This window comes from Shimazuella sp. NTD248 (assembly GCF_059510395.1).
Map to the genome: position 1 here is coordinate 57,672 of NZ_JCAJZT010000002.1, position 57,671 is coordinate 115,342.

62 protein-coding genes, 1 tRNA gene, 1 pseudogene and 1 other annotated feature (1 of these 65 only partly in view) are annotated in these 57,671 nt (G+C 37.2%); of the genes and pseudogenes, 15 read left to right on the forward strand and 49 right to left on the reverse strand.

Annotated elements, in window-relative coordinates; all coding sequences use genetic code 11:
- From AC5WOE_RS04820 to AC5WOE_RS04880, 13 genes are all read right to left on the reverse strand, one after another.
- Positions 1 to 112: the 5' end (the start) of a heptaprenyl diphosphate synthase component 1 gene (locus AC5WOE_RS04820; protein ID WP_496049827.1), read on the reverse strand. The gene continues 545 nt to the left of window position 1, outside the view; only the first 112 of its 657 coding nucleotides appear in the window; the start codon lies at positions 110 to 112; the stop codon falls past the left edge of the window.
- A 141-nt stretch (positions 113 to 253) separates the two neighbouring features.
- Positions 254 to 472, reverse strand: a complete 219-nt coding sequence (gene mtrB / locus AC5WOE_RS04825; RefSeq protein ID WP_496049826.1) for a trp RNA-binding attenuation protein MtrB — start codon at positions 470 to 472, stop codon at positions 254 to 256.
- A 60-nt stretch (positions 473 to 532) separates the two neighbouring features.
- A tRNA-Pro gene (locus AC5WOE_RS04830) sits at positions 533 to 609 on the reverse strand.
- A gap of 131 nt (positions 610 to 740) precedes the next feature.
- A complete protein-coding gene (gene folE, locus AC5WOE_RS04835) occupies positions 741 to 1,295 on the reverse strand; it encodes a GTP cyclohydrolase I FolE (protein WP_496049825.1) in 555 nt (184 codons plus the stop codon).
- A gap of 98 nt (positions 1,296 to 1,393) precedes the next feature.
- Entirely contained in the window at positions 1,394 to 1,669 is a 276-nt protein-coding gene (locus tag AC5WOE_RS04840) for an HU family DNA-binding protein (RefSeq protein ID WP_240876962.1), read from the reverse strand.
- A gap of 154 nt (positions 1,670 to 1,823) precedes the next feature.
- Positions 1,824 to 3,302 (reverse strand): stage IV sporulation protein A, encoded by a 1,479-nt coding sequence (gene spoIVA / locus AC5WOE_RS04845; RefSeq protein WP_496049824.1) that lies wholly within the window; start codon positions 3,300 to 3,302, stop codon positions 1,824 to 1,826.
- Between the two features lie 1,004 nt (positions 3,303 to 4,306).
- The gene (locus AC5WOE_RS04850) at positions 4,307 to 5,512 is read right to left on the reverse strand and encodes a hypothetical protein (RefSeq protein ID WP_496049823.1); all 1,206 of its coding nucleotides are present in this window, start codon (positions 5,510 to 5,512) and stop codon (positions 4,307 to 4,309) included.
- Complete coding sequence (locus AC5WOE_RS04855) at positions 5,457 to 5,753, reverse strand: hypothetical protein (protein ID WP_496049822.1); 297 nt, start codon at positions 5,751 to 5,753, stop codon at positions 5,457 to 5,459. Before AC5WOE_RS04855 ends, AC5WOE_RS04850 begins: the two co-directional genes overlap by 56 nt.
- A 233-nt stretch (positions 5,754 to 5,986) precedes the next feature.
- On the reverse strand, positions 5,987 to 6,301 hold the full coding sequence (locus AC5WOE_RS04860; protein WP_496049821.1) for a recombinase family protein: 315 nt from the start codon (positions 6,299 to 6,301) through the stop codon (positions 5,987 to 5,989).
- Between the two features lie 260 nt (positions 6,302 to 6,561).
- Positions 6,562 to 6,879 carry a hypothetical protein gene (locus AC5WOE_RS04865; RefSeq protein ID WP_496049820.1) on the reverse strand — a complete coding sequence of 106 codons (318 nt, stop codon included), beginning with the start codon at positions 6,877 to 6,879 and terminating at the stop codon, positions 6,562 to 6,564.
- 53 nt (positions 6,880 to 6,932) lie between these two features.
- The gene (locus AC5WOE_RS04870; protein ID WP_496049819.1) at positions 6,933 to 7,061 is read right to left on the reverse strand and encodes a hypothetical protein; all 129 of its coding nucleotides are present in this window, start codon (positions 7,059 to 7,061) and stop codon (positions 6,933 to 6,935) included.
- 53 nt (positions 7,062 to 7,114) lie between these two features.
- Positions 7,115 to 7,813 (reverse strand): YphF family lipoprotein, encoded by a 699-nt coding sequence (locus AC5WOE_RS04875; RefSeq protein WP_496049818.1) that lies wholly within the window; start codon positions 7,811 to 7,813, stop codon positions 7,115 to 7,117.
- A 14-nt stretch (positions 7,814 to 7,827) separates the two neighbouring features.
- A complete protein-coding gene (locus AC5WOE_RS04880; RefSeq protein ID WP_496049817.1) occupies positions 7,828 to 7,989 on the reverse strand; it encodes a hypothetical protein in 162 nt (53 codons plus the stop codon).
- Positions 7,990 to 8,118: 129 nt separating this feature from the next.
- On the opposite strand from AC5WOE_RS04880, the gene AC5WOE_RS04885 reads away from it, so the two are divergent.
- On the forward strand, positions 8,119 to 8,691 hold the full coding sequence (locus AC5WOE_RS04885; RefSeq protein ID WP_496049816.1) for a hypothetical protein: 573 nt from the start codon (positions 8,119 to 8,121) through the stop codon (positions 8,689 to 8,691).
- A 167-nt stretch (positions 8,692 to 8,858) separates the two neighbouring features.
- Here AC5WOE_RS04885 and AC5WOE_RS04890 read toward each other — a convergent pair whose 3' ends face one another.
- The 6 genes from AC5WOE_RS04890 to AC5WOE_RS04915 form a co-directional block, all read right to left on the reverse strand.
- Positions 8,859 to 9,878 carry an NAD(P)H-dependent glycerol-3-phosphate dehydrogenase gene (locus AC5WOE_RS04890; protein WP_496049815.1) on the reverse strand — a complete coding sequence of 340 codons (1,020 nt, stop codon included), beginning with the start codon at positions 9,876 to 9,878 and terminating at the stop codon, positions 8,859 to 8,861.
- Complete coding sequence (gene plsY, locus AC5WOE_RS04895; RefSeq protein WP_496049814.1) at positions 9,878 to 10,492, reverse strand: glycerol-3-phosphate 1-O-acyltransferase PlsY; 615 nt, start codon at positions 10,490 to 10,492, stop codon at positions 9,878 to 9,880. The genes AC5WOE_RS04890 and plsY overlap by 1 nt, the downstream gene beginning before the upstream one ends.
- 12 nt (positions 10,493 to 10,504) lie before the next feature.
- A complete protein-coding gene (gene der / locus AC5WOE_RS04900; protein ID WP_496049813.1) occupies positions 10,505 to 11,821 on the reverse strand; it encodes a ribosome biogenesis GTPase Der in 1,317 nt (438 codons plus the stop codon).
- 84 nt (positions 11,822 to 11,905) lie between these two features.
- Positions 11,906 to 12,085, reverse strand: a complete 180-nt coding sequence (locus tag AC5WOE_RS04905; RefSeq protein WP_496049812.1) for a capping complex subunit for YIEGIA — start codon at positions 12,083 to 12,085, stop codon at positions 11,906 to 11,908.
- A gap of 1 nt (position 12,086) precedes the next feature.
- A complete protein-coding gene (locus AC5WOE_RS04910) occupies positions 12,087 to 12,977 on the reverse strand; it encodes a YIEGIA family protein (protein ID WP_496049811.1) in 891 nt (296 codons plus the stop codon).
- Positions 12,959 to 13,570: a hypothetical protein gene (locus AC5WOE_RS04915; RefSeq protein WP_496049810.1), complete on the reverse strand. Its 612-nt coding sequence runs from the start codon at positions 13,568 to 13,570 to the stop codon at positions 12,959 to 12,961. Before AC5WOE_RS04915 ends, AC5WOE_RS04910 begins: the two co-directional genes overlap by 19 nt.
- Positions 13,571 to 13,727: 157 nt before the next feature.
- Here AC5WOE_RS04915 and AC5WOE_RS04920 point away from each other — a divergent pair, with 157 nt between their 5' ends.
- From AC5WOE_RS04920 to AC5WOE_RS04930, 3 genes are all read left to right on the forward strand, one after another.
- A complete protein-coding gene (locus AC5WOE_RS04920) occupies positions 13,728 to 14,084 on the forward strand; it encodes a GerAB/ArcD/ProY family transporter (protein ID WP_496052233.1) in 357 nt (118 codons plus the stop codon).
- A 383-nt stretch (positions 14,085 to 14,467) separates the two neighbouring features.
- Positions 14,468 to 14,752 carry a hypothetical protein gene (locus tag AC5WOE_RS04925; RefSeq protein ID WP_496052061.1) on the forward strand — a complete coding sequence of 95 codons (285 nt, stop codon included), beginning with the start codon at positions 14,468 to 14,470 and terminating at the stop codon, positions 14,750 to 14,752.
- A 116-nt stretch (positions 14,753 to 14,868) separates the two neighbouring features.
- On the forward strand, positions 14,869 to 15,261 hold the full coding sequence (locus AC5WOE_RS04930; RefSeq protein WP_496052234.1) for a cytochrome P450: 393 nt from the start codon (positions 14,869 to 14,871) through the stop codon (positions 15,259 to 15,261).
- Between the two features lie 84 nt (positions 15,262 to 15,345).
- Here the strand turns inward: AC5WOE_RS04930 and rpsA are convergent, their stop codons facing one another.
- The 6 genes and pseudogenes from rpsA to AC5WOE_RS04960 form a co-directional block, all read right to left on the reverse strand.
- A complete protein-coding gene (gene rpsA / locus AC5WOE_RS04935) occupies positions 15,346 to 16,482 on the reverse strand; it encodes a 30S ribosomal protein S1 (protein ID WP_496049807.1) in 1,137 nt (378 codons plus the stop codon).
- 91 nt (positions 16,483 to 16,573) lie between these two features.
- On the reverse strand, positions 16,574 to 17,179 hold the full coding sequence (locus AC5WOE_RS04940) for a lysophospholipid acyltransferase family protein (RefSeq protein ID WP_496049806.1): 606 nt from the start codon (positions 17,177 to 17,179) through the stop codon (positions 16,574 to 16,576).
- 1 nt (position 17,180) lies between these two features.
- Positions 17,181 to 17,849 (reverse strand): (d)CMP kinase, encoded by a 669-nt coding sequence (gene cmk, locus AC5WOE_RS04945; RefSeq protein WP_496049805.1) that lies wholly within the window; start codon positions 17,847 to 17,849, stop codon positions 17,181 to 17,183.
- Positions 17,850 to 18,085: 236 nt separating this feature from the next.
- Complete coding sequence (gene ypeB / locus AC5WOE_RS04950; protein WP_496049804.1) at positions 18,086 to 19,429, reverse strand: germination protein YpeB; 1,344 nt, start codon at positions 19,427 to 19,429, stop codon at positions 18,086 to 18,088.
- 12 nt (positions 19,430 to 19,441) lie between these two features.
- Positions 19,442 to 19,804 (reverse strand): annotated as a pseudogene (locus tag AC5WOE_RS04955) (cell wall hydrolase); the annotation flags it as partial.
- 194 nt (positions 19,805 to 19,998) lie between these two features.
- Positions 19,999 to 20,163: a hypothetical protein gene (locus AC5WOE_RS04960; RefSeq protein WP_496049803.1), complete on the reverse strand. Its 165-nt coding sequence runs from the start codon at positions 20,161 to 20,163 to the stop codon at positions 19,999 to 20,001.
- Positions 20,164 to 20,306: 143 nt separating this feature from the next.
- Between AC5WOE_RS04960 and AC5WOE_RS04965 the strand changes: the two genes are divergently transcribed.
- Together AC5WOE_RS04965 and AC5WOE_RS04970 are read left to right on the forward strand one after the other, a co-directional pair.
- On the forward strand, positions 20,307 to 20,486 hold the full coding sequence (locus AC5WOE_RS04965) for a hypothetical protein (protein WP_496049802.1): 180 nt from the start codon (positions 20,307 to 20,309) through the stop codon (positions 20,484 to 20,486).
- Positions 20,487 to 20,594: 108 nt separating this feature from the next.
- Positions 20,595 to 21,182, forward strand: coding sequence for a hypothetical protein (locus AC5WOE_RS04970; protein ID WP_496049801.1), 588 nt, complete (start codon positions 20,595 to 20,597; stop codon positions 21,180 to 21,182).
- A 58-nt stretch (positions 21,183 to 21,240) separates the two neighbouring features.
- Here AC5WOE_RS04970 and AC5WOE_RS04975 read toward each other — a convergent pair whose 3' ends face one another.
- From AC5WOE_RS04975 to AC5WOE_RS04985, 3 genes are all read right to left on the reverse strand, one after another.
- Positions 21,241 to 22,215 (reverse strand): YpdA family putative bacillithiol disulfide reductase, encoded by a 975-nt coding sequence (locus tag AC5WOE_RS04975; protein WP_496049800.1) that lies wholly within the window; start codon positions 22,213 to 22,215, stop codon positions 21,241 to 21,243.
- Between the two features lie 64 nt (positions 22,216 to 22,279).
- Positions 22,280 to 23,548 carry a Glu/Leu/Phe/Val family dehydrogenase gene (locus AC5WOE_RS04980; protein WP_496049799.1) on the reverse strand — a complete coding sequence of 423 codons (1,269 nt, stop codon included), beginning with the start codon at positions 23,546 to 23,548 and terminating at the stop codon, positions 22,280 to 22,282.
- A gap of 211 nt (positions 23,549 to 23,759) precedes the next feature.
- Positions 23,760 to 24,350, reverse strand: a complete 591-nt coding sequence (locus AC5WOE_RS04985) for a genetic competence negative regulator (protein ID WP_496049798.1) — start codon at positions 24,348 to 24,350, stop codon at positions 23,760 to 23,762.
- 701 nt (positions 24,351 to 25,051) lie between these two features.
- Here AC5WOE_RS04985 and AC5WOE_RS04990 point away from each other — a divergent pair.
- A complete protein-coding gene (locus AC5WOE_RS04990; protein ID WP_240874188.1) occupies positions 25,052 to 25,261 on the forward strand; it encodes a ferredoxin in 210 nt (69 codons plus the stop codon).
- Between the two features lie 88 nt (positions 25,262 to 25,349).
- Entirely contained in the window at positions 25,350 to 25,847 is a 498-nt protein-coding gene (locus AC5WOE_RS04995; protein ID WP_496049967.1) for an inorganic diphosphatase, read from the forward strand.
- Between the two features lie 110 nt (positions 25,848 to 25,957).
- On the opposite strand, the gene AC5WOE_RS05000 is transcribed toward AC5WOE_RS04995, so the two are convergent.
- Entirely contained in the window at positions 25,958 to 26,926 is a 969-nt protein-coding gene (locus tag AC5WOE_RS05000) for a DNA polymerase III delta subunit-related protein (RefSeq protein WP_496049966.1), read from the reverse strand.
- A 256-nt stretch (positions 26,927 to 27,182) separates the two neighbouring features.
- Here AC5WOE_RS05000 and AC5WOE_RS05005 point away from each other — a divergent pair, with 256 nt between their 5' ends.
- Positions 27,183 to 27,521, forward strand: coding sequence for a VOC family protein (locus AC5WOE_RS05005; protein WP_496049797.1), 339 nt, complete (start codon positions 27,183 to 27,185; stop codon positions 27,519 to 27,521).
- A gap of 103 nt (positions 27,522 to 27,624) precedes the next feature.
- Here AC5WOE_RS05005 and rbsB read toward each other — a convergent pair whose 3' ends face one another.
- From rbsB to AC5WOE_RS05035, 6 genes are read right to left on the reverse strand one after another with little or no spacing between them, the layout of a single operon-like run.
- Positions 27,625 to 28,536, reverse strand: a complete 912-nt coding sequence (rbsB, locus tag AC5WOE_RS05010; protein ID WP_496052062.1) for a ribose ABC transporter substrate-binding protein RbsB — start codon at positions 28,534 to 28,536, stop codon at positions 27,625 to 27,627.
- A 17-nt stretch (positions 28,537 to 28,553) separates the two neighbouring features.
- Positions 28,554 to 29,447: an ABC transporter permease subunit gene (locus AC5WOE_RS05015; protein WP_496052235.1), complete on the reverse strand. Its 894-nt coding sequence runs from the start codon at positions 29,445 to 29,447 to the stop codon at positions 28,554 to 28,556.
- Between the two features lie 54 nt (positions 29,448 to 29,501).
- Positions 29,502 to 30,989, reverse strand: coding sequence for a sugar ABC transporter ATP-binding protein (locus tag AC5WOE_RS05020; RefSeq protein WP_496052063.1), 1,488 nt, complete (start codon positions 30,987 to 30,989; stop codon positions 29,502 to 29,504).
- 16 nt (positions 30,990 to 31,005) lie between these two features.
- Positions 31,006 to 31,401, reverse strand: a complete 396-nt coding sequence (gene rbsD, locus AC5WOE_RS05025) for a D-ribose pyranase (RefSeq protein ID WP_496049794.1) — start codon at positions 31,399 to 31,401, stop codon at positions 31,006 to 31,008.
- On the reverse strand, positions 31,376 to 32,287 hold the full coding sequence (gene rbsK, locus AC5WOE_RS05030) for a ribokinase (protein ID WP_496052064.1): 912 nt from the start codon (positions 32,285 to 32,287) through the stop codon (positions 31,376 to 31,378). Before rbsK ends, rbsD begins: the two co-directional genes overlap by 26 nt.
- Positions 32,284 to 33,270: a LacI family DNA-binding transcriptional regulator gene (locus AC5WOE_RS05035; RefSeq protein ID WP_496049792.1), complete on the reverse strand. Its 987-nt coding sequence runs from the start codon at positions 33,268 to 33,270 to the stop codon at positions 32,284 to 32,286. Before AC5WOE_RS05035 ends, rbsK begins: the two co-directional genes overlap by 4 nt.
- 768 nt (positions 33,271 to 34,038) lie before the next feature.
- Positions 34,039 to 34,264, forward strand: a binding site (T-box leader).
- A gap of 57 nt (positions 34,265 to 34,321) precedes the next feature.
- Here AC5WOE_RS05035 and AC5WOE_RS05040 point away from each other — a divergent pair.
- Genes AC5WOE_RS05040 through AC5WOE_RS05050 form a run of 3 tightly spaced genes read left to right on the forward strand, consistent with a single transcriptional unit; the run spans position 34,322 to position 37,772 of the window.
- Positions 34,322 to 35,476: a pyridoxal-phosphate-dependent aminotransferase family protein gene (locus tag AC5WOE_RS05040; protein WP_496049791.1), complete on the forward strand. Its 1,155-nt coding sequence runs from the start codon at positions 34,322 to 34,324 to the stop codon at positions 35,474 to 35,476.
- Entirely contained in the window at positions 35,469 to 37,052 is a 1,584-nt protein-coding gene (gene serA, locus AC5WOE_RS05045; RefSeq protein WP_496049790.1) for a phosphoglycerate dehydrogenase, read from the forward strand. The genes AC5WOE_RS05040 and serA overlap by 8 nt, the downstream gene beginning before the upstream one ends.
- 48 nt (positions 37,053 to 37,100) lie before the next feature.
- Positions 37,101 to 37,772: an SDR family oxidoreductase gene (locus AC5WOE_RS05050; protein ID WP_496049789.1), complete on the forward strand. Its 672-nt coding sequence runs from the start codon at positions 37,101 to 37,103 to the stop codon at positions 37,770 to 37,772.
- A 415-nt stretch (positions 37,773 to 38,187) separates the two neighbouring features.
- On the opposite strand, the gene AC5WOE_RS05055 is transcribed toward AC5WOE_RS05050, so the two are convergent.
- The 8 genes from AC5WOE_RS05055 to AC5WOE_RS05090 all read right to left on the reverse strand — a co-directional run bounded on the left by AC5WOE_RS05055 (position 38,188) and on the right by AC5WOE_RS05090 (position 46,762).
- Positions 38,188 to 39,987, reverse strand: coding sequence for a sensor histidine kinase (locus AC5WOE_RS05055; protein WP_496049788.1), 1,800 nt, complete (start codon positions 39,985 to 39,987; stop codon positions 38,188 to 38,190).
- A complete protein-coding gene (locus AC5WOE_RS05060) occupies positions 39,984 to 40,712 on the reverse strand; it encodes a response regulator transcription factor (RefSeq protein WP_496049787.1) in 729 nt (242 codons plus the stop codon). The genes AC5WOE_RS05055 and AC5WOE_RS05060 overlap by 4 nt, the downstream gene beginning before the upstream one ends.
- Positions 40,713 to 40,748: 36 nt before the next feature.
- A complete protein-coding gene (gene ccsB, locus AC5WOE_RS05065; RefSeq protein WP_496052065.1) occupies positions 40,749 to 41,936 on the reverse strand; it encodes a c-type cytochrome biogenesis protein CcsB in 1,188 nt (395 codons plus the stop codon).
- The gene (gene resB / locus AC5WOE_RS05070) at positions 41,933 to 43,498 is read right to left on the reverse strand and encodes a cytochrome c biogenesis protein ResB (RefSeq protein WP_496049964.1); all 1,566 of its coding nucleotides are present in this window, start codon (positions 43,496 to 43,498) and stop codon (positions 41,933 to 41,935) included. The genes ccsB and resB overlap by 4 nt, the downstream gene beginning before the upstream one ends.
- Positions 43,499 to 43,685: 187 nt before the next feature.
- Entirely contained in the window at positions 43,686 to 44,417 is a 732-nt protein-coding gene (locus tag AC5WOE_RS05075; RefSeq protein ID WP_496049785.1) for a pseudouridine synthase, read from the reverse strand.
- Positions 44,418 to 44,509: 92 nt separating this feature from the next.
- The gene (locus AC5WOE_RS05080; RefSeq protein ID WP_496049784.1) at positions 44,510 to 45,043 is read right to left on the reverse strand and encodes a spore maturation protein; all 534 of its coding nucleotides are present in this window, start codon (positions 45,041 to 45,043) and stop codon (positions 44,510 to 44,512) included.
- Between the two features lie 4 nt (positions 45,044 to 45,047).
- Positions 45,048 to 45,635, reverse strand: coding sequence for a nucleoside recognition domain-containing protein (locus AC5WOE_RS05085; RefSeq protein WP_496049783.1), 588 nt, complete (start codon positions 45,633 to 45,635; stop codon positions 45,048 to 45,050).
- Positions 45,632 to 46,762 carry a D-alanyl-D-alanine carboxypeptidase family protein gene (locus tag AC5WOE_RS05090; protein ID WP_496052066.1) on the reverse strand — a complete coding sequence of 377 codons (1,131 nt, stop codon included), beginning with the start codon at positions 46,760 to 46,762 and terminating at the stop codon, positions 45,632 to 45,634. Before AC5WOE_RS05090 ends, AC5WOE_RS05085 begins: the two co-directional genes overlap by 4 nt.
- 222 nt (positions 46,763 to 46,984) lie before the next feature.
- Here AC5WOE_RS05090 and AC5WOE_RS05095 point away from each other — a divergent pair, with 222 nt between their 5' ends.
- Positions 46,985 to 47,869, forward strand: a complete 885-nt coding sequence (locus AC5WOE_RS05095; protein ID WP_496052067.1) for a glycoside hydrolase family 16 protein — start codon at positions 46,985 to 46,987, stop codon at positions 47,867 to 47,869.
- A 67-nt stretch (positions 47,870 to 47,936) separates the two neighbouring features.
- On the opposite strand, the gene AC5WOE_RS05100 is transcribed toward AC5WOE_RS05095, so the two are convergent.
- From AC5WOE_RS05100 to AC5WOE_RS05125, 6 genes are all read right to left on the reverse strand, one after another.
- On the reverse strand, positions 47,937 to 48,986 hold the full coding sequence (locus AC5WOE_RS05100) for a lactonase family protein (RefSeq protein ID WP_496052068.1): 1,050 nt from the start codon (positions 48,984 to 48,986) through the stop codon (positions 47,937 to 47,939).
- 269 nt (positions 48,987 to 49,255) lie between these two features.
- Positions 49,256 to 49,642, reverse strand: a complete 387-nt coding sequence (locus tag AC5WOE_RS05105) for a spore germination protein GerW family protein (RefSeq protein WP_496049779.1) — start codon at positions 49,640 to 49,642, stop codon at positions 49,256 to 49,258.
- 40 nt (positions 49,643 to 49,682) lie between these two features.
- Positions 49,683 to 51,167, reverse strand: coding sequence for a recombinase family protein (locus tag AC5WOE_RS05110; RefSeq protein ID WP_496052069.1), 1,485 nt, complete (start codon positions 51,165 to 51,167; stop codon positions 49,683 to 49,685).
- A 90-nt stretch (positions 51,168 to 51,257) separates the two neighbouring features.
- A complete protein-coding gene (locus tag AC5WOE_RS05115; RefSeq protein ID WP_496049777.1) occupies positions 51,258 to 51,419 on the reverse strand; it encodes a hypothetical protein in 162 nt (53 codons plus the stop codon).
- Between the two features lie 643 nt (positions 51,420 to 52,062).
- On the reverse strand, positions 52,063 to 53,058 hold the full coding sequence (locus AC5WOE_RS05120) for a phage lytic cycle repressor MrpR family protein (RefSeq protein ID WP_496052070.1): 996 nt from the start codon (positions 53,056 to 53,058) through the stop codon (positions 52,063 to 52,065).
- A 105-nt stretch (positions 53,059 to 53,163) separates the two neighbouring features.
- A complete protein-coding gene (locus AC5WOE_RS05125; RefSeq protein WP_496049963.1) occupies positions 53,164 to 53,640 on the reverse strand; it encodes a SprT-like domain-containing protein in 477 nt (158 codons plus the stop codon).
- A gap of 405 nt (positions 53,641 to 54,045) precedes the next feature.
- Between AC5WOE_RS05125 and AC5WOE_RS05130 the strand changes: the two genes are divergently transcribed.
- Together AC5WOE_RS05130 and AC5WOE_RS05135 are read left to right on the forward strand one after the other, a co-directional pair.
- A complete protein-coding gene (locus AC5WOE_RS05130; protein ID WP_496052071.1) occupies positions 54,046 to 54,792 on the forward strand; it encodes a DUF975 family protein in 747 nt (248 codons plus the stop codon).
- Positions 54,793 to 56,828: 2,036 nt separating this feature from the next.
- Complete coding sequence (locus AC5WOE_RS05135) at positions 56,829 to 57,365, forward strand: DUF4352 domain-containing protein (RefSeq protein ID WP_496052072.1); 537 nt, start codon at positions 56,829 to 56,831, stop codon at positions 57,363 to 57,365.
- The last annotated feature ends 306 nt before the right edge of the window (positions 57,366 to 57,671 follow it).

Below are 57,671 nucleotides of genomic sequence, written 5' to 3' on the forward strand. Positions count from 1 at the left end.
TAAATAATTCCGGTATTTTAGGCTTTCCACATTTCTCCAATAAATAAGAGTGGCCTGTTAGTTGATTCAGACGAAGAATAATCTCCTCTTGCGTTTTATGTATGGACGTCATTAAAGCGTCCTCCTATATTTGCTATATCCACGATAGTATACCATAATTCATTACCAAAAAGCATTTGTCACAAATTTGTAAATCCATCAAGTTGATTACATAAAAATAGCCAGAGTATATTACCCCGGCCATAAAACCTTCTTATTCATTTGTATCTACAACTCCAAATGAGGTGATAATCTCAGCTTTTCCACGAATTTTCACAGCAGATGTATGTTCTGTAAATTGCGCAATCATCACTTCACCTTTGTCCAACTTTTCTGAGTGATGAAAACGGGTGTCCTTTCCTCGTGTAAGACCAATGACGTTCACACCATTTTCTTTCGCTTTTATAACAAAATAGTCTACTTGATTTCCCATTTTTCAAACCCTCCCAACGCTGGGTAAAAAAAACCCTCCCGATAAGGGAAGGGATTTTTTTGGTCGGGCTAGCCAGATTCGAACTGACGACCTCTTGCGCCCCATGCAAGCGCGCTACCAAGCTGCGCCATAGCCCGTTATACATGATTTCTTAATTCTAAGAGAACAGATATCATTTTATAACGAGCATATCCTTGTGTCAAGAGAGAAAAGAAAACCTGTTTGAAAATTAAAATTGTTATAAAACTGTGGTCTTCATTAATAAAAGCTAGCGAATCATCGCTAATACTTCTGCGCGCTTTTCAGCAGACTCTGCAAATACGCCTCTAACAGCTGTTGTAATTGTTTTTGTACCTGGTTTTTTTACACCCCTCATCGTCATACACATATGTTCTGCTTCAATCATAATCATCACACCATGTGGTTCTAATTTAGACATGATTGCATCAGCAACAGTCGCTGTAATCCGTTCTTGCAACTGGGGTCGTTTGGATAAAATCTCTACTGCCCGAGCTAATTTACTCAACCCAGTCACGCGGCCACTTTTTGGAATATAAGCAACATGAGCATGTCCAAAAAAAGGAATCAAATGATGTTCGCATATAGAATAAAAAGGTATATCTTTTACTAAAACTAACTCTTCATGTTCTTCACTAAAAACAACAGAAAAAAGTTCTTCTGGATTTTCCGTAAGGCCTGCAAACACTTCTTCATACATACTTGCAACACGACTAGGTGTTTCTAGCAAACCTTCTCTATTTGGGTCTTCGCCTATTGCTTCTAGTATTAGTTTGATCGCTTGTTCTAATTTCGGTTTATCCATCTATAAAATCCCTTCTTAATATACACAAAAAGACCCAAGAAAAGGGTCCCCTTGTGTTTATATGTAGTCCCATCCGATGGATAGAAAAAAGAAGTATATTATTTGTTTACTTCTTCTTTCAATTGTTTACCTGGTTTGAAAGCAGGAACTTTCATTGCAGGGATATCAATTTCTTCACCGGTTTGCGGATTACGTCCTTTACGTGCAGCACGCTCACGGACTTCAAAATTTCCAAACCCGATCAGTTGAACTTTTTCTCCAGCACCTAGTGCCTCAGAGATTACAGATAATACTGCTTCTACTGATTGTGTAGCTTCTTTTTTAGTTGTTTCTGTAGCTTCTGCTACTTTGTTGATTAGATCGGTTTTGTTCATAACCGCACCTCCTGTACAAATCACCTATTGTCACAGTAAAGGGACAATACGTGGGACACATCTATACTAATACAAGCAATGACCGTAGTTCAAGTACTATAAATGATTTTTCCTAAAAAATAAGGTCGATAGTTTCAAACTATCGACCTTTTTCTTATAATATGATGGCAATCAGTCCGCCTGACCCTTCATTTATAATCCTCTCAAGTGTCTCTTGTAGCTTAAATCTGGCATTTTCCGGCATCATAGATAATTTCGCTTGAATCCCTTCTCTCACAATGGAGTTAAGAGAACGTCCAAAAATATCAGATTCCCAAATACGAAGCGGATCTTGCTCAAAATCTCTCATCAAATAGTTTACTAACTCTTCTGATTGTCGTTCAGTTCCTATAATTGGAGCAAACTCCGAATTTACATTTACTCGAATCATATGAATCGAAGGTGCTGTTGCTTTTAAACGGACCCCAAAGCGAGATCCTTGTTTGATCAACTCCGGCTCATCTAAACTCATCTCTTCCAAAGTAGGTGCTGCTACACCATAACCTGTTGTTTTGACCATCTGTAAAGCTTCAGAAATTTTATCATACTCACGCTTAGCAATAGAAAAATCTTGCATCAATTGTAGCAGGTGGTCACGTCCTCTTATCTCTTCGCCTACTACTTCTGTCAATACACGATCATACAATTCATCTGGTGCATACAAATCAATTTCCGCTACTCCCTGACCCATGTGCATGCCAGAAAGTGCTGCCTTATCAATAAACTCATATTCATAAAATTTACCAACTACCCGATCTACATCACGGAGTCTTCGTATATCTTTAACTGTCTCTCGGACAGAAACCTCAAACTCTTGTCGTAACCAATGTTTATCTTCCAACACCATTACCCAACTAGGGAGATTCACATTGACTTCATGTACAGGGAACTCAAATAATACTTCACGAAGAACACCTAAGATTTCTTCCTCACTCATCGTAGCAACACTTGCGGCTACTACTGGGATATCATACTTTTCCACAAGAGATAGACGCAGTTGCTCCGTCTCTTCACTCTGAGGGTGGGCAGAATTTAGGATCATGATAAAAGGTTTTCCAACTTCTTTCAATTCTTCTACCACACGTTCTTCCATTTCTTCATAAGAACTTCTTGGTATATCCGTAATACTACCATCTGTTGTAACCACAATACCAAGTGTAGAATGTTCTTGGATAACTTTCCTGGTTCCTACTTCAGCAGCTTCTTGAAACGCAATAGGTTCTTCAAACCATGGAGTATTAATCATTCTTGGTCCATTTTCATCTTCATAACCTTTTGCGCCTTCGATTGCATATCCAACACAGTCAACTAAACGAACATTGACATCTAATCCTTCATCCACCAATACGTTTATTGCTTGATTTGGTACAAATTTTGGTTCGATGGTGGTAATTGTTTTCCCTGCCCCACTGTGTGGCAGCTCATCAATTGCTCTTGTTCTCTCAGAGGAATCTGCGATATTAGGAATAACAACTTGCTCCATAAAACGTTTTATAAAAGTTGACTTCCCAGTTCTAACTGCACCTACTACCCCCAAGTAGATGTCTCCACCTGTGCGTTCTGCAATATCTTTTAAGATATCTACTTTTTCCATCCATTACCCTCCTCAAAGGTTCATGCTTTGCTGGGTTTATTGCCGGTTTGAAGGCTATCCCTCCCCTCCGGTTTACACTATACGCTACTAATATATGAGCTCATTCTCTTAATATGACAATGCACTTTTTCTTTAATTTACCTGAGGTCATTTAAGTGCATTCTATGCGGAGGGTTGGAGGATTACGTCTACTTATGTGCATTAAATTTTATTTAGTGTTGGGTAGTGTGTGGTCAAAGTGTGGTCACCTTTGAATACATGTTTCTTCTATATAAACATTCTCTAATTCCATCTCTCAGTATGTAATCAAAACTATATTCATTCCTCGTAAAAATATCCGTAATTAGGAAATAGCAAATCATTTTGAATATATCTTCTATATAATGATAAACCAAATTTTGTATTTCATTCCGTCACAAACCCGTCATTTCTCTTCAGTTGTGATGGCATTTTAATGTTTTTGTACATGAAAAGGTCGCCAGATTCTTAAAAATTGAGGTAATACCAGCGAAGCTACCTAAAATTTACGTTCCATCCGAATTTCTAACCCGTGTCCAAGTAATAGCTGTGCGTGTTTTTGATGTATGATAAAAAGCCAGAAAATTAAAGATTTAATGAAAGAGATCAGCAATTCCATGGGGTTAATCATATCCGAATCTAAGCCTTTGCATTCTCGCGAAGGCTATTCCTATAAACTGGACACACAAAAAAGGAATTTCATGCTCAAATGTGCGAACAAGCACTTTGATCGGGGAAAAAGATTACAAAGAGAGGCGAAGTCACCTATGAAGGGGAGACGAAAGAATATAAATGGTTTATTCGTGAATAGAAAGCCATGATTGTTATCAAAACTTCTTAAAACTAAAAGATGATATAGAAGTATAGTAAAAAGGCCTCTGTGATTTTTGATTCAGAGGCTTATTGGATAAATTAAGATTTATTGTTCGATTGCTGGTTCTGAGCCTTTTACCGGTTTAACTAGGGCTTAACTCGAATGGAGTGAATTACAATCCAGACTTCAGCCGTTTCATCATCTCGGGGATTATAAGCTTTAACTTCTGGAGCATCTCGTTTATTTCCATGTTCTTCTTGTTATCATCCACGTACTCAATATCGATATTCACCCTTCCTTTACGAAAGTGCAACAACTTCTGGTCAGAGTTATCTTTATTCAAATAGGCCTCATCACTAATTCCTTTTTGTTGGATATATTGCTTCTTACTCTGATAATAGTTCCTGTGTTCAGCAAAATCTTCTTTGGCAGCCTGCTCATTTTCGAATGTTTTGGCCTCAATATGAACATATTGCTTACCCACAAACCTCCAACATGCATGGGACACATAGTTATATAAGTTTGGATACAACATCTCTATTCCGACAGCCGTTCCAAAATCCTCTATTACTAAAGCCACTCCATCATTTCCAGAAATCTTCTTTAGATCCTGTGTTGTAACGATCTCACATGTATTCACAAAACTTTTGGTGAATGTTGGACTCTTGAACCCGATTTTCGAAAGTCCATTGGGATGAACAACTTGCTTTGTCAGGTTGTTAGCCGATTTTTTTAAGAGATTTTGGATCATTGACGTCTTCCCTTTTAATTCAAATTTTACTTTGGCGAACACGTCACCTTTTTGTAATACATACACCTCATTATCAAAGGTTGAATCTTTTTTCCGAAACACCTTCACATCCCCAAAACTCGTTTCGGATTCATAATCCTGTTTGATTTGCCTTTTGATAATAGCAAGATCTGAGTATCTCTTTTGATAAACATCTAAATATACAAAATCATTATAGTCGGTTCCATCAATACTCGTTTGATTCACTAATAGATAACGGCATTGATTAAAGGAACCTTCCTCCAAATCAGCGGTTAACTCTTCGTCATTTCCTTCTCCATCCATGTAGTGCCGAATAATTCCACCACCGTCCAAGGAAGGTTGAAGCAGTGCCTTTGTATCACGTAAATCCTTGATGGTGATCAGGTTACAGGAATAGATCATCTTCTCATCGCGAAAAATAAATGCTTGTGGATTTGCTTTCTCAATCATCGGTGCAGGATCACCCATTGATTTTTCTTTCTCGTAACCAGGGCGATAGACTCTGGTTCTAGAATCGACCTTATCGAGTGGATCTGCCATCGGATTGATCTCAGAACATCCAGACAACAAGATAAACAGACATAAGGTTGTGATGAATTTTCTCATATAAATCTCCTCCATCATTAACAATGGTGCGTTCTTTGCTTTCTAAATAATCGTAATTTATATATGAACGTAATAAATAGAATGCCAGTGTGTCATGAAGGTCATTTGTTTCTCGCTTCAATACTAACTCATCTTTAAGACTACTGTTCTCGCTCACTTGATCTGTTGTATCTAGATAAATGTAAGGAAGCCCATCGTAAAACAAACGAAATGTAATTTTTTTGCGAATCCTGGAGTTCATGCCTGTCCGTTCTTTCTTATGGATAAAAAGTGTCTACATAATATGGGTGTTTTTGCTCACGCCCTGAAAAAGGCCAATGACAGAGTTCTTGCTTCGTCGTCGTCAGATAGATTCCATTATATGGTTCCATGCCCCTCAGTCGCTGGATGCTGGTTCACTTTCTTTGTTTTGTCTTGATATTCAATTTTCTGATAAGGTCTATATCCTCGACGTACTTGTTTAATTATTTCTTTCTAATGAACTGTTTCACTATCATCCAATAGAATAACTGGATTTTGGCTCATTATCGTTGCTATCTCATATACATTGGATAATTCCAAAAAATCATCAATAGTAAAATTGCGGTCAATCGATTTTATATAAAATAAATCACCTTTACGCAAGTATTGTTTTAATGTTTGATATTGAGGTTGATCAAAATCTTTTCCACTTTGTTTATCGATAAATACGTCACATACTTCAATACCTAGTTCTTGCAATTCTACTAACTGGCGATCTATATTTTGGTCCTTCGAACTCACTCGAATATATCCAAATACTTTTTGCATCATTTCATCTTTCGTGAATATTCAGACTATTACAATTATACCATATTTCGTTTGTAATGGTCAGATGAAATTTATAAACGTTTAAAATATATTATAACCATCTTTATGGACACAAAAAGCACCCAATTTTGGATAGGTGAATGATGTGTTTCTAATCCTTGTACCATTTTAAACGCGCATACACAACAAAACCACCCTATCAGGTGGCTATTTTTCAAATGCGGGGTCGAGACAACTGGTTGCTGCCTCGACCTGTCGACTCAGTCTTTCTGGAGAATCATCTCCTTAGCCTTCTCAAAGGCATTCATTGCATCAGGGAGGTGGATGCTATAAGGAAACCCGAGTTCTTCTCCCTTTGCAACCATCGCTGGGCCGATCTTGGGAAAACCAGCAGAGCTAAAGTAGAACTCATCGATTGCTTCGAGAGTATCTCTCCCCTCTGCTAGGATTATTTCCATTCCAACCGTGAGCATCTGCTCCGCCACAGCCTTCTTTGACAGTTCCGAACCATCTGATTCTCCATCCATCAGAATCAACTGTAATTTTAAAATATCATATTTCGCGATATGAGCTTTCACTTATACCACTATCCCCAAAAATTTCGAATTTAAGCAAAAAAGAGAGCTACATATCATTGCTGTAGCTCTTTATCTTTTTCTTTTTTTGCAGTATGAAATGCGACAACTTTTATGCTTGCAAATAGATAACCTAGCATAAATACACCTGGAATAAGGATGAGGTGAAACAAAACTGTATTCATCCCAAAACCCTGCCTCTCAATTGGTTACTTCATCATATGAATCTTTTAAGAAATTATGAGAAAAAAAGTATTTCTCCCTTCTTTCCAACTTTTAGTGGAGGTGAGAACGCTGGGACAAAAAGCGAGTTTTTTGCCATAAACGGGCGCAGATCTTCCTGTGAGGAAGGTTTTTGCTTTACCGTTTGGATTAATCGAGTGACATCACCTCGATAATCCAAAAAAATACGGCCATTTTTATCCATAAGAATAGGCAAATTAGCTTCAGAAAAATAGGGAGATGGGATTTTGATGTCTGACATATGTAATTTTTCTAAATCAACATCGAAAAATCCATTTGCTTCTTTTGACCTGATCGGTAAATTTTTGTTTTTCGATTTGTAATTGTTAATTGCGAGTTGTACTTTTTCTACTTCATCATTCACACGTAGATCAAACAAGCGAACAAGAGGTTGTTTTCCTTCTGCGCCTACATAGACATATAGAAAATCCCCTCCTTTTTCGTATGCAGTCATTGGGATTTCAGATAGCAATTGAAAATCTACCAGATAATGCGAAGTAAATTTCCTGTCATCGGTTGAATATTTGTATGGCAGTGTTTTATGTTGCTGTAGATACTGTTCTGACTGAGCTTGTACCCTGGCTACATGATTTACTACATCAGCAAGTTGCTGCCTCTCCTCATTGGGATACATGCATGCTGTAAGGAATAAGAAACCAATCATAATGGCGCCCAAACGAAAAGCTTTTTTCATTTCTATTCATCCTCCTAAGCAGATAATGCTCGTATTGCAAATAAAACAGCTAGCAGCAGTGTCACAATGGCAATGACAAACAGAAGAGCACGTAAGCCTCCCTTTTTTTGTTGTCTTGCAAATGCAACAAAAAAGTTAACCAAAATAAGAAAAAAAATAGTGGCCATCAAAGACATGTATTGACATTCCTTTCTAGATTTAAGCAATTCCGCAGAAGCCTATCCATTCATAGAGATAACCGTCTAGACTTAAGGATTAAGCCCTGCATATGATAGATGGACTAACGCCTGAATGGAGGAGTAGCAGTGAAAGAATCTCCTGTACGATCAAAGCAATATCCCAGACGTCACAGAGCTCCTACAGGGAGAATATCCCGTAGGCCTCTACCGAGCCCTTCTGCCGTACCTAACATTAACATTTTAAGATTAATGAACGGGTTTGTCTCCTTCCGATCAACTGTTCATGATTTGAGCCAATCTTTACAACGATTGGAATCTATGATGGATCATACTGCAAAATTTTTCACCGTAGGAAGAGATGCGCGGGCGGGGAAACGACCCTTTGTACCGCAATTACCGAAACCCCCAGTGAGTAAAGATGAATTTAAAACGAAAGATGAGTTTAAAGATGAGGATATACCCATTATCAAACTCCCTAATATGCCACCCCCTCGTTCTCCATTATTACGCATGTTGCAATATGTAGATATGGGTAAGGTGCTAAATGTATTGCAATCCCCATTTATGCAAAATATTTTTACGCAGATGTTTGCAGCTAAACCAGCACGTGTACGCACAAACACGGTTAGATCAAGACCAAACACAATACCACGAACAGCGCGCAGAAGAAACATCAGAAGAAAAAGGGTTAAGCCATAGGGCTTACCCTTTTTTCTTATTCATCATCCTATGTGTATGATGGTGCATCAAAAACTGATCCCTGTCCCAGATACACCTATGCTCAAGTGTTAATAGGATAATGTTTCAAGCTACTCCTAGAATATGTTCCTTACACTCGATGCGATATTAGATTGTGAAAATTTTTTTCACCAACCTTGTGCCATTTCCTGTAACTCTCTTGTCTTACCTCGACTCATTAAATCTCCAACAGCAATTTTAGGATCTTTTCCCTCAAAGAGAACAGCATAGAGCTGCTCTGTAATCGGCATTTCAATATTGTATTTTTCTTTTAATGCATGACCTGCACGGGTAGTTTTGACGCCTTCTACTACCATCTTCATCTCGGATAACACTTCCGTTAAACTTTTTCCTTGACTAATGGCATAACCAGCACGCCAATTTCGGCTATGCTTACTCGTACAAGTGCCGATTAAATCCCCTACTCCGGCTAATCCAACGAACGTGATGGCTTCCGCACCCATTGCTGTACCAACACGCGCAATCTCTGCCAATCCCCGTGTCATTAGAGCAGCTCTAGCATTGTCCCCATATCCCAATCCATCGGCTAAACCAGTGGCTAAAGCGATAATATTTTTCAATGCTCCACCTATCTCCACACCAACAACATCTGGATTCGTATACACACGGAAATAGGAGTTGATAAAGATAGTCTGGGTTAATTCTGCGCTTTGCTGACAAGAAGAAGCTACAACTACTGTTGTAGGGGAACGTTTAATCACTTCTTCAGCATGACTAGGTCCTGATAAAACCACAATTCGTTCACCCCATTGTGGTAATTCCTCAGCAATTAACTCAGACATTCGTTTCCATGATTCTTGTTCAAAACCTTTTGTTGCATGGATGAGCAATGCATCTGAGTGAACATAAAGTTTCACTTGTGTTAACATTTCACGCATCGCATGTGATGGGACTGCAAATAAAACAACCTCTTTATTAGAAACTACAGTTTTTAATGAAGAATCTGCTTTTAAATTGTGGTGTAATTCAGCTTCCCCGAGATAAGCACGATTACAATGTAAATTATTTATCTCATTTGACACTTCTTCTTTTCTTGCCCATATGGTAACTTCATGTCCATTATCAGCTAAAACATTTGCCAAAACGGTTCCCCAGCTTCCCGCACCAATAACTGCAACTCGCTTCATTATTTCTCTCCTTCCCTTTGACCAATCTTCCGTTCAGTCCCCTGAAATAAACTTTTGATATTTCGTTTATGTCTGACAATAGCAAGTAAAGCTATAGCAAAGCTAAGCCAAAGATAGGGCTCAGGATAATGACCTTGAAAGGCTAAGACAGCGAAAGGTAAGCCAACAGTAAATACCAATGATCCAAGAGACACAAATCGAGTGATAACAATAAGAAGAATAGCTATAATTCCAGATATAAGACCTGCATAAAACATCAAGGAAACGACAACACCTATTGTTGTTGCAACTCCTTTTCCTCCACGAAAGCGTAAAAAAATAGGCCAATTGTGGCCAAAAATGGCCAGCATCCCAGAGACGGCTAGGACTATAGGGTTATTTCCAACAAAGAGAAAAGTAGTGTATATAGCAATAACACCTTTTAAAGCATCAAGAATTAAAACCGTTACCGCAGGACCTTTACCAAGTAACCTAAGGGTATTGGTCGCTCCAGCATTTCCACTACCGTGATCACGAATATCCACACCTTTTACCCATCGTGCTATTAAGTAACTAAAACTAATGGACCCTATTAAATAAGCGAGTACAATCGAAATAATAGCTAAAAAGTCCATAAATCCTCCCCATTATTTGTTCTTTTTACGTAACAATATTCGCAGCGGTGTACCTTCGAACGCAAAAGCCTCTCTCAGTTGATTTTCTAAATAACGTAAATAACTAAAATGAGATAGTTCTGGATCATTTACAAACAAAACGATGGTTGGTGGCTTTACAGCTACTTGTGTCGCATATTGTACTTTAAATCTTTTCCCTTTGTCCGAAGGAGGTGGAGTCATGGTAATAGCATCTTGTATCACTTGGTTAATAACCGAAGTCGAAATTCGCATTGCGTGTTGTTCAGCTACCTCTTTTACTTTTGGCAATACTTTTCCAACCCGTTGCTTCGTTTTAGCAGAGGTGAAAAGAATGGGTGCATAAGGCATAAACTGAAATTGGAACCGAATCTCTTTACGGAATCGATCCATTGTTTTTTCATCTTTTTCAACAGCATCCCACTTATTTACTACAAATATGGCTGCTCGTCCTGCTTCATGGGCATAACCCGCAATTTTTTTGTCTTGTTCTGCAATACCTCGTTCACCATCTAATACAATGAGACAAACATCTGAACGTTCGATTGCTTGCATGGCTCGTAAAACACTAAATTTCTCAATGGATTCATATACTTTTCCACGTTTTCTAAGCCCTGCGGTATCAATTAAGACATATTGCTCCCCTTCAAGGGTAAACGGGGTATCGATCGCATCTCTAGTTGTACCTGCGACAGGACTTACGATCACTCGATCTTCTCCTAAAATTGCATTGACAAGCGAAGATTTTCCTACGTTTGGACGACCGATTAACGATACTTTAATGGTCTCCTCATCATAAGTTTCTTCCAGTTTCTCCGGAAAAAGCGAAACAGTTAAATCTAGTAAATCACCCGTACCTGTTCCGTGCAAAGACGAAACAGCAACTACATGCTCAAAACCCAGTTGATAAAACTCATATGCCAAATCTGCATGTTTCAGATGATCAATCTTGTTAGCAACAACGATTACAGGCTTATTTGTTTTATGCAACAATCGAGCTACTTCTTCATCACCAGCTGTAATTCCTTCTCTACCATCGACAACGAATAAAATAACATCTGATTCTGTTAAAGCCAATTCTGCTTGATTACGGATGTGATCTAGTATTTCATCTTGCTCTCCAAATTCAAGACCACCAGTATCGATCACATGAAATCGTTCTCCATTCCAATCGCTTTGGCAATATATTCGATCTCTCGTAATTCCAGGTTGATCTTCAACAATTGCTATCCGCTCACCTGCTAATCGGTTAAATATCGTTGATTTTCCTACATTTGGTCTTCCTACAATTGCAACTACTGGTAAACTCATGTAAACTTCCTCACTTCATTTATCACTTTGATCGTCAAAGTCTCCCTCATACAGTTTACCTATCGTCGGTTCTGACTTCAACCGTTAATGTTTTACGATGATATAAGTCGATTCATTTAATTTATGTACCATCGCATCTAAAATCTTCTCCAATAAAAAAGCTCTTTCTATTAATTCTTTCTCGTTTTCCGTGACAAAAATAGGAGAACCACCTCCCACTAAGTCCCGTTTTGTCGTTATGACAGCTAATATTATTTCGTTCATTCTAATTTCCCACCTGCTTTTTTTCATCAAATTCATTCGGTTTACGCACAGCACTTTCGAGTACAGGTACACTTTCAATAATCTTTATTAATTTTGGTACATTTTTTTCTTGAGGTAAAACTACTAAACCCAATCGACCATCTTTTAAATCTAACTTTGCTATAGGAGTCAAAGCTGGTTCACCAGAATCTCTAGTTACTCCTAAAATAGAAGAAACATCATGCAAAATAGCTTGGCGCTGACCGAGATTGGAAATGGTTATTCTACTACTCGCATCTAACGGTTTTATGATAACACCTACTCCATTTTCCATGATTCGCTTTAGATTATCTTCTAGACCAATATTCATCAAATAAATATCATCTGCATATAAACTAGGCCCTTTAACACGAAGTGGTACTTCATATACATTTCCAATTTGACCTATTCGCTTTCCAGATTTTAAGAAACTAGATAAAAGAATAACGATAACTCCTACAATCAATCCAGTACCCCATCCACCAATCATCACCGCTGCGCTCGTAAACAGAGCTGCTAGTATGACAATATAATTTCTTCCTTCAAAGACCATAGCTATCCCTTCAATATAGCTAAATCCTCTTGGAACTAATTCAGTTTCATCTAATTTTTGCAGGGCTTGCCTCTCCATATTTCGTACATCTCGAAACTGTTGAGCTGCAAGGGTTAAAAAAGTAACTGCTGTATAGTCAGGTTTTAAGAGAGCAGGGATTGCAACTGCCCCTAACGCAGAAGCAATTAAGCCCAAAGCTAAATGGATAACTTGTCCATGTGGATAGGTGGGATATTGGCGGTAATCACTTTGAAGCAAACGCAACCTAGTCATAAAGCCAATTGCAACTCCAAGAGAAATAGCTAACGTTTCTTTATCCAATACTCGAGCCTCCAATTTTTCTGTATAGTAGAAATCCGAAGCTGTACACCTTTTAGTACGATTAAAATAACAATGGTAATCCAAAACGTATCTAATACTCCTACACCAGGGAAAGAAATTGGACTGATACGTTCGTGATAAAGATAGTAGAGAACACCCTGTGTTGCCAACAATCCGCCATAAATCAAACAAAATTGTTCCCTCATCTTATTTGTTGAAACAATAGCTTCGCCCAGCGATAAAAAAATGGTTACCCATTGAAAAACAGAAGATCTGCCCATCAAAGTAGTTCCTAAAACTTCATGAAATAAAAATAAAATACTTCCTAACATTAAAATCAAACTAAGTAACGTCACTAACTGGGGAACAGAAGTGTCCTTTAACGAATAGATAAACAAGAAAAACAGGAAAAGATAGTCCAATTGAATATCAACAGAGGACGTAATAGAAATCGGCGGTAGTAAGGAGATGCATCCGATAATAGACAAATATACAATCATGTATTGTTTGGTTATTTCTAGTTGCGTTGGAAGAAAAGTTAACCAACCTGTTGAAAGTAAAATCATAATAACCAGAGGAATAAATGTAGACATAGACTTCACCTCTTTTTTAGTATGGGTAAATAAACACTAGAAAAAACAAAAAACTTCCGGGAAAGGAAAGTTTCTAGTTGAATTCATTGTGATATATCTAAATCTTCAGTATATATTTAATATGCTTCGTATGTTTTTTCACTTTGATTGGAATAAAATGAACTACTCCTATTTAGTAACCTTAAATTGGACAGGAGACATTGTGTTGTTTTTGTTTCTTGCACCAGAGTTTAAAACAAAAAAATCACCTTTTATAGCTTTAAGCCTAGCTGCACTATTAACTACCTATATCAACATTCAACATTGGATTTACTCTTTTTTGGAGTTTGGATATCACCTGACTCAACGAATAAGATTTCCTCAACTGGAATATCTACGATTTATTTCAAAGGGTGAGTTTTTAAAAAATATCGATCCTTTTCCTATAATTGTACTCACATGGGCTCTTCTTATTAAACTTTGTCTGTTAAATTACATCGCATCCAAACTAAGCTTGCAAGATAGATATATATAAGTATAAGTATTTTCCTTTCATCACTGCATTGATTTGCATTACAATTGCAATCATCTTTTCGTATAAAACTGTTTTTTTTAATTACTTCATCACGTCTTTTTATTTCCAAGGTTTAGCTCTACTCATAAAAATTATTCCCTTTTTCTATTTTATTTTACATAAAACAACATGTCATTTCCGAAATAATTAGCGATTTTTCGATAAAACAAAATAACATACTATATCCATTTAATTAAAATTTCTTTCTACATACGGTCATCCGATAAGCTGTACTGCATCTAAAATTTCAAGTATTTTATTCTTACTATATGTTATGAATTTAGTATAAAATAGTAATGTAATAACATAAATAAAAAAACTAATTACAGGTATGGAGGGGAAAAATGAAAAGAAACTCATTAAACCCATTTCCATGGTACCGAGAAATGCAGAGAGAAAAACCTGTGTTTTATGATCCCGATTTTATGTTGAATTTCGGTGCTAAAGGTGCATGGCATGTATTTCTCTACGAAGATGTAAAACGAGTCATGAGTGAATACGATACATTTTCCAACCAAGTAGTTCCTCCATCCGACAATCCACTGTCAAGGGCGATAAATAATGTAGATCCACCAGATCATAAATTTCTACGTGCTTATGTCTCCCGATCATTTAATGGACTGATCTAAAAAAAATTGGAACCACAAATAGAATCCTTCACAAATGATCTTTTGCGAGAGCCCATCAAAAAAAGGCAAATGGAAGCTGTCCATTCCAATCCCATCCTGAAGATATTCCAAATGTAATTAACGAAGTGCTTCGTTTTCGAGCTTCCATTCAGAGCTTAAATCGAATAGCTCTTAAGGATGTAGAGTTACGTGGTCAAAAGATCAAAAAAGGGGATTACTTAAACGTATGGATGGGGGCTGCTAATTACGATGAAACTGTCTTTCCTGATTCTGAAAACTTTGATTTCCAAAGAAATAATTTAGGAGTAGTCAGTAGCTTTGGACATGGTATTCACTATTGTGTAGGTGCTCCCCTTGCCAAATTAGAATCGCGAATTGCACTTTCAATCTTCCTAAACAAAATAAAAAAAATCCAACTACAAACAGATACCCAACTTGAAGTCCACCCAAGCACTATGATGTACAGTTTCAAAAAATTACCAATTATATTTGAGCTTCGTACTAACTAAATGATTTGTTTTTGTTTATTTTTTCCCACACAAACAGACCTAGCTAATGTATAGCTAGGTCTTTCTGAATTACGCTTTTTAAGATTACTTCAAGTTGCGAAGCTCTGGATACATATCCCCTAAAGTAACACCAAAAGCAGAATCATCTTTAACTGACTCTGGTGCTTCTTTTTTCACAGGAGCTGGTTGTTCACTTGCTTCTTTAATACTAAGACTGATCCGTTTTTGATCTGGTTGGATATCTAAGACCTTCACTTCAACTTCTTCGCCTTCTTTTAATACTTCAGATGGCGTTCCAATATGACGATGGGAGATCTGAGAAATATGCACAAGTCCCTCTACTCCTGGAAATACTTCTACAAACGCTCCGAAAGACACGAGACGTTTTACCTCACCTTTGACAACATCGTTAACTTGAATTTCACGAGCAACTCTTTGCCAAGGACCTTCTTGTGTTTCTTTTATACTGAGACTAATACGCTCGTTATCACGATCCACTTTTAATACTTTTACTTGTACTTTGTCTCCAACATTTAATGCTTCAGATGGATGGCCTACACGGTGCCAAGCAATCTCAGATACGTGAACCAATCCATCCACTCCACCAATATCAATAAAAGCTCCGAAATCCGTTAGACGCTGGACAGTACCTTCTAATACCGATCCCACTTCTACATTATTTAAAGTGTTTTCTTTATTTTGGTTTACTTCTTCTTCCAAGACTGCTTTACGAGACAAAATACATTTATTTTTTTCTTTATCTAATTCTACAACTTTTAACTCTAATTCTTGACCTTTATATTCGGAGAAATCTTCAACAAAACGAAGTTCTACCAAAGATGCTGGAATAAATCCACGTACACCCACATTAACAACTAATCCACCTTTTACGACATCAGCCACAGTTGCAACAATGGACTCTCCAGATTCAAACTTTGCTTGTAACCCTTCCCAAGCTTCCTCTGCATCCACAGCCTTTTTAGATACGACAAACTGATCCTCTTCCTGATTATATCGAATTACTTTTACTTGTAATTCTTGTTCTTCTTGTAGTTCATCTGCCACCTGTTCTACGTGCAAACTAGATACTTCCGAAATAGGTAATATTGCTTCAGATTTATACCCTATATCAACAAGTGCTTGATTTTGTTCCACTTTCACTACCTTACCTGTCACAACGTCTCCAACTTGCACAAATTCAGCTTTTACTTCTTCTGACATGCCAACAGACCTCCTTATGAAATCACCAATGTGCCAATTATTTATTGTAATGATCACGGAGCAATTGTTCTATACTCACATAATGATCCATTTACCGATTTTGTTGAATTATCGTCTGGATTTTATCCATCATAATCCGTGTAACTTCTGACACCACTTCTTTACTGATCTTTCCTGTAGAATATGGCGTTGTATCAATAGGTTCTCCAAAAATAACACGCACTGGCCGAAATAAACGATAGGGACCAATCAATGCTACAGGTATTATAGGTGCTTTTGCTTTTAAAGCGATAAATACTGCACCTTCTTCTGCTTCCTGTTCAGATACATTTTCCTTTTTCCGAGTGCCTTCCGGAAAAATTCCAAATAATTCATTACTCTTCAGGATTTTAATTGCAGTCTTAACCGCTTTCATATCGCTTTGCCCACGTTTAACTGGAAAAGCCAATATTTTAGGTAAAAAATAAGATAATACCGGAATATGAAATAACTCTTCTTTTGCCATAAAATGTACAGGTCTTTTTGATGCACTCCCTACTAACGGAGGATCCAGTAGACTAATGTGGTTGGAACAAATAACTGCAGGACCTTCTGTGGGGACATGTTCAAGTCCTACTACTCTCCATCGAAAAATAGTTATAAATAGGATTCGAAAACATTTTCGAAAAAATACATACCAGCCTCTACTCTCACTCATACTACTCTTCACCGCCTAATTTGGTGCGACATAACTGAATAATTTGATTCACTACTTGTTTTGTTGTCATATCAGTTGTATCGAGAAGAATAGCATCAACAGCACGGCATAAAGGGGCGAATTGACGATTTTTATCATTGTGATCTCGCCTGATAACTTCTGTTCGCAAGCTCTCTAGTGATGGGGATCCACCTTTCTTTTTGAGCTCGTGATAACGTCTTTCTACCCGTTTGTCAATAGATGCCGTAAGAAATATTTTTATATTCGCATTAGGTAGGACATGTGTACCTACATCCCTACCATCCATCACTACAGATTGTTCTCCAGCAAGTTGGCGCTGTTTATCGACGAGCACTTCTCTTACTCCACCTAATGTTGCAATATCGGAAGCAATTGCAGAAACCTTTCCCGTACGAATTTCATTCGACAGATGGTATCCATTGACTTGTATCCCTGAATCTGTAAGTGTAAAACGCAGAGACTCTGCCAAGCGAACGATTTTTTCTTCATCTGAAAGATCAATATGCTCATTTAAGGCTAACCATCCAACTGCTCGATACATCGCACCTGTATCGATATACTTTGCACCAAGTTGTTTGGCAACCAACTTTGCTACTGTACTTTTTCCAGCACCTGCTGGACCATCAATTGCTACCTGAATGGGCAACATGTTCCGTCGATCCTTTCCCCATGCATAAAAATAGAAAGAGCAGGTCTTTTAGCCTGCTCAAAGTGATGAACTTATTTTCATCATACAATGCAATCCATCTAAGACTTCGACCCGACAAAACATCATATTTATGTAAACATTCGTGCTCGTTCTACAGGTATTATACTATACTTTGTCGAACTTGCAAGGGGCAAACGCCATTCAATGGACACAAGGACCGATTTGAACTAATTTTCTTAAGCCTTCGAAATGTCCGCTTTGGTTATCTTCTCCACTAGTTCTTCATTTCCGTTTTGTGCATTGATAAAGACTCGAAATTGATCTTTGTCAATGGTGCCCAAAAATTCATAACAAAGCGCTTCATTTCCATCTTCTCCATAAATAGAAGCGAGATTTGTTTTTTGGATTTTTAATCTAGGACTCACATACTTCCTTGCCATTGCTTCGGTTAATTTTGGTTTACCTTTTGCTTTTGCATGGAAATTAAATACGTATTCTGCTGCTTGTATTCCAACAACATTACCGTTATCTAGAGCTACTTTAACGGTCAACGCCTGAGGATAGACCAAAACACCATTCTCACGATGAACATAGTTTAAAGAAAGCAAATTATCAGCTTGATTATACGAGATAACAGACATATCTGGGAAACCAATTCTCGTTAAAAATCGCTTAGCACCTGCTTCAGCCTGGTCGAAACTCAGTTTTGCTTTTCCTACAGGTCGCTCATCAATCATCCACACCACATGTCCGCCAATTTTCGTCACATCTGTGTAAACATCACCAGATTTCAAAGGATATCGGACACTATAGGTTTGATAATCACCTTTTTTATTTAAAACAACAGACATATTCTTGGTAGAAGGTCGATTCATCAATTGGGCTACTTTCCGTTTTGCTTCTTCTGGAGCAATGGAATTACCTTTTAATCGGGTATATTTTTCTTTCTGCCTTACTTTTAAATTATTTACGGTCTGTCCCCAATCCGCTTCTGGATATTGTTCTACCATTTTGTTTACTTTATGAAATCCATCAATAATGGTATTATCCATTGCTTTATCTTCTGAAGCTAAAGCCAGTTCAACATCCATCCAACGAAGATTCTTATCCATTACTTTTGATTGAAGTTGGTGTAGATTGGATCGTATATCTTTCTGATGACTATAAAGGGAATGTAGTGATTTCCATTCGTTATTGCTCATTGGCTGTACGTGGAGATCCCTTACACCAATTTTATAAGAAAAGGTACCAAGATCACTTAAAAACTCTTCTGCTTTATGAAATGGCATCAATGTCATTGGCAATTGTGCAATATCATTTTGAGCTGCATAAGTCAGCCTCCAAACATTTGTCATCGAAGTAGTTGTTTGTTTTGCTGAATTAATTGCAAGTGATTTACCCATTTCTTCATTTAATTGATCCATATGATCATTTAGTTCATGAAACGCTCGTTGGTATTGATTTTCTGCTTTGATTAATACCGAATCTTTATCCTGACTCTCATAATACCCCCACACTCCTGTCGCTACCAAAGCTATGAGAGAAACCGGGAATAATACAGCTGCTATTTTTCTATACAAAAAAAACACTCCTTATCGACAGAAAATATGTTTTCCAATCTTTTTCACTTGTGGTCTAGACCAAATCCATTTAGAAGTAGCTGTAGCAGGATTAAAATAATAATTACATCCACCTGTAGGATCCATGCCATTGATTGCATCCACTACAGCTCTTTTTGCTTTTGCATTTGGAGTAAGATAAATTTGTCCGTCTGCTACAGCAGTAAATGCTCCTGGCTGAAAAATAACGCCTGAAACGGTGTGAGGAAATCGTTTGTCTTCTAATCGATTTAAAATGACTGCGGCAACCGCTATTTGTCCGATATATGGTTCTCCACGGGATTCTCCATAGACAGCATTCGAAATGAGACGAATGTCATTCTCAGAAAATCCACTGCTGCTCTTTCCTGCATTACCAGCAAATAAAGGCTCTGAACTAGCTAAAAAGAGAAATCCACATATAAATACAGACAAGAAAATAAGTTTCTTCATCCTTTCCAACCTCCTAACCTACCTATTTCGTCTCCTAAAAAATTTAACTTCTATGGTATTTTGAACTGTTACTTGGTTCCTTATACAAAAAAGAGAAGCTAGATTAGCTCCTCTTGTGATATCTCAAATTCATCTTCATTATCACACAAACATTTTTTAAATCCCGTTTCAATCTTTCCTTTTTTCACTCTTCCTTTTAATATAAATCGCTCACCACATTGGTTACACTGTATATTTACTATGTATCTGCGCTGTTCATTCATTTTCATCACCTCACCATTTTCAGTATGGACAGGATAATGAAAAAAAATAAGTTTTTTATGTGAAAATTACCCGTAAGAATATACACATTATATCAAAAATGCTTTATACTTTAATATAATAAAGCAACGGGAGCTGCTGAAAAATGATCCTATATCAAACGGTCATGAACGGTCCCCAAAATCAAGAAAAATTAAGAGAGCTATTAGATAATCGAAAATACTATGATGACGACACATTCGAAAAACAACTCCTATCCATCTTGATAGATAATACAAAAGTTCATACCTTAATCCCATTTCCATTTAAACAGACAGCTGGCTAGTTGTCTGTTTTTTTGTGAAAATGTAAAGAATTAAATTTGAATAACTTGAAAAGATGTAACGAATTTTGTTTAATTGGAGTAGTCGGATTATCATAGGAGGAATTTAGTTTGACCCAATCAAATTATCCCCTACAGGAGTTGAAGCGAAAAAGACCAAAAACCCATTGGATCTGGTATATATGTACAATAGCTGCATCTTTGTTGGTCGGATTAAGCATCGCTTTTGCTATGCAACAAACGAATCAAGCTTCAACTTCAACCAAAAAAACAAAATCAACGGTTTTTGCAGTTAACAAATCTCCCAATATAACACACACGAAACTAGCCGTTAAACAACCATCAGGGCAAGTAAAAGTAAATCCAGTACCTGCAACTGAGTCCAAAACTTCTGTTTATTCAGTGACATCAACCAAAACAGAACAAACTGATGTAATACAACAAAAACAATCAACCAAACAAAAAAAGGCAACAAGTTCTACTACAACTAAAAAGCCAACAAAGTTACATTCTCAATCAAAGCCTAGTCAAGTCAAGGAATCCAAACCAAATCCCCCAAAAGAGACACCACCAACGAAATCAACGGAAACTCCTGTTGTCACTGATCCAGAAGTACCAAACCATGATGGACCTATTATCCGCATTGTAGATCGAGTAACCAGTACGGTACAATTCTTACTCACAGGAAAAACAAATTAGGTATTACAAAAAACCTCCACTCTCATAGTGGAGGTTTTTGCACTTAACTGTTTTATAGTTATCCAACAAGTTCTTTTTTCTTAATACCTTGGACAATTTGTTGACCATGTAGTCGTCCATTTTCTATAAATACTTTACTAGTCTCTTTCCCACATATGACAACGCCAGCAACATATAAGTTAGGAACTGTAGTCTCCATGTACTCCGAGTAAATGGGGACTTTGGCATCTGACTCAAACTGAACACCTGCACTTTGTAAAAGAGAAGTATCTGGTTGATAACCTGTCATTGCAAAAACAAACTCGGTAGGTATTTTTCTCCTATTACCTTGATGACGAACAATAACAGTATCATCTTGTATCTCTTCCACTTCGGTATCCCAAAACATTTTTACTCGTCCATTTTTGATAACTGCTTCAATCAACGGTTTTACCCATGGTTTTACACTCGATTGAAAAGAAGACCGCCGATAGATCATCGTTACATTTGCTCGGACATAAGACAACTCCAAAGCTGTATCAACTGCTGAGTTTTTTCCACCTATCACCACCACATCTCTTCCAGCATATGGATGAGCTTCTCGGAAATAATGATGGACATGAGGTGAATTTTCCCCAGGAACATTTAATAAATTTGGTTTTCCATAATATCCTGTCGCAACGATCAAGTACTTAGAATGGAAAATTTGCTTTTTTCCACGATAAGTAGACCAGATCTCAAAATGATGAGGATTAACATAAATATGCTCCACTGGTTGATATTGATGAATACGCAATCCAAAATGTTCCACCAATCTCCGATAGTATGTTAAACCTTCTATTCGCGTAGGCTTTTCGTGAATGGTAGGGAAAGGTACATTGCCAATTTCAATCTTATCTGGAGAACTAAAAAAAGTCATCCCAAGTGGAAAGTGATAGATCGAATTCGTTATACACCCTTTTTCCAAGATCAATGGATTAAATCCAGCTTTTTTTAACTCGATTGCAGTTGATAACCCACATGGCCCTGCACCAATAATAATTACATCTTCCATTTTGTCATCCTCTTACGCGAAAAACACCCAAGTGGGTGCTTTTCATTTTTCTTCTATTATATGTTTAAACCCACCCGCGGAACCGGGAAGCTTCAGCCATTTTCCTTACACCAACGATATAAGCTGCTAAACGCATATCTATACCACGAGACTCCGCTGCTTGGTAAACATTTGCAAATGCTTTAACCATAATTTCTTCCAGTCTGGACTGGACTTCTTCATCTGACCAATAGTACCCCTGATTATTTTGTACCCATTCAAAGTAAGAAACAGTAACTCCTCCAGCACTTGCAATTACATCTGGAACGAGCAGTATTCCTCGTTCCGTTAAGATACGTGTACCTTCTAATGTAGTTGGACCGTTTGCAGCTTCCACCACGATGCTTGCTTTAATATTAGCTGCGTTGCGAGCTGTAATTTGGTTTTCAACAGCTGCGGGTACCAAAATATCACAATCTAATTCTAATAAATCTTGGTTAGAAATCGTATCTTTAAATAGCTTTGTAACTGTTCCGAATGAATCCCTACGCTCCAATAAATAATCAATATCCAATCCATCTGGATCATGAAGCGCTCCATAAGCATCCGAGATCCCAACGACTTTTGCGCCAGCATCATGCATAAACTTAGCAAGGAAACTACCCGCATTACCAAAACCTTGAATGACAACTCGAGCGCCTTTGATATCAATGTTTCGTTTTTTTGCTGCTTCGTTAATCATGATAGTCACACCTGCTGCTGTAGCAGTTTCACGTCCACGTGACCCACCTAAAACCAAAGGCTTTCCTGTAATAAATCCTGGAGAATCGAATTCACGGATACGACTATATTCATCTACCATCCATGCCATTATTTGGGAGTTGGTAAAAACATCAGGTGCTGGAATATCTTTGGTTGGTCCCACGATTTGACTGATCGCTCGAACATAACCACGAGATAAACGCTCTAACTCTCCAAAAGACATGTTTCGTGGGTCACAGACAATACCGCCTTTCCCACCGCCATAAGGCAAGTCCACAATACCTGCTTTTAAGCTCATCCAAATGGATAATGCTTTTACTTCTGATTCTGTTACATCTGGATGGAAACGAACACCACCTTTGGTTGGTCCAACTGCATCGTTATGTTGAGCACGGTATCCTGTAAATACTTTCACTTTTCCATCGTCCATACGAACCGGAATTCGGACAGTCAATATACGCATTGGTTCCTTTAGCAGATCATACACCGCCTCTGGATATCCTAGTTTATCCAATGCATTTTTTACAACTGTTTGTGTAGAAACTAGTACATCTAGATTTTCTTCTTGACCTTTCGCTATTGTTTGTCCCATCCTAACCACCTCGAAATGTTATCGAACTTATTCCATCACGTGAACAGTATACACCACTTCTTTAGCAGGAAAAAGCCTGTAAAAAAAGAAGAAATAATATATAAAAAATTACGATTGACACACCCTTTTCACCTTACTACAAATGCAAAGTAAAAATCAATGTAATTCCATAAAAAAACGCGCTCGAAGCGCGTAATAATTCTCTATATCATTAACCAAAATAGTGGATAATCTCTTTAATCGCATTCTCTTTCCATATTTCTTTACCGTACTCCATTAAAAAAACATCTGTTGCTGTTGAAGGCTCTCCAAATTCCAATAAAATTGCAATAACACCTTCTAAGCGTGAAGTTGGGATATCGTCTGAGAATAAAAGATAATAAGAATCTTTATAGCTATATACTTGACCCGCTTGTTTCACTAACGGTTCTAGACGGAGAGCGGCTTGAACCAAGTATTCGAAGTCGCTAAACCGGAAAGCGATACGATCACTCTCTTCCATCGTTACCTCTAGCTCATAAACATCGCTGCCATCATAGTCATCATTTTCTGATTTAGGAACTCGTCCTCGTGTTACGACAACAACCATCCCTTGCGCTGGTAAGGCAAATACCTCTACGGCTAAAGGCCCAGCAATCTCAAAGCCTAATTCTTGGTAGGCATGCTCCATCATATCATTAAATAGTTCATGCACCTTGGGGATATCACGCCACATATCCTCTTTCTCAATTCCTCGATCCATTAAATCATCCAAAGTTAAAAAGAAACGGACCTTATCCCCACCTAGACGTTCGACACGCATGGCTCTTACCCTCCCTCGCTGGAGACCTTTACATGGTATTGTATGTGTTAGGAGAATAATTTGTTCCTTCTCCAAGTCTCCATTTCTTTCTACTATTATGATACATGAACGTCCCTAAAAATGCTATAAAAGGATAACTTACTTCTCTTTATTTAATTGCTCTTTCCGGAGTAAAAGTATGTCTCTATATTCACTCCATTCCCTCCATTGGTAAATCGCAAACAAAAAAAAGAAGAGAGTTGTATGTGTAGGAAGAAACAGGAAGAGTATACCCAAAATACATACATAAAATAGAAGAACAAAGGTTTTTTGTAGAGAGGAGTTCATCAGTATCATATAATTTATCAATTTGTATATATTTTGGGTGGAAAGGAACAACGCTACAATCAATCCACATACAGATAAATAATATGGTACACTGATGTAAGCCCAGAAATTATCTTGATTAGGGAAATAATATAACGCCACGCAAGTAGCAATACTCACTATCCAAATTGTTTTACTCATCACCATCCCTCCCTCTTCACTATATGATAGAAGTATGGGTTCAATGTTTGCCTCATTCTTACGAATTACCTTTTCTTTCTTTATTGATTTACTCTCTATGTGTACTTGCACATTCCTTGTTGCAATATGCACTGAATCATTCTACAATGGTGTATGAAGTTCTTAGGCTACATACTTGGAAGGAGATCTCAATCATGCGTACTTGGGTAGATAAGGACACATGTATTGCATGTGGTGCTTGCGGAGCAACTGCACCAGATGTTTATGACTATGACGAAGATGGAATTGCATATGTAACATTAGATGATAATACAGGTACAGCCGATGTACCAGAAGACCTACATGACGATGTTCGTGATGCACAAGAAGGATGTCCTACTGACTCCATCAAAGTCGAAGAATAAAAAGGGGCCAACACGCCTCTTTTTTATTTTGTGGAAATTTCTCTCTGTAACGTTTAAAATGTTGCTTGTACATATTTAAGGAGGTTTCATAATGTCCCAAGAAATTATTGTAGATGCCTTTATTGAAATTCCAACTGGCAGTCAAAACAAATATGAATACGATAAAGAAAAAGGTGTTTTCCGTTTAGATCGTGTTCTTTTTTCGCCTATGCATTATCCAACTGAATATGGATACCTAGATGGAACATTGGCAGAAGATGGAGATCCATTAGACATTCTAGTTCTCACCAGTTTTCCGACTTTTCCTGGATGTGTTATTTCCAGTCGTGTAATTGGTGTGTTGGTAATGTCTGATGACAAAGGCCAAGATGAAAAACTGCTAGCCGTACCAACAGACGATCCACGTTTTGCAAATGTAAAAAGCTTAGATGATGTCGCCCCGCATATTTTGGATGAGATCTCTCACTTTTTCCAAGTCTACAAAGATCTGGAGAAAAAAGAAACACATATCGAAGGTTGGAAAGATGCAGCATTTGCCTCTAATCTTTACCAAGCATGTCTATCTCGTCACCAAGAAACAAAGTAGAAACTCCCCGTCATGGGGAGTTTTTTCATTTACATACTTCTTTTCGATAAATATGAAAAATAGATACAAAAAAGAAGCTACAACTGTTGATAGCTCCTTTCTTCTATATACTAGATAACGATCAGACGCCAGTCATCTGGCTTACTTTTTCGTTTCTCTTGGGTCGCAATTACCATCTGCTCTAATACCGCAGGAGAAGATAGCTCTGTTTTTTGTACCATCCGACTCGCAATCAGTACATTTTCCATAGCTAATGTAATAGCTGTTTCTGATTCATTTTTTGGCGAAAAATAATGGGTCTGTTTGGTTAATTTTTCTCTTAAGCACATCAAAAGCAATTCCAATACACTTTTCACTTGACCTTGAGCGCATACATCTGCGAGCCATCCAACTTGTACTTCCAATAGAGCAGAGTCGTTCCCAGTAACAAAATCATGACACCAGTTATTCAACTTACCCAACAAATCCTTTAATTCTAAGGGCGAAAGTTCATTTAATTCCGCTTTGTATTTTAGAGAAGCAAGCAATTGTGCATCTGTAGATGCAAATCCTGCCTCAAGATATTGCTCCATTTGGTTTTGCAGAGAAGGAGGAGAAAATCGAACCCATTGACATCTTGATTGGATAGTAGGCAAAATACGTTCTTTTTTATCCGTAATGAGAATCGCAACCATCGGAGAGATGGGTTCTTCTAAAAATTTGAGTAATGAATTTGCTGTTTCTAATCGCATTTTCTCAGCAGATTCAATAATAAGAATTCGTGTAATATGGTTGGATGCTCGATATCGAAAAGTTGCTTGTACTGCTCTAACTTGATCTATTTTAATATAAGCACCATCTGGTTGAATTGTAATCACATCTGGATGATTTCCATGTTCAATTTGAATGCAAGTTGGACAAGAATCACATGCATCGATATCTTTTTTCTCACAATTTAACGCTTTAGCAAGTTGAATAGCCATTCTTATAGGTTCATCCATATCTAAAGCTGTAAATAAGTAGGCATGTGCTAACCGATTCTGCCTGATCGATGACTGAAGCCATCTGACGACACACTCTTGTCCTACCATATCTTTCATTGCCAAATCTACCGCCTCCAACAACACAGTACTTCTATCTTCATGCAAAATAAAAAAACTTGCAAGTGCTAGATAGGTTATAAACCTCAACCACTAAAGTTTCTGTTTAAATATGCAGACAAGACGTTAAACTACCTAACAAGTTCTAGGATGTAAAACTCAGAAAAATAAACTGGTTCAATCTATAAACTTCTCACTAGCTTCCATATAATACAATAAGAATGAAAGACAATTTCAAGAGAAAAGGTGAGCAACATTGAAACTGAATCATCTCAATCTGACAGTTACAGACGTCTTGGCTGCACGTAAGTTTTTAGAAACTTATTTTGGTTTAACATGCACAGCAACCCGTGGAAATGGATTTGCCTTAATGTACGACGAAGATGAATTTGTACTAACATTGATGTATGGAAAAGAAGTGAATTATCCAAAAACCTTCCATATTGGATTCCCGCAAAAGAGCAGAGAGCAAGTAGATGAAATAAATAAACAGTTGAAAGAAGATGGATTTGACGTACAGCCACCTGCCCAATCACATGGCTATACTTTTTATGTAAAAGCTCCTGGAGGATTTACAGTCGAAGTAGTTCATTAGTTTAAATTTCCTTGATTTTAGGAACAGTAAATTTTCGGCAAGACGAGTTAAAAAGTAAAGCTCCAAATCAAAGATTGGAGCTTTACCTAATTCACCAATGATGCTATTTTTTCACAACAAGTTCTAGTGCCACAGGGATATTAGCATCGACCTTTTCACCAGTTAAAACTTTTTTCACTGTTTCGATCGCGGTTTCCCCCATAACATCTGGCTTTTGAGCAATCGTCGCAGATAATTCGCCTTTGTTCACTGCTGCTTTCGCTTCATCAGTACCATCAAAACCGATAACTTTCACATTTGTGAGACCAGCAGATTTTAAAGCTTCTAGTGCTCCTAAAGCCATTTCATCATTTTGTGCAAATACACCTTGGATGTTCTTGTTTCCTTGGATGATATTTTCCATAACAGAGAGTCCTTTGGAACGATCAAAATCTGCGGATTGTTTAGAGACTACTTTTAACTTCCCATCAATCACTTTATGGAAACCTTGTCCACGCTCACGTGCAGCAGATGAACCAGGTACACCTTCCAACTCAACAATGTTTGCTCCATTACCAACTAGCTGAAGTAAATGTTTTCCAGCCATTTCTCCTCCAGATACATTGTCAGACGCGATATGAGAAACTACTTTTCCCCCATTTGCAGAGCGATCCAATGTAATAACAGGAATATTTGCATTGTTAGCCGATTGAACTGCGGAAACTACAGCATCAGAGTCGACTGGGTTAATTAACAAAAAGTCTACGTTTTTTTGAATCAAATCTTCTACATCACTCGCTTGTTTTGCTGAATTATTTTGCGCATCTACTGTAATTAATTTATATCCCAACTCTTTTGCTTTCTTTTCAGTTGCATTTTTTAAAGTAACGAAGAATGGATTGTTCATGGTAGAAATAGAAAGTCCAATTGTTTTTGCAGATTTCTTATCACTTGTCTTTTCTTGTCCTGCTGGTTGCATCGAACAACCAACTAAAAGCAACATTCCAACAAGGACCAGTGTAAATATTTTTTTCATTTTATATCTGATCTCCTTTATGATTTTTTTCGATCAATGAGTACTGCTAACAAAATGACAAATCCTTTTACCACAAGTTGATAAAATGGAGAGACATTCAATAAATTTAGTCCATTATTCAATACTCCAATAATCAATGCACCAATTAACGTTCCCCAGATGGAGCCTTTCCCACCAGAAAGACTGGTACCACCCAACACTACTGCTGCAATTGCATCTAATTCGTACGAAGTGCCGGCATTTGGATCAGCTGAATTCAAGCGAGAAATTAAGATAACCCCTGCTAATGCAGAAAGTGCTCCGGAAATCGAATAAATGACTACTTTGATGCGATCGACTTTGATGCCAGCTAAAATCGAAGCTTCTTCATTACCACCGATGGCATAGGTCTGTCGGCCAAAAACCGTTTTCTTTAATACAAAAAGCAAAAACAGGAAAACCACTAACATAGTCACAACTGGGATCGGAATACCAAATAAATAACCTTTCCCAAACAATTGAAAGGACAGATCATTACCCATCCCCGTAATAGGACTACCATCTGTATACACCAGGGTGAATCCTCGGAAAATAGTTAGCGTGGCGAGAGTTGCAATAAAAGGAGCTACTTTTCCTTTGGTAATCATAAAACCATTAAATGCACCCATTATTGCTCCAGCCACAATTCCTATTAGTAATGCGGGATAGAAACTTACTCCTTTTGCTATCAATTGGGCTACCACAGCACTCGATAGCGCCAACATAGAGCCAACAGATAAATCAATGCCACCTGTTAAGATAACAAAAGTCATTCCAAAAGCTATCAATGCATTGATAGAAACTTGCCGTAAAACATTCAACAAATTATTGATCGTTAAAAAATCAACACTTAAAGCGCTTACAATTAGGATAATGAGCACTAAACCAATCATGGAACCTAATTGCTTCCATCCAGTCCCTAGTCTTTCTCGAATTGCAGTCACGATTTATTTCCCTCCTGTTGCTAGATTCATGATCTTCTCCCCTGTAGCATCTTGTTTGTCCACAAATCCACCAACTCTTCCTTCAGTTATGACCATGATACGATCACTAATACCTAAGACCTCTGGTAAATCTGAAGAAACAACAATGATCGCTACACCTTGATCAGCCAACTCTTGCATGAGAGAATAAATCTCTTTTTTTGCTCCTACATCCACACCTCTTGTCGGTTCATCAAGTATAAGACAATCCGGCCTAAGTCCAAGCCATTTCGCAAGAACTACTTTTTGTTGGTTTCCACCGCTTAAAGATTTGACTTGTTGCGTTTCATTCGTGGTTTTAACGTTTAATTTTTTTATCATCTTATGAACAAAACTTTTTTCTTTTTGCTTGGATATAACGAATAATGATTGAAATTGTTTCAAAATTGGTAGAACCATATTCTCTTGAATCGAAAAATCTATTATTAAACCTTCAGATTTTCGATCCTCTGTTATAAAACCTAAGCCATATCGTATGGCGTCTGATGGTTTTCGAATGGACACTCGATCCCCATTTATCCATATCTCCCCTGAATGGACTGATTCATAGCCAAAAATAGCTTTCATGATCTCGGTTCTACCTGCGCCCATTAAACCAGATACACCTAAAATCTCTCCTTTTTTTACATGAAAAGAGATATTTTCAAATGCACCTTTTCTTGTCAGATCTTTGACTTCTAAAAACACATCTGATTGCTTATGGCCAGATCGTATAGGATATCGTTCTCCAATACTTCGCCCTACCATCAAATAAACTACTTCATCAAATGTTGTTTCTTTTACTTGTTTAGTCGCGATATATTGTCCATCACGTAATATCGTTATTTTGTCACATACTTCAAATATCTCTTCCATCCGATGAGAGATATACACAAAAGACACACCTTGACTTTTGAGTTTTTCAATCAGGGAAAAAAGTATTTGGATTTCACGATCCGTTAAAGCAGCTGTAGGCTCGTCCATGATGATAACCTGTGCTTGGAGTCTTAATGCTTTTGCAATTTCGATCATCTGCTGTTGTCCTACAGAAAGCGAACCTGCAAGCTTTGAAGCTTTAACAGATAAACCAAGACTGGCTAAATACTCTTCTGTTTTCTGTTCCATCTGTTTGGTTTTTAAAATTCCCGTGTGACCTATCTTTTCTTCATGTCCTAGAAATAAGTTTTCGGCAACAGTTAAATTCGGGAAAATATTCAGCTCTTGATGAATAAAAGCAATTCCTTTTTCTTCTGCTTCCTTCGCATTTTTAAATTTGGTTTCCCTACCATCAATTAAAACTTGTCCTTCATCCTGGGTGTATACACCAGTCAAGATTTTCATCAACGTTGATTTTCCGGCACCATTTTCACCCATAAGAGCATGTACTTCACCAGACTCTAAAGCAAAATCAACCCTATTAAGCACTTGATTCTTAGCAAAAGACTTCGATATATTTTTTAATTGAATTCGCATAAAACCTCCTCCCTTCTTAAAAGATCACTCCTGCATGCAAAATAACGTTTGCATATGGGGTATTTTCACCTGTTCGGATGATAGCCTTCGCTTCGTAACATGCTTTTTTAAATTGCTCATGTGAAACAAATGATTTGCCCTGATCAGAAAAAATAGACTCTACCTGTTGAAATAAATTCGGATTATGCTGCTTTATTTCGGAAGCAAGCGTTACTTTTTCTACTTCTAATTCTCTTAAAACAACATGTAAAACTTCGATAAATGTAGGTTTTCCTAGATCAACAGCCAAATCAATCCTTTTTACATGTTCAGGAATTGGTAAGCCGCTATCTGCTATTACAATGGTATCGGTATGCCCCATTCGTGCCAATACAGTAGATATCTCACTATTGATGACGCCTATTTTTTTCATCGATCTCACCTTGAACTTGAATTAATTGTTCTAATGTGGGCATTCCTGTTTGTGCACCTAACCTACCCACTGATAATCCTGCTGCTAAGTTGGCAAACGCAATCGCTTCTTTCAATTTGTATCCCTTTGTTAGGCCAATAGCGAATGCGGCATTAAAGGTGTCTCCAGCCCCAGTGGTATCCACTACCTTAACTTTTCTTGCTGGAACATGGATCAACTGCTCTCCATCATGAAACCGAACACCATTTTCACCTTCGGTTACGATTAATTTATTTGGGTATTTTTTCAGCACTTCTTCTAATTCTTCATCAGGAAAAAGTATCTTTGCTTCATGTTCGTTAGGAGTAAGATAAGTTACTTTATCCACCATATCCTTCGGCAAAGCTTGTGCAGGAGCCGGATTTAACAAAACAGGAGTTTGTAATTCTTGGCAAAGGTCGATTGCATATGTTACTGTCGTGAGTGGAATTTCCAGTTGAAGAATCACGATAGAAGCATCTTCTATCCATTTTCGAATTGATTGTATGATCTCCACAGACACCATTGCATTTGCCGCAGGGATAACAATAATGGTATTATCACTTTCTGCAACTGTGATATGAGCAGTACCTGTACTCACATCTGACAGAACTTGAATGTTCGTTGTATTTATCCCTTCCTTTTTCAAGTTCTGAAGCATGGATGCTCCAAACGAATCATCTCCTACTGCACCAACCATGTGTACATCTGCTCCTAACCGAGCAGCAGCAACTGCTTGATTGGCTCCCTTCCCTCCAGGAATAGTAAGAAATTTTTCTCCAAAAATAGTTTCGCCTGGATGAGCACGTCGAGAAGCGATCACAACTAGATCCATATTAATACTGCCGATTATCACTATGTTGCTCATCCATTTGACTCCTTTCGAGTTGTATCACGTTCTATCCATTCTACTGGCAAACAACTGACCATCGGATCACAAGTTTTCGTTTCAATCCATTGCAATAATATTTTGGTTGCTTTTTCACCTAGTTGATAGATCGGTTGTGCGACTGTGGAAATAGATGGATAGAATAACTGTCCAAACAAAATTCCATCATAACCCATGATTTGTAATTTTTCTGGTACAGCAATCCCTCGACGCAAAGCAGTTTTTAAAACAGATACTGCAATAACATCATTTGCTGCAAATATTCCATCTGTTTCTGGAAAACGATCAAACAGGTCATTGATTAACCGCTCGTCAGTTCTTGGTTGAAAGGAGCTCTCCAATATGTGATAGGAAACACTTTCTTTTTTTACTATATCCAAAAATCCCTGATACCTTGCTTCAGCAGAATCTAAATACTTTGGACCTCGAATATGAACCAAATGTTTGGATCCTTTTTGCAGCAATATCCGAGCTGCAAGTTGTCCCCCTTGGTAATGATCAGCATGAATAAAAGGAATCTTTGCATGAATGGGACGGTCTAATGCCACAATGGGAAAATCTTGTTGTAGATTAGAATGAGTTACTTTTTCATTGGTAATCATAATGCACCCATCTGCTTGCCGTTGCTGTAATACTTCAATATAATGCTTTTCCTTCTCTAAAATCTCATCGGTATTACAAAGGACAACGGTGTATCCATAATGATGTGCAGTGTCTTCTATCGCCCTAGCCAATTCTGTAAAAAAAGGGTTTGTAATATCTGGAATGATCAGCCCAATAAGTTTTGAATTCTTTTTATATAGTGTTCGTGCTATTTCATTTGGACGATAATGTAATTGGGATATTGCTGCTTCTACACTTTGTTTCGTAGATTCATGGACATAACCATTTTTGTTTATCACTCGTGATACAGTGGCAACAGAAACCCCGGCTAACTTCGCCACATCACGAATAGTAGCCAAATCCTTCACACCTCCCCTTCCGTATGTAACCGGTTACATGAAACCGGTTACATACACTATATCTTCGTGTATTTTTTTAGTCAAGTATATTTTTAATATCAAAGGAAAAATATTTCCGTATTATTATTACCAGTGGGAAGGATAGTAAATTTTTATGGATTTATTTTTGATGTTTTTATATTTACATTTTATTTCCTTAGGTTTTATGTCTTTCCAACGTATCTAAACACAAACACAAAGCATTTTCTGATTGATCTGAACGTTTCTCTATCATATAATAAATTTGGAATGTGTTACCCATACTTTCTGGTGACTTCTTGGAGTAAGCGTGATCTTTTTGGACGCGTCACACGGGAAGGAAACAAATGATGTTTTGAAAACAAATCGTTTCCCCGTTACGGTTACGGATACGTCCTTTTAGCTAACATATAGTGTTGGTTAAAAAAACGTATTCGCATCGGTAACAGGATACGATCAAGCTTACCAGTAACTGCGACCAGTGATCGCTGAAACGCAGAATGACCATGTATGGTTGTCTTAACCATTCTATGTAATTTGCTTTGTTTTATTTTGCTTTTTACCAGATAGTTCTACTATCTGGTTTTTTGTGTTTTCGCAAGTCGAAAAAAGCTGCTTTCATCCATAAATACTAAAAAAGCGAACATTATCACTATAACTCACAATAAACGTTCTTTATTACGGACCCATTTTTCACAAAAGTGCATTGACATGCTTTTCTTATTCGTGTTAAAGTAAGCACAACTTCATACGAAAGCGATGAAAGAGCCAAATGAGGAAAGAGGAATTAAAGAGAGCCGGTGGTTGGTGTAAATCGGCATTCCTAACCTGATGGAGCACTCTGGAGTGATTTGCTGAAAGAATATAGTAGGCAAATACGGTAGATCCGTTACCTCTAAGTCAACTGACTTTTCAAGGTTGTTTGCGTGAGCAAACGATGATTTGAGGGTGGCACCACGAGTCTCTCGTCCCTCACCTACCTACAGTAGGTGACTGGAACGAGTTTTTTTATTTTAAGGAGGAAATTTATCTTATGTTTATAGCAAACAAAATCAATCTTCGCATTCCAGGTCCAACTCCGATACCACCAGCAGTTCAAGCTGCTATGAATAAGCCAATGATTGGTCATAGAAGCGGTGAAGCTAGTACACTCATCAAAAAGGTAAGCGAACGCTTAAAACCTTTTTTTGGCACAAATGAGTCCCCTCTATTGTTTACTGGCAGTGGTACTTCTGTCCTTGAAGCAGCTGTTGTCAATACGGTTCAACCTAATGAAGAAGCTATCGTGGTAGTAACAGGTGTATTTGGGGATCGTTTCGCGAAAATATTGACAGAATATGGTGTTATTGTAAAGAAATTAGATGTGGAATGGGGGAAAACTCCTGAACCTGATGCTGTAAAAAACGTATTGAAACAAAATCCAAACGCAAAAGCTGTCTTTTTTACTCAATGTGAAACATCTACAGGAGTTTTAAATCCAATTGATAAATTAGCCCCTATCGTTAAGGAACATTCTGATGCCTTCGTCATCGTGGATGCTGTTAGTTCCTTAGGTGCCGTACCATTTGAGATGGATCAGTGGGGAGTCGATATCACAGTTGCTGGTTCACAGAAAGCATTGATGATCCCTGCTGGATTGGCGTTTGCAGCAGTTAGCCAAAAAGCATGGAAAGTAATTGAAGAAAATAAAAATCCAAAGTTTTATCTCGATTTCAGACGTTACCGCGATAATCTAATAAAAGGCACAACTCCGTTTACTCCTGCTGTATCACTATTGTTTGGCCTTGATGCCGCGCTTGAGTTACTGGAGCAGGAAGGATTGACTCAAATTTTCAAACGTCATGAAGTGATGAAAGAAATGACCCGAAGTGCTATTCGTGCTCTTTCTTTACCATTAATGACAAGTGACCAGGACGCTTCTCCAACTGTTACATCTGTGTTCCAAGCTGATGGTTGGAATAGTGAAAGCCTTCGAAGCGATCTCAAAAATATGGGAATTGTCATCGCAGGAGGACAACAACATTTAAAAGGAAAGATCTTCCGCATCGGTCATATGGGCTACTGCGACCCCTTCGATATATTACCTGTTCTATCTGCAATTGAGATTTCCTTAAAGAAACAAAATGTAGCCCTATCTTTTGGTACTGCAATACAAGCTGCTGAGGAGGTTTTATCTACTTATGTTTAAAGTATTGGTAACAGATAATATAAGCGATTTAGGATTAGCTGCTCTGTCAGATGCACAAGATGTGGTGGTTGTAAAAAAGACAGGATTATCATCAGACCAACTATTGCTTGAAATAGAAGACGCAGATGCACTGCTCGTTCGCAGCCAAACGCAAGTGACTGCGGAAGTACTAGAAAGAGCTCATAAATTGAAAGTAATTGGTAGAGCTGGAGTAGGTGTAGATAACATCGATGTTGATGCCGCTACAAAACGTGGCATTATCGTGATGAACGCTCCCGATGGAAATACGATTTCAACCGCTGAGCATACTTTTGCAATGCTCATCTCCCTATCCCGTAATATTCCACAAGCTTATCGGTCCACCATCAATGGGGAATGGAAACGAAAAGAGTATGTTGGGGTAGAGCTTAATGGAAAAACATTAAGCATAATCGGATTAGGACGTATTGGTGCAGAATTGGCCCTCAAAGCAAAAGCTTTTCGGATGAATGTCGTCGCGTTTGATCCCTATTTGACTATTGCCCGTGCCGAAGAACTGGGAGTACAAAAAGCTTCGTTTGAAGATGCTATTCGAGCAGGAGATTTTATCTCTGTTCACACTCCTTTAACCAAACAAACTCGTCATCTCATCAGCAGTGACGCTTTTCATCAGATGAAAGATGGGGTTCGTATTTTGAATTGTGCACGTGGTGGTATTATCGATGAGTATGCACTTGTCACTGCTATTCAATCTAGCAAAGTTGCTGGAGCTGCGTTGGATGTATTTGAACAAGAACCACCTGCATCCGATCACCCACTCTTCGTTTTACCACAAGTTATTGTTACGCCTCACCTTGGTGCTTCTACTGTGGAAGCACAAGAAAATGTAGCTATAGACGTTGCTGAAGAAGTACTACATGTACTGAGAAACAAACCTTTCAAAAATGCAGTAAATCTTCCTTCACTATCAGCAGAATTACAAAAAAAGATAGGACCTTACCTGCCATTAGTAGAAAAGCTAGGAAAATTTGCTTCCCAACTGGCAACTGGTGCTGTACAAAGAATGATTATCTCCTATGGCGGAGAAGTAGCAGACCTTGAAGTTTCCGCATTAACACGAGCTTTACTAAGTGGTGTACTCTCAGAGCATCTTGATGGAATTAACCAAGTAAATGCCCCACATGTGGCGAAGAATCGTGGAATTGAAGTTCTTGAAAAAAAATCCACTGCTAGTCATGGATTTACACAGTTGATAACAGTAAATATTACGACAAGCAGAGGAAAAACTACTGTTTCTGGTACATTACTGAATGGATTTGGTGCTAGAATCACAAAAGTAAATGGATATTCTGTTGACGTTGTCCCAGAAGGACATATTCTTCACATCACTCATCAAGACCAACCAGGGGTTGTTGGAAAAGTTGGGACAATCCTCGGAAATGACAATGTAAACATTGCTACGATGCAAGTTGGTCGAGAAACAATCGGTGGACAGGCCATTATGCTACTAGGAATAGACAAAGGTATTGACGAGAATGCTCTTGAAAATCTACGTGAGTGTGGTGTAGTAAATGGAGTTCAAGTGATTGAGCTCTAGTCATTAAGTATAATAGTGGTGTAAACGATTGTAACGGGAGGAAACATCGTGAGCAAAGTAGCTATTGTAACAGGAGCAAGTCGCGGAGTAGGCTATGAGATTGTAAAACAATTTGTTCAGACGGGATATCGAGTAGTTGCTGCTGCTCGGGATAAAGAATCCTTAAACAAGTTAGCAAAGATAGCTCCTGAGCAAATTTTCCCTGTAAGCTGTGATATCACCAAACAAGAGCAAGTAAAAGATGTCATCGACCAAACGATAGCAAAATGGGATCAAATTGATATTTTAGTAAACAATGCTGGAGTTGGGCATTTTGCTCCGGTCGACGAACTAACAGAAGAACAATGGGATGAAATGCTTAATGTAAACAGCAAAGGGCCTTTTCTTACTTGCAAATATGCTATCCCTCACTTAAAAACGACAAAAGGCCATATTGTCAATATCTCCAGTGGAGCAGGCCTTGGAGCATTTGCTAAAGGTGGAGGATACTGCGCATCCAAATTTGCATTGATGGCATTGTCTGATAGCTTAACCCAAGAGCTTAAGCCATATCATGTACGAGTATCCACCATCTGTCCAGGCTCCATTAAGACTAATTTTGGCACCCCCAAAGACTGGGCTCTGCCACCTGAAAAAGTCGCAGAAACGGTTCTGATGGTTGTTGAATCCCCTAAAGAAGTCATCTATGGTCAAATTGTGATGCGTCCACAAGTTCCGTAAATGTTTTGAAACGAGCGACCGACTTGATCTATTGAAGGAATGATTCAAGTCGGTCTTTTCTCACTTAGTCACGGTTCAACGCTCCCAGTCAAGAGCCGTTGCCTTTCGGCGGTGCTCCTGATTCCACCTGCATCACCGGCAGCGTCACCGAACCCATTTCTGACTTTACTCCTGTGATCTCATTTGGATTCCCAGAACAGATCACGATCTGAGGCACAGTGATATATCCGTAGGTCACAGCGCCCTTTCGGGACAAGCTATTCTGAAGAAATCGCAGAAGTCGCATTAATCGTACCTTTCTAACTAGTGCGCTTAATTATTATAGTAACACAATAGTTAGTCAATAGATTATATTCGCTTTGAGTCATTTACAAAAAAAGATGTCGGTCCAAGATAGACCAACATCTCTCTTCCGTTATCCTATTAACTCCTCATCATTCTCTAACTTTACCTCTACTGGTAGCTGTACAGAGAACGTTGTCCCCACACCCAATTTACTTCGAACGGTAACATCGCCATCATGAGCTTTGATTAAATGTTTTACGATCGACAATCCGAGTCCAGTTCCAGAAGAGTTGTCTCGTTTCCGAGATTTATCCGCTTTGTAGAATCTCTCAAATAAAAATGGCAAGTCTTCTTCTGGTATTCCTTCCCCTGTATCGACGACATCGAGATGAACAAAGTCATTTTCCCAATAAACTTTTACAGTAACGGTTCCATCTTCTGGTGTATGTCGTATTGCATTTCCGATTAAGTTAGTCAAAATTTGTTCCACTTTGTCTGTATCCCAAAATACTTCAGGCAATGGATTATGGAAATCACTAGTTAACTCAACTTTTTGCTCTTCTGCCAAGTTTGCAAATTTTCGGCATACCCGGGTAATGAATGGATGCAAGGAGATAAAGGTTGGTTCTAAGTCAATATACCCAGCTTCCATCCTCGCTAAGTCAAGCAACTGACTGACTAATCTACCCATACGTTGTGACTCATCATTAATCACTTGAGCAATCTCGTGTCGAACTTCTGGTGTTTCTGCAATATCATCTAACAAAGCTTCACTATATCCTTGTAACATAGCAAGTGGTGTTCGGAGTTCATGGGAAACATTGGCCACAAAATCTTTGCGGAACTTTTCAAGTAATCGTTCATCTGTAACATCTCGAATAACGGCTACTGCTCCCCTCACTTGATTCCTCGCATATAGTGGAGTCATGGCAACAGACCAGGTTCTTCCTTGTTCTGTAATGTCTCCCTGATACTCTTTCTCCTCCTCCAATACTTGGCGAAATGCGGTTTCCAATGGAGGCGGAAGTAAACGAGAATGAGGAAAATCATATAGAGTTAGTAATTTTTCAGCAGGTGGATTGGTGACAATGACTTTACCTGAAGCACTGATGGTCAAAACTCCATCGACCATACTTCTCAGAATACTAGTCAACTGTTCCTTCTCATGAGATAAAAGATTAATGGATTCTTCCAACTGTCGCGCCATGCGATTAAACGTGATCGCGAGGTCAGCTATTTCATCGCGTTCATGCGGCCTGACTCGAACACGAGTGGAAAATTGCCCAAGAGCCATTTTCTCAGCTGCTTTTTGCATTTGAATCAATGGTTGGGTAATACGTGTTGATAAAAAGAAAGCAAAAACAGTAGTTAAAGCAATACCAATAAGAGCAGAATAAAAGATCCAATGTTTGATATCCGAAACACTCAACTGATCTTTTGTTTGATAAAGTAATATCGCACCAATCGTCTTATTATCTTTCTTATAAGGAACTCCAACTAAAAACACATCATTCTTTTGAAAGGCACTCGTTAAAAAGGATTCCGTTGACGGAATACGCCCAACGGCCACACTTTTATTTCCAGCTAGTATGTATGGTAAATTGGCTTTTTGAATTAGTGCTTTTGGAACAGAATCTTCAAAGGAAGATAGAGTAGGTAAAACCTTTCCATTCCGATCTACAATAACTACATGTGTGTTAAATTGTTTGGCAATGGCAATTGTATTAGCAACATAGTTAGGCATATCAATCATCGTACTGTTTAATTTGCGTTGTACGACGTCTGCTAGCTTACTTAAACTAATTTGTTGGTCTTGCACATATGTCTTTTCTACTTGTTGATTAAGAAACAAACTCAGAAGAATCAGAACGAGTGAAACCAAAATAATTATCGTAAGCCACAGTTTCCCGACAACACTTCTTAAAATCACTCTTTAGGCACCTCTAGTTTATAACCTACACCCCAAACTGTAGTTATCATCGATGCTGCACGATTGGATGCACGATTTAATTTTTCCCGGAGCCGTTTTACGTGAGTATCAACGGTTCGTAAATCGCCGAAAAACTCATAATTCCATACATCACGCAGTAGGGTTTCACGAGTGAATACTTTATCGGGTGACTGTGCCAGATAATACAGTAATTCATATTCTTTAGGGGTAAGCGAGATTGATTTGCCGCCTGCTTTTACTTCATGAGCATCATTATCAATAGTGAGTTCAGGAAAGACAATAACATTGTGTGTTTCCGTATTCGTAGATAAGTATGCGGTTGCAGATGCTCGTCGAAGTACAGCTTTCACTCGATGCACCAATTCTCTGGGACTAAACGGCTTCACTACATAATCATCCGTACCAGCTTCGAAACCTTCTACTCGATTTGTTTCTTCTCCACGAGCTGTTAACATAATGATGGGAGTAGCTTTATGTTTTCTGATCTCTGCACAAACTTCCAAACCATCCATACCTGGTAACATCAGATCTAATAAGATGAGATCGTAATTTTGTGAAGATGCTTTTTGGACTGCTATTTCCCCATCTTCTGCTTCTTCAATAACATAACCTTCTCGTTCCAAATACATCCTTAGCAAACGCCGGATGCGATCCTCGTCATCTACGACTAAGATAGAATAATTTTTGCCTTCATTAGATGCCAATACATTCACCTCTTACGAACTCTTCCATCTCCATCCTCAAGCATAGGAATGAAGACCAGAAATAACAAGATTTATAACTATCAGATTCAACATAATGATAACAAACCCACCTACTACAAGCCAAGCAGATTTCATTCCAACCCATCCTCGAGATAACCTCAAGTGCAGATAAGCGCTATAGAACATCCAAGTGATAAATGCCCAAGTCTCTTTTGGGTCCCATCCCCATGGTCTTCCCCATGCTTCATTTGCCCATATCATTGCAAAGATAAGGGCTCCCAATGTAAAGAGAGGATACCCGATGGCTACACCACGATAGCTGATCTCTTCTAATAACTCTGGATCTAATTTTCGCACAAGAGGATAGAGTAATTGATAGAGATTTTTTCTGACGATAGCTCGGTAGATAGCGTATAAAACTAATCCTACCACAATTCCCCAAATTACAGAATTAAATTTACTTGCTGCTTTTTCTCCTTTCATCCAAGATGGTGCTTCAAATAGAGGACCTTGATAACCAAGAAATCGATCTACTTTTACTGCTTTACTTTCATTTGGAGCAACAATTGGTGGTAGATTATATTCCTCTATCACTTGATTTCCATCCACTTGATGCGTAAAGCTCGCTTGGTATCCAAATGTTTGAAAGAGTAGAGAAGCAATCGAAAATCCAAGTAACATGACAAAAATAATCAATGTCATCTCCAAATACTTTGCATGTTTTGGCTTTTCTCCCTTCCCAACTTGATAAATAAGATAAATTAATCCTGCTACACAGGATACAGCAAAAGCACCTTGTCCCAAAGCAGCAGTAGTCACATGAATATATAACCAGTGGCTTTGAAGTGCGGGAATCAAAGGTTGAATATCTCTTGGAAAAACAGCAGCATAAGCGAGTAACACTACTGCTAATGACATTACAAATGCACCTAATACATAGGTTTTGTATATTGCAAAAATAACAATAAAAGCCAATACCAAAGCAAAACACAAAAAAGCAATAAACTCAAACATATTACTTGTTGGAAAGTGACCGCCGATCACAATTCTTGTAATCATAAATGCAACATGGATCACTACCCCTGTGATACTGAGAATGATGGCAAGTCTTCTCCACACTTTGGAACGTTTTTTTGACTCTGTTGCTACAACTACAAAAGCGATTGCAGAAACAAGATATAAGATAAAAGTCCCATATAAAAGATTGTTCATTACGGTAGTCATTCGTCTATCTCCTTCACTAGATGGCTAAAGCCGATCTGTGATAACTCCCTGCGAAGTGCGAACCAATTTTTATTTGTATGTGCTCCTAAGTACAGGATTCTATCCTGAATTCTGATCCATACTCTTCGATGTTGCCAGTAAAAGCCCATGACTAAACCTATCATGGAAATAATTCCACCGATTAAATAGATAGGCAGACTTTTTTCAACTCGAACCATTAGCCCTGCTGTATTAACCATGTCAAATCCAGCAAGCCCAATATCGTATTTATTACTTTTGGGATTTGGAAAATTCATCCCAGAAATAACTAACGAGTTCTCCCCTTTTGTTTTGCCTTTTTCTATCGTTTCAAACAAAAAAGCTGGTTGATTCGGGTCTTGGGATTTTGTAACTGGAACATTATTTTCAATGGCGAAATCAGGGTAATAATCTTTGATTTTTACTCGTAAGTCTCCCACTTTATAAATCTGTGACTCGGTAATCTGGGAAAGATTTACGGAAAACACCCCGAGATTTTGCTTCGTTTTTCGATCAGTGAGCGAAAATTTAATCCCTGTCAAGTCTCCAGAGCGAAAATCGGATTGATATAATTTTAAACCTTTATAGTTTAGTGGATCATTGACTAAAATTGTTTTTTTCGTCAGCGGAACCAGTTTTCCAGCATTATCTTTTTGGTATAATACTGCTTTCGTCCTATATTTACTAACAATCGGACCCTTATTCGATTTCGCTGTTTCTTTGTAGTACTCTACCGCTGATCCTTCATTTTTCACATAGTAATGCGTTTGGGGAACACGAACAGTCTGCCCCTCTTGCACCCAAACATAATCATCTAAATTCCATCCAGGTAAATAACGTAATAAAATCCCCACTAAAAAAATAATAAGCCCGATATGATTAATATAAGGTCCCCATCTACTAAAACGACCTTTTTCAGCAAGCAGCGTATTGCCTTCTCTTCGTACATGGTATCGTTTTGCAGCTAATTTATCTGCTAAATCATCTATTTTAGCAGAAGCGTCTTCCTCAGGGATGTCCTCTTTTAGTGAAATGCGTTGTCGTTCGATAAAAACGGTGCTTTTTGCTACTTTTTGATTCTTTAAAGCTCGATACAAAGGAATAACGCGATCCAAACTACAAATCACTAAAGAAATACCAATCACCGACATTAATGTAGCAAACCACCAAGAAGAATACATATCAGAAAATCCTAATTGATAAAACCACTTTCCAAGCGTTCCATATGTTTGTTCATAGTATGTATCTGGTGATGAAGAAGGAATAAACTGCTCTTGTGGAAAAATCGTGCCAATACCAGACATGATCAGCGTGATAATAATGAAGACGATTGCAATTTTTACCGAAGAAAAAAAGTTCCAAACTTGATCGATAATCGACGATTGATAAGTGAGAGAACGACGTGCTTTCCCTTCGTATCTCATTTCTTTATCGAGCTTTTCCTTACTATCGCTTATCTCATCTAATGGCCTTCCACAATGTTCGCAAAGAACTGTTCCAAGAGGATTATTGTGACCACATTCACATTTTGTATTTTCAATCATTCTCTGCACCTAGTTTCTACCTTATTACACAGGACTTTCTTTTGCTGAGTTTTACGTATCCCTATAAAGAAGATAACATCAATGTCCGCAAATCGACTGATGTGCATAACAAAGCCTTCGCACCCTTTCCGAGGCTTGCAAACGGCAATACTATTTTATTATACAAGTAGCGTCAAATTATTTTCTTCTATTTCGGATTTCGTTCACCACTTAGTAACTTTTTCAAACCTTTCACTTCCTGAGGAGTCAGCTCCCTAAATTCACCACGCTTTAAACCTTTGATCGTAAGGTTTGCCAATCTTGTACGGATAAGATGCATGACAGGATGTCCAATTGCTTTACACATTCGACGGACTTGTCGATTTCGCCCTTCATGGATCGTCAATTTTATTTTGGCATCCTCATCTCGTTTTTGTATCATCTTTACCTCTGCAGGCGCTGTTAACCCATCCTCCAAATAAATACCTTTGCGTAATTGTTCTAAGCTATTTTCATCAGGGATGCCTTTTACAGTAGCAATGTATTGTTTTTCAATTTCAAATCGAGGATGCAACAAATGATTGGCCAGTTCGCCATCATTGGTAACTAGTAATAACCCTTCCGTATCAAAATCTAAACGTCCAACTGGATAGACCCGTTCCTCGATGTGACGAAAATAGTCTGGCACCACTTTTCGTTTTTGTGGGTCTGACATACTAGAAATCACATATAGCGGCTTATAAAAGATAAAAGTTCGCTTTTGTTCTTTTTGGATGGACTTGCCTTTTACTAGAATGCGATCTTTATCTGGATCTACTTTTGTGCCTAATTCTGTTACCACTTGTCCATTTACTTGAACTTTTCCTTCTTGTATCAACACTTCCGCCTGACGACGTGAAGCGATGCCTGCCTGTGCTAATATTTTTTGTAAACGTTCCACCAATTTGTCACCTCGTTTTCTATGTTACTTTTTTCACAAAAAAAAAGCTAGCTTTCTACTAGCGAAGGATAATCATCGTATATTTCATTATGTTACAAAAACATGAGGGAACAAACGACCAGTGACGCTACAAACCCAATAAAATCCGCCCACAGACCAACTTTTAAAGCATAGAGTGAGCGCTTAATCCCTACAGCACCAAAATATACTGTTAAAACGTATAAAGTAGTGTCAGAACTCGCTTGAATCGTAGAAGCTAGTTTTCCTAGAAAAGAATCAGGACCAAATTCTCGATATATGCTCTCTACAAAAGCGAGTGCTCCTATTCCTGATATAGGTCGTAATAAACCGATTGGTATTACTTCGCTCGGTATATGAAACCAATTAGATATAGGAGACAAAAGATGTAAATAAAATTGCATTGCTCCCGTATCACGAAAAACGGCAACCGCAACCATCATCGCTACGAGATGTGGAATAATGGAGATAACAGTAGGAAATCCTTCTTTGGCTCCTTCGACGAAACTCTCATAAATAGGTACTTTTTTAAAAAGAGCGTATAAAGGGATAAATACGATGAGAGCCGGCAACATCCATTTGGATATTAAGGTAATACATTCAAACATAAATTTATCCCTTTCTGTTATATTTTCGTTGATAGTACCGATCAATAAGAACTGCCATCGAAGTAGCGATAAAAGTTGCAATCAACGTAGGACCAATAATTTCAGTAGGGTTAAGCGAATCATATTTTAAACGCAAACCAATAACGGTCGTAGGAATTAAGGTTAACCCAGAAGTATTGATAGCCAAAAGTGTACACATAGCTGGTGTTGCAGTTTGTTTATTGGGATTTAATTTCTGTAGCTCTTCCATCGCTTTTAAACCCATAGGAGTTGCTGCGCTTCCTAATCCAAATAAATTAGCACTCATATTTGACAAAATATATCCCATAGCCGGATGATCTGCTGGAACACTAGGAAATAAAAAACGTGCAATCGGCCCTAATAACTTAGCTAATTTTCTTACTAGACCTGCATCTTGAGCAATCTGCATCATCCCCAACCAAAATACTAAAATGCTAATTAAGCCGAAACAAACGGTAATAGCATCTTTTGCACCCGTCAGTGCAGCAGAAGTGACTAGATCAATCTGGCCTTTTGCAGCTGCCGCTACCACGCCGCTAAGCAGCAAAAACATCCATATGTAATGAATCATGGTTCCACCACCCTAGTAACAACAGAAGACAGTACTTGTTCCACTCTTTGAAAATAGGTTGGTTTATCACGATAGGCAGAGAAGATAGGAACAGAACCAATTAATTGTTCTTCCAAATAAATCTTAGCAATGCCAATTGCTTGACCGTTTGTCCGTATCGTTTCTGTTGGCGTGCTTTGTACCGTTTGAATTCGTAATTTCTTCTTCTCATCTTTGGTTAATGGATATAAAAATGATTTTCCAGCCATCATATATAGTTCTTTGTTTTGCCTATTTGTTACACCCATCAAAGCAAGAAGCTGTCCTTTTTTTACGATTACTTCTTTTTTATAATTGGCAAATCCATAATTGTACATATCAATTGCATCGTTCCAATCATTTCCATCATTTAATGTAACTGCTACAAGCTGACTTCCATTTTTTGTAGCGGAAGTGACGAGTGTTCTTCTTGCTTGTTTCGTAAAACCTGTTTTTACGCCATCTGCCCAAGGATACAATCGGAGTAATTTATTTTTGTTGTAAAATTTTTGATCCCACTCCAAATTAGGCCAATCAATTGTTTTTACTTGCGTTTTGACTATCTGTTGAAAGACGGGATTCTTTAAAGCATAGCTAGTTAAGATAGCTAAATCTTTCGCAGATGAATAATGATTGGGTTGATCCAATCCATGTGGATTTGTAAAATGGGTATGCTGTAAACCAAGAAAACTAGCTTTTTGATTCATCAAATACACAAAACCTTCTACAGAACCTCCTACGTGTTCTGCTATTGCAGTAGCTGCATCATTTCCAGACCGTAACATAAGTCCATATAACAAATGTTCAAGAGGAACTTTCTCCCCTTTTTTCAGATATATCGAAGACCCCTCTACTCCTACTGCATTTGGTCCAACCGTGACAATACTGTCTAACTTGGATTGTTCGATTGCCACTAATGCAGTCATGATTTTGGTTAAGCTCGCTATCTTCATCTCTTTATCAGCATTTTTGGAAAATAATATCCTGCCGGAGTCTCGATCCATCAAAATTGCAGCTTGTGCAGAACCCGCTAATGGGGGAGTTGCATAAACATAGATAGGGACAAACAATATTGCAGCGATTATGACGAAATAGTACCATCGTTTCACTGGTTTCACCTCGCCCAGCTAGGGTTTGTACCAGTTTATGCGGACAAGGTAAAAAAATAGACCACTTCAAAAGATGTGATTACAACTTTACCTATTCATAAGGACAAATTACTGTAATAAATAGAAAGGATATTCGTTTACTTTCATTTTGAAATATACTAACATTTATACAAGTAAGTAGATTGATTATTCAAATGAATTTGATTTCACAGGAGTGAAAGCATGAAATTTAAATTTTTGATCATTTGTTTGATATTTATTGTAACCTTATTTCCTGCTTATGGATCTACCACAATAAGTCAAAACGTGGATAATTCTATGCCCAAAGGAGATTTGCCAGGCTGGAAGCAAGTTTTTGCAGATAACTTTAATGGTCAATATGTTCCGGTGGGAAGATTTTCGGATTGTGATCATAACGCGATGGATCCTAAAAACGCCTATTGCAATGGTCTTCCTGAGCCACAAAAAAGCAACTGGTGGGCATATCCTCACGGATGGCCCGATACTGCAAAACAACGAAAGTATCCATTAGGTGGTATTTACAATCCCGAAGAAACTGTCTCCATTGAACCATTACCAAATGGAGATGGTGTCATGAAAATTAAAATGTTCAACAATGGCGGAGAAAATCAAGTTGCTGCGGTTATACCCAAAAAAATCGCCGGATCAAAATATGGTCGTTATGTCATTCGTTTTAAAGCTGAGACAACTCCAGGCTACAAACTAGCTTGGTTACAATGGCCAGATGATGATAATTCTTGTCAAGGATGTGAGATTGACTTCCCTGAACTCGAATTAGATGAAAATATATCTGCCTTTATGCACCACAATGGAGATCCAGATGGGAAAAAGCAAGATGCCTTTAACACTGGACAACCATATGGTGTTTGGCATACTGCTGAAACGGAATGGTCACCCGAGAAAGTTAGATTTATTCTAGATGGAAAGGAAGTAGGAACTTCTGAAGGTTCCAAAGTTCCCGATCAACCTATGTCCTGGATCATCCAATCCGAGAGTGCTTTAAATGGGGAACAAGCGGCTCCAAATTCATCAGCAACCATTTGGATCACATGGGTTGCAGCATATGAATATACAGGTAAGCAATAACAAATAAAACCCGTTTCTGCATAATTAGAAACGGGTTTTATTTATAATTTGAGCTAAAAACGACAAATTAAAATTTCACACATACAGGATTAGGAACCGGAATGTCGTTATGTAAAAGGCTCAATTTTCCTGTTTCTAAATCTCTTGCAAACAAAACCAGGTTATTTGAATTTTGATTGGAGGCGATGACGTACTTCTCCGTTGGATCCAATACAAAATCCCTTGGCCAATCTCCTTCTGTTGATATCCAAGATACAAAAGTCAATTTTTTGGTTTGAGTATCGACAGCAAAGATAGCAATGCTATTATGCCCGCGATTACCTGCATATACATATCTGCCATCACTGGAGATATGGATTGCACTCCCTTGGTTATTTTCATTAAAATCACTTGGGATAGTAGATACCGTTTGAATATCTGCAAAACTGCCATTTTCGTCATTGAAAGACAGGACAATGACTTCAGAACTAAATTCCGTCATTACATAGGCAATGTTGTGATCTTCAGGATGGAAAACAAGATGTCTCGGACCACTTCCTGGACGAATTTTCAATCGACTTACTTCCTCTAATTGTCCATTATCATCTACTTGATAAGTAATCAAATAATCACTTCCTAGTTCTACAACAGCTAAATAGTTATTATCTGGTGTCATTGCAGCAAAGTGAGTATGAGGTTTTTCTTGTCTGGGATCTGGTCCAGTACCTTCATGATGGATAATAGAAGATGGTGGAAAAACAGCTCCATTATTCGAATGGATAGGATGCGATTCTACTGTTCCTTTATGATAATTCGCACTAAAAACATAACGCTGATCTTGGTCTACACTCACATGGCAAGGAGGAGAACCAGCTGATACCTCGGCATTAATAAAGGTGAGTTCACCTAATTCATCCATAGAGAATGCAGCAACACCCCCCATATCCCCTTCTTTTAATACCGAATAAAGATATTGTTGATTTGGGCTGATCGTCAAATAAGTAGGATTATCCAATTCAGCTGCGACCTTCAGATTCGAAATCTGTCCTTCTTTGGTATCCAATTCAAATGAATAGATACCTTGACTATCTCCATTTGTATATGTTCCCACATAGCCTATAAATATTGATTTTTCCATAATGTTTAACCCCTTTACTTAACTGGATGATGGGTAAGCGATGAAAAGCATGTACAATTTATTTTAGTATATATTAAGAAGTTAGTAACACTTACACACTCTTATATGTTTTTATCCTATAAAACTACATTTGTCTCTTTATATTTTTTCAATTGTATTACTCATTAAAACCTTATTATGTATGACAAAATATAATTTTACGTTTTATCCCATCGATAATTCAACTAGAAAACCCGAGGTAGAAGTGATTACCTCGGGTTTATAGAAAATTAATCAATTGGAGTTTGCGGTGCTGATTCGCCTGTACCACAAACCCCCGCTTTTCTTTTCCCACTAAATTTACTAAACAGATTTGGTGCCATGTCAAAAATTCGATCGATTAAGTGCGCATTTCCATCCATACTGAGTAAGCGAATACCTTGTTCTCCGACTACAATAAATGCCACTGGAGTGATTGATACTCCACCACCACTACCTCCGCCGAAGGGAAAATGTTTACCATCTTGTTTCCCAGATTCATGTTCATGTCCATTGCCATTTCCATTCGATTTTGGCTTCACTCCAGCTGAAAATTCACTCCCGCCTGCTGCAAATCCAAATCCGACTTTACTAACTGGAATGATCACTTGTCCATCAGGAGTTTGTAAACGATCCAAATGACAGCAAAGTGTGAAAACCGTTCTACATACTAGACCCCTACAGAAAATTTACTTGTAAATTCGGCTTCTCATCAATTTCATCCTTCGTCCATAGTGCATTATGGATAATTGATTTATAAGCTCGATTAAGTACTTTAGGGTCTTTCTCGCTTTCTAAAGTATTTAGCACATCTTTTACTGTAGCTAACATATCTTCATTTCTTGCTTGTTCTGTTTGGTCGACTTGTTTTGCTATGATATTATACTCATCTTCAGATTTCTGTAAATGTTTTTCGTATTCTGTTTTCTTCAGTACATATTCATCTTTGGAAACTTCACCGTCAGCTCTCATATCTGTAAGATTACTGATTCTTTTTTCTATTTTTTTAATTTCCTCTAATTTTTTTTCTAACATTTCATAAAGAACTCGTCTATCTTCTAGATCTATTCCTTTTCGTATTGCCTCTTCTAATTCAATCTTTTTCTGTACAATTGCTTGTTTTAGAATTTCTTCTATTAATGAAGTTTGTCCACCGTGATTGATACATCTCATACCAAAATGGTCTCTGTAAACACAAGACTTTAAATTGTCATAAGCTCTATCTGGTCTTTTTTGAATTTGCATGGTATGCCTACATTTTGCACATACAATGATTCCAGAAAAAGCATGCTTTCCAGCCCGACTTGCTTTGGGTGTTGTTTTTTGTCGTTGGAATAGAAATTTTAATTTATCATGCTCAGTCTCCGTTTTTACTGCTGGATGACAGTTTTTATAGATAATCCATTCATCCTTCTGTTTAAAAACTACAGCTCCAGTAGAAACAGATTTTCGTTTTTTTCCAACCACAATATTTCCTAGATGCACTTCATCTAGCAACAGACGATGTACTACTGCTGGACTCCATAACCCATCTCTTGGTGAAGGAATGGACATCTTATTTAATTCCCATGCTATGTCAGTTGATGACCAACCAGTTAAAGCCCAGTCCATCATCGTACGATAAATGTTCTCTTTTCCTGGGTCAGGCTTAAGCTTTTTAGACTGTCGATTATACATATAAGGAAAAGGTGGTGTTCCATTTACCCAATTTCCTACTTTGGCCCCTCTCGCCTTACCTTGTCTCAAACGACGAGAAATTTGCTTATACTCTTGTCGAGCTATCATTCCTTGGAAATCAGCCAACATCATGTCCGATTCATCATTTAAATTGTAAACCTTTTGTGGTGTTATAATAAGAGTCTCTGAATGAGAAAAAGTTTTTTCAATCGTTGCTTGGTCGACTTTATCTCCCCTACCAAGACGATCATAGTGGACTACTAACACAGCATCATACATTTGTAGCTCAACATCTTTTAGCAATTCTTGCATTTTAGGTCTTACAGCAATACTATCACCGGTGCCAATCTCTGCATATTCAACATATGACCAATCATTTTCTTTACACATATGCGACAGTTCTTCTCTATGCTTATCTAGATCGGAATCTAAATCTCCTCTAGACTTTCGCAAATAAACTGCAACATTATGTACGTTTTGGATCATTTACTAACCTCCTGCGATGTATAATAATGATATATTACAACAAAAAGAGCCAAATCGCAATGGGATTTGGCGTAATTGAGCGAATATTATTTATTTGAATTTATTCTCTCTCTCCTCTTGCATCTGTTTGAATTTCATCTCTTGTACTAGTCTCAGGAAAGTCTTACAGGCATCCGGTGAAGGACTATTATTTAATATTAATGTATATCTATCAGTCTCTATTATTTCTGGTTTTGCATGTTGTTCTTCCATTTTCTCACTCCTTAATGACAATATGTCCATTTCATGCAAACAAATATCATTCAAAAACTTATTTGGATTTATATAAATCGTTATGGTATTCAGATATTCTTACTCTGATTCGAAGAAAATGGTATCTCTACGTTATTTGAATGTGATTCAGATAGCCCACTACCCAAACATCTTCGAAGGCTATATTTTTTGTATTTGCACTTAGCTAAATACATCCACAAAATAATCTTTTCGAAGGCCTAACTCGCATAACAATTTGTATATCGATTTTTTTAACAAACTCACCTTCACTAGTTTTGACATTCTTCTTTTTTGTTTATGTAATTATTTTTAGCTCTTGTTATAGTTGAAAGAAATGGCTTCAATTCTAAATTATTGTTGCTACCAACATTGAAAGTAATCAAGGGCATATTTTTTGTCTTATGAGATAAATTTGCTTGTACAGAACTATCAACATATGCAGACTCGAAACAAAATGCTCCTTCCTTATCAGTTTGTTCCGAGTCTGCATCACACAAGCAAATAGCCATTTATATTATTATTTATTGATTATTGTCAGTTACGAGAGAGCAGTATTATGCATGATTTCTCTTGTTTTGTGGGAATTTTTAAAAAACTACAAAACGTAACATCCATGTTCCCCTCATCTTGAATACATGTTGTGTATAAGATCTTTTGTCAGAAAGCCCTTAATGTTGAAGTATGTTTTTAAGTTAAAGCGATCAGCAATAATTTTCAAATCAGAGATAGTAATATCCTCATCATTTTGCACAAGTTGACTTGCAAGTTGTATCATCCCACTACGCTGTATCAATTTAGCAGTAAAAGATTTAATACCTAAATCCTCTCCGATTAACTTGATTCTTTTATAAATAACAAATCTATCTGTTGGTTTGTTTACATCTTCTCCATTTTTGGTAATAGAAGCTCTGACAACATAATCATTTTGAACTAGATCGTTAAAATTTCTCACATTGGAGGCTTCTGTCGACATATTTCCATTCTTTTTCATGTATTGCTTTTGATCTATTGCACCTCTTATAAGTTCCGTGGCACGATCACTTACTTTGATCGTCCTCTCAGTAAACTTCGATGGATATCCATTCTCATCAACCTCAAGGCTATTAATAAGAAGTAGAGTATTTTTTTCAAAGTCACAATCACTAACCTTCAAATTCCCAATTTCTGAAACTTGTTTTCCAGATAAACCTTCAAATAGTAGACGAAAAATCACAGCATCTTGATAATTAGCACATTGATCTTCATACTTACGAAGCTGTTTTTCAGTTATATACTCTTCTTTATCAGTTATATACTTATCAAAATCGTCCGAACTTAATTCTCTTAGAGGATTCTTATCTACAAGCCCTTGTTGTATACTCCAATTTAAATAACTTGAGATTATTCGTCCATAGGATTCAATAGTATGTCGATTGTTTGCTTTGAAATCATACAGTATCTTTTCTAATTCCTCTAATGAGAATTTATTTACATCTTTTCCTAGAGATTCTTCATAAGCAAGTGTATTATAAAAAATCCTAGAATAATATCTAATTGTTCCTTCATTATTTGTAACAGATTTAAGAAATTCATTTTTTACTTCAGGATTAAATAAAGAAATGTTATTTTCTTTTTTCATAAATTTTTTCACTCCCAAAATTCACTTCATCACTAGTTTTCCATAAAAGCAAAAAATAATAAAACCTCCACGTAAATTTCTTTGCTCATATTAGCTCCACCTCCATCAAACAATCTTTATTCCCTTGTAGATTATATTTGCTTTACAACAACTTGTACGATATCTATTGTGTTTAAATCTCCTTGCACTCTCAGCTATTGTATTTTGACATTGTTCACATACATATACATGCGCCTTACCCTTAAGCTTCATGACTCCTGTTTTTACAACACCTAATCTCTTTAATTCTTTCTCAAAATAAGGATCACCATCATTGTATGGTTTCTCCATCATAAAACAAGCATAATGGACTAACTCATGTTTTAAAACATCTATTACTTCATTTTCAGTGTAATTAAAAAATAGTTTTTTTGATAATTCGATTCGAACAGCTTTTGTACTTTCATATTGCTTTTTTCTAAATATTGTTCTCCCAAGTGCTCTAGATAACCTACCATTTAACTGGATAGGTATATCCAAATGCAATCCATATTCTTCTTGAAGAAAATCGTTTGCAATTTGAGTCATTCTGTTTATCGTCATTGTCAAACATATCTCCCCCAATTTAACATTTCATCTCGTTAATTATATCATTATTTTTTGCTTTTTTGCTAAATAGAACCTTCCGAAGCTAAAAGAATCTCAAGGACAAACTAAATAGTTTGTTAAGCAAATTACACAATGTACAAAATGTTTTATATCAAATCTGACTCCCTTTATGACAGTTTTTGGAGCGGAAAACAGCATACAGCGATGACTATCTATAAATGTATGATGAAAATCGTTAGGTAAAACATCTATATCTACCATCTTCCGATTAAAAGAGTCTTATTTCTTCCAGATAGGACTTTTTTTATTTTTTGTAATAAGAATGTAATTAAAATATAACATTATCTACTATAAATAATACATTATAATGCTTTTATCTGCGAAAATGGAGTGAACATGGTGAATTTTAGAGAACTTAAGCATAGTGCAAGACAATCTTTAACAGGAAAATGGGGCTTAGCAATTGTTTCCATACTGTTATACAATTTTTTAAGTTCGCCTTTTGATTTTGTACTTACACCATTTTATTATTTTTATCAAATTGTAGAGCCAAAGTTGTATGAAAACAGCGAGATATTCAGTATATTAGTTTCCCAACTAAACATCATCCAAGATCCAAAATCATGGGGTGAATGGATTGATAATATAGATATAATTTGGTCTCTATTAGTCGGGGGAGGATTATATCTCGGATGTAATCAAATTTTTTTAGCAATTATAAGAAACAAAATAACCATAACTTCAGACTTATTTACTTATTTTCGATCTGTTAAGCTTTTTATTAGAGGCATTTGGTCTGTGATACTTCCCACGATCTATATCGTTTTGTGGTCGCTATTACTCCTTGTCCCTGGAATTATAAAAGGTTTATCTTATGCCATGACTAACTATATTCTTATTGACCATCCAAACTTGTCCGTAAATGAAGCAATCACTCACAGCCGTCATATAATGCATGGTCATAAATGGAGATTTTTCTTACTTAATTTATCTTTTATAGGATGGGGCTTATTATGTATTCCTACCCTAGGAATTGGCTTTATATGGCTTATTCCATATATGGAAGCTACATTTGCAACATTTTATTTAGATTTATTAGATAAGAATGAATCATCCTCTATTGAAATCAAAGATGTACTCTCATAAAGTATTATGAAAATAAATCATTCGATCAACATCTGCATGCAAAATCCAACTATTCCACTGTATGTCCTAATTATAATAAAAGAAATAAACATTCCGAAATAACCCCAAAGATATGTTCATCTTGGGGTTATTTATATTCATTCATTTTATCTTCAACAACTCCAACTACGGATATGATTAGTTACCAATTATATCCTACACGTCGTAGCTATAGAAGTCTTCTCGGATAATTCCACTTTTTTGTAACCCTTTATTCAAAATCATAAATAATTTACTATTACTAGGGAAAATAAGCTTCAAGAACAGTCACTACTATATAAAAGAAGCTTCTCAGCGTTAATTTAGGGGTCAGTTGTTTTACTATCTTTTCGTTTATAACATATATGGCTAGAAAGCTATGTAACAGATAAGATTCGTTGATGCTGTACAGTCATTTTAGGGAAATAAACTTTACAATGACAATCCTTTTTTATTAATACCTATTAACAATAACAATTCATTTATTTTTTGGTAATCAGGGGTTTTTGGAAGTTGAGATTTTTCAAATGTGACTTTCAACTGATTATCATACACTTCAACCATCATCATTGTATTCTATATATAATAACGTATCGAAATCTTCTGTTGAAAAAATAGAAGAGAGAGCTAGATTCAAGGATAAAAAAGATGACATAGTTTTATCTGTTTTGTTGTACGGTACTTTATATCCATTTTGTTCTAACAAACCTTGCTCATATATCATCAACCTTTTTTACGCTGAATCATTCAAATGTTCTTAAATTTCATCATAAACGAGTCTTATTATCTACCGTTCTATTCTGTTTGATAATTAGCTATTGAGGCATCTTGTATGAAGAATTGGAAAAAGAGGAATAGAGCACGGACGAACAAAAAATAGAAAAGTTATTAATTTGATAGCCATGCTATAAAGGAGGATTATTTAGAGGATTGTTTAGATGTTTGGTCAATATGTTTTTTTATTTTGCAGTTATTCGAGCTGATAATAATGTTATATACAATATCGTTATTACGTTCGGCCACTGCTATTTCCTAAAATTTTCTTTTTGCGATCTCACCTAAAATAAAAAAAGAAATTTCCCCTTTTATCCCCCTCATCTATGCTTATTTTAAAGACTTAATAAAAAAGAAGTAAACAATCCTTTTTGCTTTTGATTCTCTGTAAGTAATCTATAATGTATGTTATAGGGGTACTTATGACCATTTGAAAAGCGAAAAATTCACAGGGGCGGGTGAGCACTCCAACTCCCACACTCGGAGTTAAAATCCAGCTTCATTTTAATCCCCATAAGCTTTTCTTCCTCATTCCTTAAATAATCACCCAAAACTGCCTAAAGTATACGGTTTTTACACACGATAAAAACACCTCAATAAAGCACATTTCCAAATAACAAAACCATCTCACTTAACACCTGTTCTGTTAATTCAACAAATAAAAACCCCTTAATAGACGGTATTTTTTCGTCTATATAAGAAGTTTCAATTCACCAAAATTCATTTTATCATTCAAATGTGCTCTATTAACATATTATTGTGGATTCTCACTCTCCTCTATTTTTGATTGAAGATGCTCAAAGTTGTACAAATAATACATAAACAAAACCTAAAATAGCCGACGTTAATTCAATCATAAGAAAAATAACCTCGCTATGAATTCTCTATTTGTCAGCATAACCAGCCATATAAACCTCTTAAAACACTACCATCTTTCAAGCCCTTTATTAAATCTCTAATCAATATTAAAAACTCACTGTTATCATCAAAATGTCCTGCCGTTCAACCCAACATTTGTAGGTTTTTTCAACATTCCTTTATATACATAGTATATTAATATTTTAGAATACGGTAAACTATTGAAAGTAAAATAAAGAATTTTTGCATGTAAATCATATCCTTCGGTGAGTCGAAAAAGCATAAAAAAGCAGCTTCTTCTTTTCAGTACAAACCTCTTCGTTGCTAGAAATATCTTATGAATGCTTGACAATTACATGCGAAAAAATAAGGGAGAAATCAGTGACATGGGTCGAGTATTTAAAATTGGTTGTGTTGGGTTGATTGTAGTTGCTATAGTTGTTTGCATTTTAGTTGTTATTATTGGAGATGACAACACCCCAACTACCACAAATACCAACATCACACCAAGAATTGGAGACACAGTGATAAATGGAGGTTTGGAATTTACTATTTTAAGTATATCTACCCAATCCTCGTTTAAAAGCCTCGCGCTAGGCACTATGGTTAAACCTAGATTAGGTCAAAACTTCTTGGTATTAGATATCCAGATAAAAAACATTAGTGAACAAACAGTATACCCGTTGAACTCAGATATGACGGTACTAAAGGACAAATCTGGTAATGTATACCTCTCAAGTCAAGATATTTCGCTTGATAATGGAGAATCAATTTTTTTCAACCAGCAAATCCACCCTAATTCCATCATGAAGGGAAGAATTGCTTTTGATGTTCCTCCAGTCGCATCCGATACATTTACCTTAGAGGTAAAAGATTATCCTTATAATAATAGTAAACCAAAGAAAATCCTGTTAAAAAAATAAGCAGCGTTCAGTAAGACACAACTTATTTTTCAGAATACACTACATAGGAATAAAAAGTTATCAACCATTCTCACGCAAAAAAACGGCATTTAGTCTTTCCACTACCTATTGGTCTATCTGGAACAGTTAGAAGAGAACCGAACTTCCTAGTCTGTATTAATGGTAAGTGGGGAATTCTCGAAATCATAAGTGATTTCAGCCACCAGTCTTCCACTGCTGATGCAAATCGAACACGCTGGTTTCAAAACCATTTAGTACATATTCAAGAGTATGATGAGAAAGATTGCAAGTCAAATCCTAATAAAA

Bases quoted from the DNA above. Each gene is read 5' to 3' on its own strand.
- AC5WOE_RS05110 (WP_496052069.1), bottom strand. From the start codon at position 51,167: ATGATCCAAAACGTACATAATGTTGCAGTTTATTTGCGAAAGTCTAGA.
- rbsK (WP_496052064.1), bottom strand. From the start codon at position 32,287: ATGAGCAACATAGTGATAATCGGCAGTATTAATATGGATCTAGTTGTG.
- AC5WOE_RS04880 (WP_496049817.1), bottom strand. From the start codon at position 7,989: ATGTCTTTGATGGCCACTATTTTTTTTCTTATTTTGGTTAACTTTTTT.
- AC5WOE_RS04890 (WP_496049815.1), bottom strand. From the start codon at position 9,878: ATGAAGCGAGTTGCAGTTATTGGTGCGGGAAGCTGGGGAACCGTTTTG.
- rbsD (WP_496049794.1), bottom strand. From the start codon at position 31,401: ATGAAAAAAATAGGCGTCATCAATAGTGAGATATCTACTGTATTGGCA.
- AC5WOE_RS05115 (WP_496049777.1), bottom strand. From the start codon at position 51,419: ATGGAAGAACAACATGCAAAACCAGAAATAATAGAGACTGATAGATAT.
- AC5WOE_RS05040 (WP_496049791.1), top strand. From the start codon at position 34,322: ATGTTTATAGCAAACAAAATCAATCTTCGCATTCCAGGTCCAACTCCG.
- AC5WOE_RS04860 (WP_496049821.1), bottom strand. From the start codon at position 6,301: ATGCAAAAAGTATTTGGATATATTCGAGTGAGTTCGAAGGACCAAAAT.
- rbsB (WP_496052062.1), bottom strand. From the start codon at position 28,536: ATGAAAAAAATATTTACACTGGTCCTTGTTGGAATGTTGCTTTTAGTT.
- AC5WOE_RS05120 (WP_496052070.1), bottom strand. From the start codon at position 53,058: ATGAAAAAAGAAAATAACATTTCTTTATTTAATCCTGAAGTAAAAAAT.
- der (WP_496049813.1), bottom strand. From the start codon at position 11,821: ATGAGTTTACCAGTAGTTGCAATTGTAGGAAGACCAAATGTAGGAAAA.
- AC5WOE_RS05135 (WP_496052072.1), top strand. From the start codon at position 56,829: ATGGGTCGAGTATTTAAAATTGGTTGTGTTGGGTTGATTGTAGTTGCT.
- AC5WOE_RS04920 (WP_496052233.1), top strand. From the start codon at position 13,728: ATGAACTACTCCTATTTAGTAACCTTAAATTGGACAGGAGACATTGTG.
- AC5WOE_RS04870 (WP_496049819.1), bottom strand. From the start codon at position 7,061: ATGAATACAGTTTTGTTTCACCTCATCCTTATTCCAGGTGTATTTATG.
- AC5WOE_RS04990 (WP_240874188.1), top strand. From the start codon at position 25,052: ATGCGTACTTGGGTAGATAAGGACACATGTATTGCATGTGGTGCTTGC.
- AC5WOE_RS04840 (WP_240876962.1), bottom strand. From the start codon at position 1,669: ATGAACAAAACCGATCTAATCAACAAAGTAGCAGAAGCTACAGAAACA.
- AC5WOE_RS04960 (WP_496049803.1), bottom strand. From the start codon at position 20,163: ATGAATGAACAGCGCAGATACATAGTAAATATACAGTGTAACCAATGT.
- AC5WOE_RS04915 (WP_496049810.1), bottom strand. From the start codon at position 13,570: ATGTCTACATTTATTCCTCTGGTTATTATGATTTTACTTTCAACAGGT.
- AC5WOE_RS05100 (WP_496052068.1), bottom strand. From the start codon at position 48,986: ATGGAAAAATCAATATTTATAGGCTATGTGGGAACATATACAAATGGA.
- rpsA (WP_496049807.1), bottom strand. From the start codon at position 16,482: ATGTCAGAAGAAGTAAAAGCTGAATTTGTGCAAGTTGGAGACGTTGTG.
- AC5WOE_RS05000 (WP_496049966.1), bottom strand. From the start codon at position 26,926: ATGAAAGATATGGTAGGACAAGAGTGTGTCGTCAGATGGCTTCAGTCA.
- AC5WOE_RS04850 (WP_496049823.1), bottom strand. From the start codon at position 5,512: ATGAGAAAATTCATCACAACCTTATGTCTGTTTATCTTGTTGTCTGGA.
- AC5WOE_RS04855 (WP_496049822.1), bottom strand. From the start codon at position 5,753: ATGAACTCCAGGATTCGCAAAAAAATTACATTTCGTTTGTTTTACGAT.
- AC5WOE_RS05015 (WP_496052235.1), bottom strand. From the start codon at position 29,447: ATGATTGGTTTAGTGCTCATTATCCTAATTGTAAGCGCTTTAAGTGTT.
- folE (WP_496049825.1), bottom strand. From the start codon at position 1,295: ATGGATAAACCGAAATTAGAACAAGCGATCAAACTAATACTAGAAGCA.
- serA (WP_496049790.1), top strand. From the start codon at position 35,469: ATGTTTAAAGTATTGGTAACAGATAATATAAGCGATTTAGGATTAGCT.
- AC5WOE_RS05020 (WP_496052063.1), bottom strand. From the start codon at position 30,989: ATGCGAATTCAATTAAAAAATATATCGAAGTCTTTTGCTAAGAATCAA.
- cmk (WP_496049805.1), bottom strand. From the start codon at position 17,849: ATGTTGCCCATTCAGGTAGCAATTGATGGTCCAGCAGGTGCTGGAAAA.
- ccsB (WP_496052065.1), bottom strand. From the start codon at position 41,936: ATGACTACCGTAATGAACAATCTTTTATATGGGACTTTTATCTTATAT.
- mtrB (WP_496049826.1), bottom strand. From the start codon at position 472: ATGGGAAATCAAGTAGACTATTTTGTTATAAAAGCGAAAGAAAATGGT.
- AC5WOE_RS04875 (WP_496049818.1), bottom strand. From the start codon at position 7,813: ATGAAAAAAGCTTTTCGTTTGGGCGCCATTATGATTGGTTTCTTATTC.
- AC5WOE_RS05125 (WP_496049963.1), bottom strand. From the start codon at position 53,640: ATGACGATAAACAGAATGACTCAAATTGCAAACGATTTTCTTCAAGAA.
- AC5WOE_RS05095 (WP_496052067.1), top strand. From the start codon at position 46,985: ATGAAATTTAAATTTTTGATCATTTGTTTGATATTTATTGTAACCTTA.
- spoIVA (WP_496049824.1), bottom strand. From the start codon at position 3,302: ATGGAAAAAGTAGATATCTTAAAAGATATTGCAGAACGCACAGGTGGA.
- AC5WOE_RS04965 (WP_496049802.1), top strand. From the start codon at position 20,307: ATGATCCTATATCAAACGGTCATGAACGGTCCCCAAAATCAAGAAAAA.
- resB (WP_496049964.1), bottom strand. From the start codon at position 43,498: ATGATTGAAAATACAAAATGTGAATGTGGTCACAATAATCCTCTTGGA.
- AC5WOE_RS04980 (WP_496049799.1), bottom strand. From the start codon at position 23,548: ATGGGACAAACAATAGCGAAAGGTCAAGAAGAAAATCTAGATGTACTA.
- AC5WOE_RS05080 (WP_496049784.1), bottom strand. From the start codon at position 45,043: ATGTTTGAATGTATTACCTTAATATCCAAATGGATGTTGCCGGCTCTC.
- AC5WOE_RS05085 (WP_496049783.1), bottom strand. From the start codon at position 45,635: ATGATTCATTACATATGGATGTTTTTGCTGCTTAGCGGCGTGGTAGCG.
- AC5WOE_RS04905 (WP_496049812.1), bottom strand. From the start codon at position 12,085: ATGAACGAAATAATATTAGCTGTCATAACGACAAAACGGGACTTAGTG.
- AC5WOE_RS04985 (WP_496049798.1), bottom strand. From the start codon at position 24,350: ATGCGTGTCGAACGTCTAGGTGGGGATAAGGTCCGTTTCTTTTTAACT.
- AC5WOE_RS04925 (WP_496052061.1), top strand. From the start codon at position 14,468: ATGAAAAGAAACTCATTAAACCCATTTCCATGGTACCGAGAAATGCAG.
- AC5WOE_RS04940 (WP_496049806.1), bottom strand. From the start codon at position 17,179: ATGAGTGAGAGTAGAGGCTGGTATGTATTTTTTCGAAAATGTTTTCGA.
- AC5WOE_RS04975 (WP_496049800.1), bottom strand. From the start codon at position 22,215: ATGGAAGATGTAATTATTATTGGTGCAGGGCCATGTGGGTTATCAACT.
- plsY (WP_496049814.1), bottom strand. From the start codon at position 10,492: ATGGACTTTTTAGCTATTATTTCGATTGTACTCGCTTATTTAATAGGG.